This is a genomic window from Marinococcus sp. LNHM5E3-2.1 (genome assembly GCF_056034365.1).
In genome coordinates this window covers 1-56870 of the sequence record NZ_JBQLIB010000013.1, presented here as the reverse complement: position 1 = coordinate 56870, position 56870 = coordinate 1, and the positions used below count along the sequence as shown (strand labels likewise).

61 protein-coding genes (1 of these 61 running past the window's edge) are annotated in these 56870 nt (G+C 46.6%); 20 read left to right on the top strand and 41 right to left on the bottom strand.

Annotated features, from left to right (window positions below):
• Together ectB and ACTRXH_RS13380 are read left to right on the top strand one after the other, a co-directional pair.
• Positions 1–25, top strand: partial view of a diaminobutyrate--2-oxoglutarate transaminase gene (gene ectB, locus ACTRXH_RS13385; RefSeq protein WP_474282573.1) — the end only. It extends 1259 nt beyond the left edge of the window; only the last 25 of its 1284 coding nucleotides appear in the window; the start codon falls outside the window, past its left edge; it ends in the stop codon at positions 23–25.
• 98 nt (positions 26–123) lie between these two features.
• Positions 124–513, top strand: a complete 390-nt coding sequence (locus tag ACTRXH_RS13380) for an ectoine synthase (RefSeq protein WP_022795050.1) — start codon at positions 124–126, stop codon at positions 511–513.
• 45 nt (positions 514–558) lie between these two features.
• Here ACTRXH_RS13380 and ACTRXH_RS13375 read toward each other — a convergent pair whose 3' ends face one another.
• The 6 genes from ACTRXH_RS13375 to ACTRXH_RS13350 all read right to left on the bottom strand — a co-directional run bounded on the left by ACTRXH_RS13375 (position 559) and on the right by ACTRXH_RS13350 (position 6762).
• A complete protein-coding gene (locus tag ACTRXH_RS13375) occupies positions 559–798 on the bottom strand; it encodes a hypothetical protein (RefSeq protein WP_462864850.1) in 240 nt (79 codons plus the stop codon).
• A gap of 24 nt (positions 799–822) precedes the next feature.
• The gene (gene corA / locus ACTRXH_RS13370; RefSeq protein ID WP_474282571.1) at positions 823–1776 is read right to left on the bottom strand and encodes a magnesium/cobalt transporter CorA; all 954 of its coding nucleotides are present in this window, start codon (positions 1774–1776) and stop codon (positions 823–825) included.
• 93 nt (positions 1777–1869) lie between these two features.
• Positions 1870–2991 carry an alanine dehydrogenase gene (gene ald, locus ACTRXH_RS13365; RefSeq protein WP_474263553.1) on the bottom strand — a complete coding sequence of 374 codons (1122 nt, stop codon included), beginning with the start codon at positions 2989–2991 and terminating at the stop codon, positions 1870–1872.
• 103 nt (positions 2992–3094) lie between these two features.
• Positions 3095–4336, bottom strand: coding sequence for a PucR family transcriptional regulator (locus ACTRXH_RS13360; RefSeq protein ID WP_474282569.1), 1242 nt, complete (start codon positions 4334–4336; stop codon positions 3095–3097).
• Positions 4337–4466: 130 nt separating this feature from the next.
• Positions 4467–5876 (bottom strand): 23S rRNA (uracil(1939)-C(5))-methyltransferase RlmD, encoded by a 1410-nt coding sequence (gene rlmD, locus ACTRXH_RS13355; RefSeq protein WP_474263549.1) that lies wholly within the window; start codon positions 5874–5876, stop codon positions 4467–4469.
• Positions 5863–6762, bottom strand: coding sequence for a DNA-3-methyladenine glycosylase family protein (locus ACTRXH_RS13350; RefSeq protein WP_474278671.1), 900 nt, complete (start codon positions 6760–6762; stop codon positions 5863–5865). Before ACTRXH_RS13350 ends, rlmD begins: the two co-directional genes overlap by 14 nt.
• Positions 6763–7027: 265 nt before the next feature.
• Here ACTRXH_RS13350 and ACTRXH_RS13345 point away from each other — a divergent pair, with 265 nt between their 5' ends.
• On the top strand, positions 7028–8560 hold the full coding sequence (locus ACTRXH_RS13345; RefSeq protein WP_474278673.1) for an AbgT family transporter: 1533 nt from the start codon (positions 7028–7030) through the stop codon (positions 8558–8560).
• A gap of 39 nt (positions 8561–8599) precedes the next feature.
• Here ACTRXH_RS13345 and ACTRXH_RS13340 read toward each other — a convergent pair whose 3' ends face one another.
• The 7 genes from ACTRXH_RS13340 to ACTRXH_RS13310 all read right to left on the bottom strand — a co-directional run bounded on the left by ACTRXH_RS13340 (position 8600) and on the right by ACTRXH_RS13310 (position 14301).
• Positions 8600–9205 carry a histidine phosphatase family protein gene (locus ACTRXH_RS13340; RefSeq protein ID WP_474282567.1) on the bottom strand — a complete coding sequence of 202 codons (606 nt, stop codon included), beginning with the start codon at positions 9203–9205 and terminating at the stop codon, positions 8600–8602.
• Positions 9205–9396 (bottom strand): SE1561 family protein, encoded by a 192-nt coding sequence (locus ACTRXH_RS13335; protein WP_322525975.1) that lies wholly within the window; start codon positions 9394–9396, stop codon positions 9205–9207. Before ACTRXH_RS13335 ends, ACTRXH_RS13340 begins: the two co-directional genes overlap by 1 nt.
• The gene (locus tag ACTRXH_RS13330) at positions 9393–10718 is read right to left on the bottom strand and encodes an MATE family efflux transporter (protein ID WP_474263538.1); all 1326 of its coding nucleotides are present in this window, start codon (positions 10716–10718) and stop codon (positions 9393–9395) included. The genes ACTRXH_RS13335 and ACTRXH_RS13330 overlap by 4 nt, the downstream gene beginning before the upstream one ends.
• A gap of 87 nt (positions 10719–10805) precedes the next feature.
• Positions 10806–11192, bottom strand: a complete 387-nt coding sequence (locus ACTRXH_RS13325) for an OsmC family protein (RefSeq protein WP_322525977.1) — start codon at positions 11190–11192, stop codon at positions 10806–10808.
• Between the two features lie 182 nt (positions 11193–11374).
• Entirely contained in the window at positions 11375–12175 is an 801-nt protein-coding gene (locus ACTRXH_RS13320; protein WP_474263534.1) for a VLRF1 family aeRF1-type release factor, read from the bottom strand.
• 146 nt (positions 12176–12321) lie between these two features.
• Positions 12322–13749: an IS1182 family transposase gene (locus ACTRXH_RS13315; protein WP_474282565.1), complete on the bottom strand. Its 1428-nt coding sequence runs from the start codon at positions 13747–13749 to the stop codon at positions 12322–12324.
• Between the two features lie 126 nt (positions 13750–13875).
• Complete coding sequence (locus ACTRXH_RS13310) at positions 13876–14301, bottom strand: hypothetical protein (protein ID WP_474263532.1); 426 nt, start codon at positions 14299–14301, stop codon at positions 13876–13878.
• 216 nt (positions 14302–14517) lie between these two features.
• On the opposite strand from ACTRXH_RS13310, the gene ACTRXH_RS13305 reads away from it, so the two are divergent.
• Positions 14518–14679: an FbpB family small basic protein gene (locus ACTRXH_RS13305; protein WP_474263530.1), complete on the top strand. Its 162-nt coding sequence runs from the start codon at positions 14518–14520 to the stop codon at positions 14677–14679.
• Positions 14680–14832: 153 nt separating this feature from the next.
• Here the strand turns inward: ACTRXH_RS13305 and ACTRXH_RS13300 are convergent, their stop codons facing one another.
• The 15 genes from ACTRXH_RS13300 to ACTRXH_RS13230 all read right to left on the bottom strand — a co-directional run bounded on the left by ACTRXH_RS13300 (position 14833) and on the right by ACTRXH_RS13230 (position 27277).
• Entirely contained in the window at positions 14833–15282 is a 450-nt protein-coding gene (locus tag ACTRXH_RS13300; protein ID WP_322525980.1) for a ferritin-like domain-containing protein, read from the bottom strand.
• Positions 15283–15386: 104 nt separating this feature from the next.
• A complete protein-coding gene (msrB, locus tag ACTRXH_RS13295) occupies positions 15387–15830 on the bottom strand; it encodes a peptide-methionine (R)-S-oxide reductase MsrB (protein ID WP_474263528.1) in 444 nt (147 codons plus the stop codon).
• On the bottom strand, positions 15817–16368 hold the full coding sequence (gene msrA, locus ACTRXH_RS13290; protein ID WP_474263525.1) for a peptide-methionine (S)-S-oxide reductase MsrA: 552 nt from the start codon (positions 16366–16368) through the stop codon (positions 15817–15819). The genes msrB and msrA overlap by 14 nt, the downstream gene beginning before the upstream one ends.
• 139 nt (positions 16369–16507) lie before the next feature.
• Positions 16508–17023: a type 1 glutamine amidotransferase domain-containing protein gene (locus tag ACTRXH_RS13285; RefSeq protein WP_322525983.1), complete on the bottom strand. Its 516-nt coding sequence runs from the start codon at positions 17021–17023 to the stop codon at positions 16508–16510.
• 64 nt (positions 17024–17087) lie between these two features.
• Positions 17088–18104, bottom strand: a complete 1017-nt coding sequence (locus ACTRXH_RS13280; protein ID WP_474282562.1) for an LLM class flavin-dependent oxidoreductase — start codon at positions 18102–18104, stop codon at positions 17088–17090.
• A gap of 16 nt (positions 18105–18120) precedes the next feature.
• Positions 18121–18711: a ribonuclease H1 domain-containing protein gene (locus ACTRXH_RS13275; RefSeq protein ID WP_474282560.1), complete on the bottom strand. Its 591-nt coding sequence runs from the start codon at positions 18709–18711 to the stop codon at positions 18121–18123.
• A 57-nt stretch (positions 18712–18768) separates the two neighbouring features.
• Complete coding sequence (locus tag ACTRXH_RS13270; RefSeq protein ID WP_474282558.1) at positions 18769–20079, bottom strand: lysine N(6)-hydroxylase/L-ornithine N(5)-oxygenase family protein; 1311 nt, start codon at positions 20077–20079, stop codon at positions 18769–18771.
• Between the two features lie 180 nt (positions 20080–20259).
• Entirely contained in the window at positions 20260–21003 is a 744-nt protein-coding gene (locus ACTRXH_RS13265) for a TspO/MBR family protein (RefSeq protein WP_474263517.1), read from the bottom strand.
• 118 nt (positions 21004–21121) lie between these two features.
• Positions 21122–21940: an aldo/keto reductase gene (locus ACTRXH_RS13260; protein WP_474263514.1), complete on the bottom strand. Its 819-nt coding sequence runs from the start codon at positions 21938–21940 to the stop codon at positions 21122–21124.
• 75 nt (positions 21941–22015) lie between these two features.
• The gene (locus ACTRXH_RS13255; protein WP_474282556.1) at positions 22016–22471 is read right to left on the bottom strand and encodes a precorrin-2 dehydrogenase/sirohydrochlorin ferrochelatase family protein; all 456 of its coding nucleotides are present in this window, start codon (positions 22469–22471) and stop codon (positions 22016–22018) included.
• Positions 22464–23216, bottom strand: coding sequence for a sirohydrochlorin chelatase (locus ACTRXH_RS13250; protein WP_474282554.1), 753 nt, complete (start codon positions 23214–23216; stop codon positions 22464–22466). The genes ACTRXH_RS13255 and ACTRXH_RS13250 overlap by 8 nt, the downstream gene beginning before the upstream one ends.
• A gap of 12 nt (positions 23217–23228) precedes the next feature.
• Positions 23229–24686 carry a uroporphyrinogen-III C-methyltransferase gene (gene cobA / locus ACTRXH_RS13245; RefSeq protein ID WP_474282552.1) on the bottom strand — a complete coding sequence of 486 codons (1458 nt, stop codon included), beginning with the start codon at positions 24684–24686 and terminating at the stop codon, positions 23229–23231.
• A 76-nt stretch (positions 24687–24762) separates the two neighbouring features.
• On the bottom strand, positions 24763–25374 hold the full coding sequence (gene cysC, locus ACTRXH_RS13240) for an adenylyl-sulfate kinase (protein WP_474282550.1): 612 nt from the start codon (positions 25372–25374) through the stop codon (positions 24763–24765).
• 17 nt (positions 25375–25391) lie between these two features.
• Positions 25392–26540 carry a sulfate adenylyltransferase gene (sat, locus tag ACTRXH_RS13235; RefSeq protein ID WP_474263503.1) on the bottom strand — a complete coding sequence of 383 codons (1149 nt, stop codon included), beginning with the start codon at positions 26538–26540 and terminating at the stop codon, positions 25392–25394.
• A gap of 29 nt (positions 26541–26569) precedes the next feature.
• The gene (locus ACTRXH_RS13230) at positions 26570–27277 is read right to left on the bottom strand and encodes a phosphoadenylyl-sulfate reductase (RefSeq protein ID WP_462864886.1); all 708 of its coding nucleotides are present in this window, start codon (positions 27275–27277) and stop codon (positions 26570–26572) included.
• 305 nt (positions 27278–27582) lie between these two features.
• On the opposite strand from ACTRXH_RS13230, the gene ACTRXH_RS13225 reads away from it, so the two are divergent.
• Both ACTRXH_RS13225 and mreBH read left to right on the top strand, forming a co-directional pair.
• Positions 27583–28578, top strand: coding sequence for a lipoate--protein ligase (locus tag ACTRXH_RS13225; protein ID WP_474282548.1), 996 nt, complete (start codon positions 27583–27585; stop codon positions 28576–28578).
• 132 nt (positions 28579–28710) lie between these two features.
• Positions 28711–29715 carry a rod-share determining protein MreBH gene (gene mreBH / locus ACTRXH_RS13220; protein WP_474263499.1) on the top strand — a complete coding sequence of 335 codons (1005 nt, stop codon included), beginning with the start codon at positions 28711–28713 and terminating at the stop codon, positions 29713–29715.
• 78 nt (positions 29716–29793) lie between these two features.
• Here the strand turns inward: mreBH and ACTRXH_RS13215 are convergent, their stop codons facing one another.
• On the bottom strand, positions 29794–30720 hold the full coding sequence (locus tag ACTRXH_RS13215; RefSeq protein ID WP_474263497.1) for an alpha/beta hydrolase family protein: 927 nt from the start codon (positions 30718–30720) through the stop codon (positions 29794–29796).
• A 164-nt stretch (positions 30721–30884) separates the two neighbouring features.
• Here ACTRXH_RS13215 and treP point away from each other — a divergent pair, with 164 nt between their 5' ends.
• The 4 genes from treP to ACTRXH_RS13195 all read left to right on the top strand — a co-directional run bounded on the left by treP (position 30885) and on the right by ACTRXH_RS13195 (position 35810).
• Positions 30885–32336 carry a PTS system trehalose-specific EIIBC component gene (treP, locus tag ACTRXH_RS13210; RefSeq protein WP_474263495.1) on the top strand — a complete coding sequence of 484 codons (1452 nt, stop codon included), beginning with the start codon at positions 30885–30887 and terminating at the stop codon, positions 32334–32336.
• Positions 32337–32415: 79 nt separating this feature from the next.
• A complete protein-coding gene (gene treC, locus ACTRXH_RS13205) occupies positions 32416–34080 on the top strand; it encodes an alpha,alpha-phosphotrehalase (protein ID WP_474282546.1) in 1665 nt (554 codons plus the stop codon).
• Between the two features lie 21 nt (positions 34081–34101).
• On the top strand, positions 34102–34821 hold the full coding sequence (gene treR / locus ACTRXH_RS13200) for a trehalose operon repressor (protein WP_474263491.1): 720 nt from the start codon (positions 34102–34104) through the stop codon (positions 34819–34821).
• Between the two features lie 47 nt (positions 34822–34868).
• Complete coding sequence (locus tag ACTRXH_RS13195) at positions 34869–35810, top strand: PD-(D/E)XK nuclease family protein (protein WP_474282589.1); 942 nt, start codon at positions 34869–34871, stop codon at positions 35808–35810.
• A 65-nt stretch (positions 35811–35875) separates the two neighbouring features.
• On the opposite strand, the gene ACTRXH_RS13190 is transcribed toward ACTRXH_RS13195, so the two are convergent.
• Positions 35876–36643 (bottom strand): 3-hydroxyacyl-CoA dehydrogenase, encoded by a 768-nt coding sequence (locus tag ACTRXH_RS13190; protein ID WP_474282544.1) that lies wholly within the window; start codon positions 36641–36643, stop codon positions 35876–35878.
• A gap of 208 nt (positions 36644–36851) precedes the next feature.
• On the opposite strand from ACTRXH_RS13190, the gene ytvI reads away from it, so the two are divergent.
• The 3 genes from ytvI (at position 36852) to ACTRXH_RS13175 (ending at position 40057) form a co-directional block, all read left to right on the top strand.
• Positions 36852–37964 (top strand): sporulation integral membrane protein YtvI, encoded by a 1113-nt coding sequence (gene ytvI / locus ACTRXH_RS13185; protein ID WP_474282542.1) that lies wholly within the window; start codon positions 36852–36854, stop codon positions 37962–37964.
• 139 nt (positions 37965–38103) lie between these two features.
• A complete protein-coding gene (locus tag ACTRXH_RS13180; RefSeq protein ID WP_474282540.1) occupies positions 38104–39591 on the top strand; it encodes an aldehyde dehydrogenase family protein in 1488 nt (495 codons plus the stop codon).
• A 37-nt stretch (positions 39592–39628) separates the two neighbouring features.
• Positions 39629–40057 carry a hypothetical protein gene (locus tag ACTRXH_RS13175; protein ID WP_474278685.1) on the top strand — a complete coding sequence of 143 codons (429 nt, stop codon included), beginning with the start codon at positions 39629–39631 and terminating at the stop codon, positions 40055–40057.
• A 10-nt stretch (positions 40058–40067) separates the two neighbouring features.
• Here the strand turns inward: ACTRXH_RS13175 and ACTRXH_RS13170 are convergent, their stop codons facing one another.
• Positions 40068–40484 (bottom strand): nucleoside deaminase, encoded by a 417-nt coding sequence (locus tag ACTRXH_RS13170; RefSeq protein WP_474278687.1) that lies wholly within the window; start codon positions 40482–40484, stop codon positions 40068–40070.
• 11 nt (positions 40485–40495) lie between these two features.
• A complete protein-coding gene (locus ACTRXH_RS13165) occupies positions 40496–41167 on the bottom strand; it encodes an MBL fold metallo-hydrolase (protein WP_474263479.1) in 672 nt (223 codons plus the stop codon).
• Between the two features lie 162 nt (positions 41168–41329).
• Here ACTRXH_RS13165 and ACTRXH_RS13160 point away from each other — a divergent pair, with 162 nt between their 5' ends.
• The 3 genes from ACTRXH_RS13160 to ACTRXH_RS13150 all read left to right on the top strand — a co-directional run bounded on the left by ACTRXH_RS13160 (position 41330) and on the right by ACTRXH_RS13150 (position 44844).
• Positions 41330–41689 (top strand): DUF1499 domain-containing protein, encoded by a 360-nt coding sequence (locus tag ACTRXH_RS13160; RefSeq protein ID WP_462864905.1) that lies wholly within the window; start codon positions 41330–41332, stop codon positions 41687–41689.
• A gap of 102 nt (positions 41690–41791) precedes the next feature.
• Entirely contained in the window at positions 41792–42814 is a 1023-nt protein-coding gene (locus ACTRXH_RS13155; RefSeq protein ID WP_474282538.1) for an ABC transporter substrate-binding protein, read from the top strand.
• A gap of 2 nt (positions 42815–42816) precedes the next feature.
• Complete coding sequence (locus ACTRXH_RS13150) at positions 42817–44844, top strand: iron ABC transporter permease (RefSeq protein ID WP_474282536.1); 2028 nt, start codon at positions 42817–42819, stop codon at positions 44842–44844.
• A gap of 57 nt (positions 44845–44901) precedes the next feature.
• On the opposite strand, the gene ACTRXH_RS13145 is transcribed toward ACTRXH_RS13150, so the two are convergent.
• Positions 44902–45726, bottom strand: a complete 825-nt coding sequence (locus ACTRXH_RS13145; protein WP_474263471.1) for an ABC transporter ATP-binding protein — start codon at positions 45724–45726, stop codon at positions 44902–44904.
• Positions 45727–45871: 145 nt separating this feature from the next.
• Between ACTRXH_RS13145 and ACTRXH_RS13140 the strand changes: the two genes are divergently transcribed.
• On the top strand, positions 45872–46054 hold the full coding sequence (locus tag ACTRXH_RS13140) for an SE1832 family protein (protein WP_322526008.1): 183 nt from the start codon (positions 45872–45874) through the stop codon (positions 46052–46054).
• Between the two features lie 37 nt (positions 46055–46091).
• Here ACTRXH_RS13140 and ACTRXH_RS13135 read toward each other — a convergent pair whose 3' ends face one another.
• From ACTRXH_RS13135 to ACTRXH_RS13120, 4 genes are all read right to left on the bottom strand, one after another.
• Positions 46092–47096, bottom strand: coding sequence for a C40 family peptidase (locus tag ACTRXH_RS13135; RefSeq protein WP_474282534.1), 1005 nt, complete (start codon positions 47094–47096; stop codon positions 46092–46094).
• Positions 47093–48178: a dipeptide epimerase gene (locus tag ACTRXH_RS13130; RefSeq protein ID WP_474282532.1), complete on the bottom strand. Its 1086-nt coding sequence runs from the start codon at positions 48176–48178 to the stop codon at positions 47093–47095. Before ACTRXH_RS13130 ends, ACTRXH_RS13135 begins: the two co-directional genes overlap by 4 nt.
• A 15-nt stretch (positions 48179–48193) precedes the next feature.
• Complete coding sequence (locus ACTRXH_RS13125; RefSeq protein WP_474282530.1) at positions 48194–49354, bottom strand: DUF819 family protein; 1161 nt, start codon at positions 49352–49354, stop codon at positions 48194–48196.
• Between the two features lie 98 nt (positions 49355–49452).
• Positions 49453–49773: a DUF3870 domain-containing protein gene (locus ACTRXH_RS13120; RefSeq protein ID WP_474282528.1), complete on the bottom strand. Its 321-nt coding sequence runs from the start codon at positions 49771–49773 to the stop codon at positions 49453–49455.
• A gap of 218 nt (positions 49774–49991) precedes the next feature.
• On the opposite strand from ACTRXH_RS13120, the gene ACTRXH_RS13115 reads away from it, so the two are divergent.
• Positions 49992–51110, top strand: a complete 1119-nt coding sequence (locus ACTRXH_RS13115) for an oxidoreductase (protein ID WP_474264228.1) — start codon at positions 49992–49994, stop codon at positions 51108–51110.
• A 27-nt stretch (positions 51111–51137) separates the two neighbouring features.
• Here ACTRXH_RS13115 and ACTRXH_RS13110 read toward each other — a convergent pair whose 3' ends face one another.
• The 3 genes from ACTRXH_RS13110 to ACTRXH_RS13100 all read right to left on the bottom strand — a co-directional run bounded on the left by ACTRXH_RS13110 (position 51138) and on the right by ACTRXH_RS13100 (position 52930).
• Positions 51138–52037, bottom strand: a complete 900-nt coding sequence (locus ACTRXH_RS13110; protein ID WP_474264226.1) for a diacylglycerol/lipid kinase family protein — start codon at positions 52035–52037, stop codon at positions 51138–51140.
• 101 nt (positions 52038–52138) lie between these two features.
• On the bottom strand, positions 52139–52591 hold the full coding sequence (locus ACTRXH_RS13105; protein ID WP_474282526.1) for a hypothetical protein: 453 nt from the start codon (positions 52589–52591) through the stop codon (positions 52139–52141).
• Positions 52592–52609: 18 nt separating this feature from the next.
• Positions 52610–52930, bottom strand: coding sequence for a DUF2325 domain-containing protein (locus ACTRXH_RS13100; protein ID WP_091616031.1), 321 nt, complete (start codon positions 52928–52930; stop codon positions 52610–52612).
• Positions 52931–53095: 165 nt separating this feature from the next.
• On the opposite strand from ACTRXH_RS13100, the gene ACTRXH_RS13095 reads away from it, so the two are divergent.
• Both ACTRXH_RS13095 and ACTRXH_RS13090 read left to right on the top strand, forming a co-directional pair.
• Entirely contained in the window at positions 53096–53611 is a 516-nt protein-coding gene (locus ACTRXH_RS13095) for a cupin domain-containing protein (protein WP_474282524.1), read from the top strand.
• Between the two features lie 21 nt (positions 53612–53632).
• Complete coding sequence (locus ACTRXH_RS13090; RefSeq protein WP_474264220.1) at positions 53633–54634, top strand: NADP-dependent oxidoreductase; 1002 nt, start codon at positions 53633–53635, stop codon at positions 54632–54634.
• A 93-nt stretch (positions 54635–54727) separates the two neighbouring features.
• On the opposite strand, the gene ACTRXH_RS13085 is transcribed toward ACTRXH_RS13090, so the two are convergent.
• On the bottom strand, positions 54728–56608 hold the full coding sequence (locus ACTRXH_RS13085) for a cation:proton antiporter (RefSeq protein WP_474263660.1): 1881 nt from the start codon (positions 56606–56608) through the stop codon (positions 54728–54730).
• Between the last annotated feature and the right edge of the window lie 262 nt (positions 56609–56870).

Genomic DNA, 56870 nt, shown 5'->3' with positions numbered 1-56870 from the left:
AGAAAGCAACCTTGTCGCCAACTAACCTGATTAATTGGATAAAAAGAAGCCGATCGATCGGCACCCCGACGGTCGGCCTTTTTATGATATAAAACCTTAACTGACAAGATGGAGGAATAGACAATGAAAGTAATTAAGCTCGAAGATTTACTCGGTACTGAACGTGAAGTGGATGACGGTAACTGGGTCAGCCGCCGTTTCATTATGAAAGATGATAATATGGGCTACTCGGTAAATGATACAATTATCCGTGCCGGTACTGAAACTCACATCTGGTACCAAAACCATCTCGAAACCGTCTACTGCATTGAAGGAGATGGAGAAATTGAAACATTAAGCGACAATAAAGTATATCAGCTCGAGCCTGGTGTATTGTATGCGCTCGATAAAAACGACGAGCACATGCTTCGCGGAGGCAGTAAAGATATGCGCATGGTTTGTGTATTCAACCCACCGCTTAGCGGCCGTGAAGTTCATGATGAAAACGGAGTATATCCAGCAGATCTTGACTAATATCAAAAAATCCCCTGATGCCAAAAGCATCAGGGGATTTGCTTATTAATGCAGAAGATAATGACGAAACGTCAGCGTCTGGGCGTCAACACCCAGCTTTTCAATGAAAAGCTTCACATCGTGCAGAGAATCTGCAGGATATTGGAATTTACATATCTCCGGGGATTGTTCTTCAATATCTTTTGTCGCAAAACAAAAGGTTGATTGATCTTTATCGTAGTAAACGATCAAATCTTCTTCGTGCATTGGATGCTTAAACTGTGCTTTATATAACCGGTAGGACAATCCGAACGCCCCCTTTCTACTCTTCTATTTAAAAATCTTAAACCATCCATTTCGTTTAAACAAGCCCAGCAGCACTACTGCTATTAAGAGCATAACCCCAAGCGCTATGAAATATCCGTATCTATATTCAAGCTCCGGCATATACACGAAGTTCATACCATAAAGCCCTGCAATAAATGTCAGCGGAATAAAGATTGTTGATACAATCGTGAGCGTCATCATAATCGCATTCATTCTGTTTGATGCCATCGTCTGAAAGTTGTCTCTCATGTCTGAGGTCATTGCCCGGTTGGATTCGATCATTTCGGTGACCTTTAGAAGATGGTCATAAATATCCCGGTAATATTCCCGCTGCTGGGTAATCAGGTGCAGACGCTCCACAAATAACACCCGGTACACCAGGTCTCTCATAGGAACAATGGTTCGACGGAGCCTAAGCAGATCGGACCGTAAGTCAAATACTTCTTCTATCAGCTTACCATAGGTCAGCTCTGCGTTGCTTTCCTCGATCTCATTCAGCCGGTCTTCGATTTGATCCAGGACCGGAAAGTATTCATCCGTCATTTTATCAATAATGTGATAGCTGATATCATCCGGATTCAGCGCGGCTCCTTCAGCCTGCAGCTTTTTCCAGGAATGATTAACCGCCGAAGACGGAGCTTCATGATATGTAACGACAAAATTGGGTCCAAAAAACATACAGATTTCCTCAGCCCCAAGCGTTTCCTTATCAAGTGCATGAAGGACGAAAAAGCTGTAGCCATCATAGGAATCATGCTTTGGACGCTGACGCTCCATGTAGCAGTCCTCAATGGCCAGTGGATGAAAATGAAACACTGAGTCCAGCGTGTTTGTTTCCTCAGCGGTGGGAGAGGAATAATCAATCCAGTACCATTTCCATTCGTATTTCTTAAATTCATCCAATGTAATATTGTTTATTGTGTTTCCTTCTGCATCAATACCGGCACAGGAAATCATTGCCGCCCCTCCCTTCCTTTGAACAGCAGTTGCCCGCTGTAGTTATTTCCCACAAGAAAACGGGGCACCCGCTCCGGCGCCCCGTTCCACATTTTACAACATCGGAAGTATTTCGTCTAATGATGCGTAAGGATAATTTAAATCCTCTGCCACTGCCTGATACGTTACTTTTCCCTGAGCTGTATTCAATCCTTTGCCAAGGGTCGGGTTATTGGTAAGAGCTTTTGCCACGCCCTGGTTTGCAATCTGAAGCGCATAGGGAATGGTTACGTTAGTTAAAGCAATTGTAGACGTTCTTGGAACCGCGCCCGGCATATTTGCCACAGCGTAGTGCACCACACCATGTTTTTCATATGTCGGCTGATCGTGCGTCGTTACCTGGTCGGCAGTTTCAATAATACCTCCCTGGTCGATCGCCACATCGATCAGCACAGAGCCCCGCTCCATACTTTTCACCATTTCTTCTGTCACGAGCTTAGGTGCTTTGGCTCCGGGAATCAGGACCGCCCCGATCACCAGGTCCGACCGTTTTACTTCTTCCGCCAGGTTCAGGGGATTGCTGCTAAGCGTCTGAATTTGGCCGCCAAAGTCTTCATCAATCTGGCGGAGTCTCGCCGGGTTTAGATCGATAATTGTTACGTTGGCCCCGAGACCATGGGCGATGCGTGCAGCGTTCGTGCCGACAACCCCTCCGCCGATTACCGTTACGTTGGCCTTTTTCACTCCGGGCACTCCCGAAAGCAGGACGCCCTTGCCCCCGTGTACGCTTTCCAGAAACTGAGCTCCAACCTGGGCTGCCATCCTTCCTGCTACTTCACTCATTGGTGTTAAGAGCGGAAGTGTATGGTTTTCCTCGACTGTCTCATAAGCTACTGCAGTGACTCCGTTTTCGGTTAATGCTTTCACCAGTTCAGGTTCAGCAGCAAGGTGCAGATAGGTAAACAAAATCAAGTTTTCCCGGAAAAACTGATATTCCGAAGCCAGAGGTTCTTTGACTTTCAGTATCATCTCTGCCTGCTTCCATACGTCTGCGGCCTCCGGAATAATTTTTGCCCCAGCTGATTCATATTCTTCATTCGAAAATCCGCTGCCTTCTCCGGCATGGTTTTCAACATATATATGATGGCCCGCTTGTGTTAAATGCACAACCCCCGCCGGCGTAATCGCTACTCGATTTTCATTGTTTTTAATCTCTTTGGGAACCCCTATAATCACGATGCATCGCCTCCTCTAATACCTTTTCTATTAGTATAGCGTGTTTCCGGGTTATAAGCATTGGCCGATTAAAATAATATTCCCATTATCCATTTGTGATTTTTCACAATAGGTTTGTGTGTTTTTCTTTCAGCAATTCCAATTCCAGCAGCAGCGTCCATTTTTCATGGGCACTGGAAAGAGTCACACCTGCAATTGCCTGCATCCTTTTTAAACGGTAGGTCAGCGTATTGGGATGCACATGAAGTATCTTAGCGGCAGCGTTAACGTTGCAGTCTTCGCTCAGATAGATGTAAAGCGTGCTCAAAAGCTCCGTTTCATTTTCTGCATCATAATCGGATAGACTTTTCAGGGAAGGGTGTGTAAATGTTTCTTCCTCCCGCCTCTGTAAAAGAACTGGGAAAAAGCGGTAATAGCCTGCTTCATGCAGAAAATAATAATGGAAGGGAAGCTGGCGAACCTGTTTTTTTAAATCAAGCATGGTCAATGCCTGCCTGTAACCTCCCGCCACCTCCATATACTGATGACAGATTTCAGACGCAGCAATAGCCGTTAAAGTATCATCGTAACGTTCGTACCATAACTCATGCATCTGACGTAAAAATGCTGAGATTGTTGCTTCTATATTTCTGCTTTCAAGTCCGTACAGCATGAGAATAGCCCGGTGCTGATCATATGTTTTGAGCATCACCTTCACCCGCTGCGAAATCGTCAGCAGATAGGTGAGCCGCTCCCAGGCATTGTGCTCAAGCTGTTCTGAAAACTCCATGATTACAATGGAATACTGCTGTGGCCGCGCCGGAAAAAAACGAAGCATTTGACGCTCTATGGCCTGCTCATCCGTTTCATCCCCTGTCAACAGACGCCAAAAATATTCCTGATGGTCCTGCTGTGCCGGATTTCTTGGGTGAAACTGCCGCTGGAAACGCTCACCACACACAACAGCTGCCGAGTGAAGATCCTGCTTTGCCTCTTCTGAAAGAGGCGTTTCGCCCTCCACCACCCATATATAGCCTATTACTGTCTGCTTTTCCTTGACGGCTACGGCCATCCTGGTTCCGAGTCCTATTTCATCAATAGCGGAAATGGAGACCGGCTCACTCTGCTGATGAAGGCTTGGTATCACTCCTTCATTCCATAAACGGTGAATCACCTCTTCCGGCACGCGCCTCCCCATGATAGTCGCCGTACGTGCTCCGTCAGTGACCTGGGGGTGACCGCTGTAGGCGAGCAGACGGTGCGTCGAATCCTCAATGGTAACCGGGCCTCCAAGTGCTTCACTGATAAAGTCGGCAAATTCATTTAATGAATCGGCAGTATGCTGCCAAAGCTGCTTTTCAAACATAGTTATGCGCTCTCCTTCCAAGGTTTATAAAAAAAGGTAGAGCAGCAGATTTGCCAGGATGGTAAGAATAATGGAGACAATCAGGCTGATACCGAGCCAGTATAAACACATTGCAGTTCACCACGCATATTTATTTTTTGCCTTTTTTCTCCGGTTTGTATACAAAAGGAACTACAGCTTCCACCTGGGATGTCTGCGGGAACATGTCCACCGGCTGGGCATATTCTGGATGGTACCCTGCTTTTTTCAGGTACGCGGCATCCTTGGCCAGGGTAGATGGATTACAGGATACGTACACAAAACGTTTAGGCTTCACCTTTCCAATCGTGTCCAGCAGTGCCTCTCCGCAGCCTGTACGCGGCGGATCCGCCACTACTACATCAGGGCTCCAGTTTTCCCGCTGCCACTGAAGCATCATTTCTTCGGCTTTGCCATGGTAGAACCTGGCATGGGAAGCTCCTGCCTGTTTAGCATTTTTGTTAGCGTCCTGAATGCTTGCTTTAATCATATCCATGCCGCGTACTTCCTTAGCATCCGAGGACATCCAAAGGCCAATTGTGCCGCTGCCGCAGTAGGCATCGACCACTTTTTCACGGCCTGTGAGCTTTGCCGCTTGCTTCGCTTCGTCATAAAGCGTGGAAGCCTGCTCCGAGTTCAGCTGAAAAAATGCTTCCGGGGATAAATGAAAGGAAAAGTCCTGCATGTTGTACTTAATTGTATCTTTACCCCACAGCCGCTTGGTCGTCCCGCCAAAAACAGTCGGGCTGCTTTCATTCTGCACATGATGATGAATTGACTTTATTTCAGCGAACGAAGAACGCAGGAAATCCACCAGCTCTTCCTGCTCCGGCAGATCCACCGAAGACGTCACAAGCGTGACCTGAACCTCGCTTTTTTGTTCATTTGCCCGCACAACGATGGTTTTAACCCCTTTTTGTTTACTCGTGTGTACCGGCACCTCTTCATCCTTCATAAATACGGTAATTGCTTTTGTAATTTTATTTAGAATCGACTTTTCCACCATACAGCCGACATTGGTGAGGTCCACCAGCTGATTGGAATCACTCGAATACAGACCCGCTTCCACTCGCCCTTTCTTTCCCTCGCCTGTCTGCCACTGGCTTTTATTCCTATACCGCCATGGATTTTCCATCCCGATCGTTTCACGAATTTCCGGCACGACGGGAGCATAGCGTTCAAATGACTGCAGCACCAGATCCTGCTTCATCCACAGCTGTTCGTCGTATTCGGCATGCTGCAGCTGGCAGCCGCCACAGATTTTATACACCGGGCAGGGAGCTTTCTGCCGACTCGGCGAAGCTTCGCGGATATACTTAATGCTTGCGATCGCGCGGTTCCGTTTTACTTCCTCGACCTGGCCGACAATCACTTCCCCCGGGAGCGCCCCCTCCACGAAAACAGCCTGGCGTTTAAAATATCCAATTCCTTCACCGTTAATACCTATTCGTTTAATGGTCAGCGGAAATTCCTGACCCTCCTGCAGCGGCTGGCGCTGTTCAAATTTTTCATTTTTCGGCACGTGTATCTTCTCCTTTATCTGGTATTTCCACATGAAGCCATAAATAAATACTTGCATAGCTGTTGTACGGGCTCCACCGGCTGGACCATTCTGTTATTTCCGCCTTAGATGGTTTCGCTTCAAGTCCCAGCAGCTTCTTTAATCCATTTTGAACGCCAATATCAGCAGCGGGCATCAGGTTTTCTCTTCCGAGTCCAAACAGTAAAAAGCATTCTGCCGTCCAGGGCCCTATCCCCCGGTGCTTCGTAAGCTCCCGTATAACCTCCTCATCAGGTTTTTTCTGAAGAGCACCAATATCAAGCGTACCTTGCGCAATGCTTTTTGAAATATCCACTACGTATTCCGCTTTCCGGCGGCTGAACTGCAGCTTTCGAAGTTCATCAGGATGAATAGCTGCCACAGTCGCAGGGGCGGGGTAAAACCATACACCATCTTTATAAGTGCCGTATGTCTGAACGAATCTTGTTGAAAGAGTATAGGCAAAGGCCATGTTCAACTGCTGATGAATAATTGTTTTTATAAGACAGCCGTATAAGTCAAAGTCACAGGTGAGCGGCGCACCGTAAAACCGATGAAACAGCGGCTCTAATTCCGTCTGCTGAAAATGCCCGGCTGCCTGAGCAAGTGGCTGATGAAAACGAAAAATACGTTCTATTTTATCCAGAGCTTCCTGTTCTCTCTTCTCCGGGGCCTCTACATATACATAAGTCTCCGGTTGATGTTCAACAAACGCAACAGTTACTGTATCAAGCTGCCTCTCACCCGGCAGAGGCAGCTTCACCTTTCTTTTATCGATATCTACATTATACAGCGGATCGAGTGCCATCCGTTTCAGCATCAGCTGAACATCGTATACGGATGGGATCTGCTTTATTATCTGCTGCACAGTAATTACGTCCTTTCATGAAGCTTTGTTATTTTATCACGTTTACCCCTATTCACGCGACCTGCTCTCCGGGACGCTTAAAATTCTGCCATATTTTCTATTTTTAGGATAAAAGTATTAATTTTCAATAAATTGTTAATTATTTTTTCCGTTCTATTTTCCTATTCTCGATGAAATGGCTTTCTTCCTTTGTTTTCGTTCATTACAATAATCTTTGTGTGCCTGTGATACTTTCGTCATTTCTAAACGAATTAGGAGGTAAATTATGAGCTCTTCTGCACAAAAATCAACCGTGCTGCAGCGGTCACTGAATTGGATTGAACGAGTTGGGAATAAGCTTCCCCATCCGGTTACTCTGTTCGCCATTCTCGCCGCGCTTGTATTGGTATTGTCTGCCGTTCTTTCTGCTGCCGGCCTGCAGGTAGAATCTCCGGGAGAAGAAGGAGAAACGGTTCAGGTAACCAATCTGCTTTCATCGAGCGGAATCGAATACATATTCACCAGTATGGTGGACAACTTTATTAACTTTGCCCCGCTCGGAGTGGTGCTTGCTACCATGATCGGTATCGGCATTGCGGAGCGCACCGGACTTATCAGCGTACTGCTTCGCGGTTTTATCCTGTCTATCCCAAAATCTTTAATTACCTTTGGTCTTGTTTTTGCCGGTATTATGTCAAGTGTCGCCTCCGACGCCGGCTACGTAGTTCTTCCGCCTCTAGGTGCTATTCTGTTTGCCGCACTCGGGAGGCACCCGCTCGCAGGCCTTGCTGCTGCCTTCGCCGGGGTTTCGGCAGGCTTCAGTGCCAACCTCCTGCTTTCCGGTACCGATGTCCTGCTCGGTGAGTTGACAATCCAGGCGGCGTCCACCATCGATCCGGCCTACGCCGAACAGATGAATTTGGCGATGAATTACTACTTCATTTTCGTCTCCACATTTTTCCTGGCTGTCATCGGTACACTTGTGAGTCAGTTCGTCGTCGAACCGCGGCTCGGAGAATACAAGGGCGACTACCGGGAGAGCCTCACTTCATTAACGGGAACGGAAAAGAAAGGAATCTTCTGGTCGATGGGTTCAGCGCTTCTGACCATTATTCTGCTTGCCCTGCTCATTGTTCCATCTAATGCTCCGCTTCGCGGTGAAGGAGGGGCCGTCGTTCAGTCACCGTTTATGGACTCCCTCGTTGTCGTCATTATTATAGCCTTTTTCATTCCCGGGCTTGTATACGGTATTGTGACAAAAAGTATTAGAAACGATACGGATGTCGCCAATCAGCTTTCTGATACGATGGCTAGCATGGGCATGTTCATTCTGCTCGCATTCACAGCCGGACAGTTTGTTGCTTATTTTGAAGAAACCAATCTTGGAACGTTTATGGCTGTGTACGGCGCGGATTTTTTACAGTCAATTAATCTTACCGGCATTCCTTTAATTTTAGTATTCGTATTAATTGTCGGTTTCATCAACCTGTTTATCGGAAGTGCCTCTGCCAAATGGGCAATACTCGCGCCTGTATTCGTTCCGATTATGATGCAGCTTGGCTATTCGCCGGAACTGACGCAGATGGCATACCGTGTGGCAGATTCATCCACCAACATTATTACGCCGCTGATGACTTATTTTGCGATTATTATCGCGTTTGCCCAGCAGTATGACAAAAACATGCGCATCGGGTCCCTGATAGCAGTTATGCTTCCGTATTCTGTCGCATTCCTCCTGTTCTGGTCCCTGCTGCTTGTCGTATGGATGCTCACTGGCATTCCGCTCGGTCCAAACGGTCCGATTGAATACAACGGCTAAACGTTTAAAAGCAGGAGCTCCGGCTCCTGCTTTTTTATGCTACTCCAAATGTGTAATTCGGTTGATGTATTGAATAGAAGCACGTTCTTTTCGAAAGTGAATCCGGGATACTCCTGTATTGTCGATACGCATGGAACGCTGGAGCGATACCCAGTTGTCTTTGGCCAGTAAATACATAAAGAAAATCGTAATAAATCCTCCGTGCGAAACGACAGCAATCTGATCCTTATCCTTCCATTCCTCGGTCAGCTTATAATACAGCCACGCACACCGCTCGGTCAGATCGTTTTTTGTTTCTGCCCCTTCCACTTCAGCAGTTAAAAGATCCCTTCCGATAAGATCCGGGAATTCGTTTTGAATCACGTCTCTCGCCTTTCCTTCAAGCACACCTAGATGTACTTCGCGAAGCCGCTCATCGGTGGATACGTCCACCGGCTGAAATTGTGCCATTGCCTCCGCGGTCGCAGAAGCCCTCATTAAATCACTTGCAATTACAGCGTCAAACTGAATACTGCGAAAGTAACTGCCAAGCGCTTCTGCCTGCGTCTGTCCATGCGGGGTTAATGGATAATCCATCGACCCCTGCAGCACCTGGGCATAGTTTCCTTCTGATTCCCCGTGCCGGATAAAGTAAACATCAGGCATTATTCATCCTTCCAATCCGGCTGAAACTGACGGCATTTAACCCGCAGCTGCTCCACCATTTCTTCGAGTCTCTTCATTTCCGATTCGGAGCCTTCTTCAGGATCAATGTTATCCACCATTGTCGAAAGCAGATGCAGCCGCTGTTTTATATACTGAAGCTGCTGATTCTTGTCGTGTACTGGGGTGCTCATGACGCTCCTCCTTTTTTCTTTTCTTCTTTGAATATATCAATACGGTTCCAGCCGCCAAAAATATAATAGCTGACCGCAATTACAGCGCTGATCACGAAGCTGAGGCCTATGCCGAGCGCAATTCCGTTTTCCCCTATTCTTTCGGAAAAGAACCAGGCAAGCGGAAAACGAAGCACCCAGAAAGAAATAATATTCAGGGCAAGCACCTGGATCATTGCCCCGGAACTGCGCACAATACCGTTCAGCACGAAATTTATCCCTAAAAACGGATAAAAGAAAGCAACAATCTGCAGATACGTTTTACCGTATTGAATGGTGGCTTCGTCATTTACAAACAGCCCCATCAAAAATTCAGCCAGTAAAAAGACAGCGGTGCTCATCGTGATTGAAACGATTAAAATTAAAATTAACGCATTTTTCGCAATTGAGCTGATACGGTCCCAGCGGTTCGCTCCGATATTCTGCCCGGCCATACTTGTAATAGCAGAACCGAGCGTAGTTGCCGGAAGCATAATCAGGCTGTCCAGCCGCTGGGCTGCCCCGTATCCCGAGAGAACCACAGAGCCAAACGACGTTACCACTGTCATAATCGCCAGCTGCCCGCCGGAAATAGCCATCATCGACAGTCCTGCCGGCAGACCCAGTTTCATAATACGCTGAAATTCTGCTTTTTCGGGAATGCTTGGCACTGCGAATGGAAGTCCCTTCACAAGAATCATATAGACGACCCCGAATACAAACGCGCTTCCCTGGGAGATAACCGTCGCAATTGCCGCTCCCTGAATGCCCATATCAAAGCCTGAAATAAACAGCGGATCGAGAAAGATATTCAGCCCGACAGCCATCATTATAAAGCGAAGCGGGGTTTTACTGTCGCCGACAGCGCGCAGAACAGTACCTATAAAATTATAGCCAAATAAAAAGACAATGCCGATAAAGTTAATGCGTAAGTATATGACTGCACTTTCCAGGATGTCCGGCGGTGTCCCCATCCACGTCAAAACGGTTGGAGCTGCAAAAAAACCTATCGTTCCGAGAATAATTGCAAGCGTTCCTAAAACGGATACAAAAGCATTCAGAGAACGCTTCAGACCCTCATCATCATCCGCTCCCACCCTCTGGGAAAGCACTGTTAATGTTGCACTGTTAATTCCTATAATAAAGGAAAGCACAGAAAATAAAATCGTCGCAGCCAGTGAAACCGCACCCAGGGCGCTCGCGCCGATTAAGTTACCGACCCACAGGCTGTCCACGATTTGATAAGAGCTTTGAAGCAGGTTTCCAATAAAAATCGGAAAGGCGAATATCACCATTTTCTTCATGATACTGCCTTCCGTGAAGTCTAGCTGGTTACGTCCGGCATTTGCCATACTTTTCTCTCCAATTCTTTTCCAAGACCTCTTGCACTGTTAGTCGGAAAGAAGTTCGAATGTTTCTGTAACCGCAATGCTGTCTTTTACTGACTGGACCATCGAACAGTTTTTCTTCGTCCATTCCATGTTTTTTTGCATCTGAGCTTCTGTTACGTTTTCTGCTTTTACGATAAAATGCAGATGAACAGCAGTTATTTTATTTGCCTGCTTTTCATCCCGTTCCACCTCTGCCTCAATTTGAATATCATGCACTGTCTGGTGTCTTTTATTCATTATTTTGCGCAGCACTCCGCCGCTGCAAACAGCAATCGAAGAAGTCATCAGCTGAAAAGGGCGGAAGCCATACTCTTCTTCCCCGGACACAGACAGCTCTCCGTAGTCTGTTCTTGTTTGAAATCCTCCGTCAGTCATCGAAAACTTCATTCTATTCACCTCTTCAATAGTATCCTTCGTGTTGTATCTTATCTAAATATAAGCCTATCTCCAAACAAAAGGTATTATATCAAAAACTGAGGGATTTTGTGCGGAGACCTAAAAGCCTGAAGCTGTTTTATTCACGAAAAAAGCAGCTGCTATAATGATAGCAGCTGCCTCAGCCGTACTGTTTAGCGTACGTTTTCAGGATAAATTTCATTTAGGATTTCATGCGTTGGAGTGGAAATCAAGTTTTTATTAATGACTTCTTCCACTCTTCCACCCATGTTATCTTCCAGGTCTTTAGCATATTCTTTATCGCCGATAATATATGCTGTATCAAGACCGCGGTTTTTCATCTGTTTGTTGATGACAGGAGCCAGGCTCTTGTACCAGCGGTGGCGATTTTCTTCAAAACGCTGCTGAACTTTATCCACTTGTGTAGAACCTGCAGCCGTACGGTCAGCTGATGCTGTACCTTTATACTCCTGCCAGTCCTCGCTGTCCACGTCCCAGTGGAACTGCATTTCTTCGCGGATTTTGCCCATCGAGGTATCGATCAGGTAAACATCCTGCTTGTTTGTAAGAAGAATCGCTGTAGGCGGGAAAGTTTTTTCCAGTTTTTCGAGCTGCTCGGTCTGCGGCGTTGGCTCCCACATTACTTCTGTCTCCACCGGCACCTGGAAAATGTCTGCTTCCCAAGTAGATCCGTCGCCGGATGCAAAGATAATAACACTCTTCTGCAGATCAGAACGATGGTCCTCAATGTATTTTTCGATATCATCGGTAATTTTTTTGATCGCATTTTTTTCATCTTTTGTTTCGCTCTTGTCTGCGTACTGCTTTAAGCCGTTAACAGCCTTTTTGTATTTAATCTTCCATTCTTCACTAGGCTGGCCGCCTTCACCAATATCGGTGTTCAAATAAAAGGACACAAAACCATATTCATCCTCTTTATTTTTCAGCTGTTTTAAATTGTTCGTAATTCCCATTGTCTGTTGCCCCTTTCCGTGACTGTGTTAACTATTCAATTACCATTCTACAAAGTGTATTTCCTTCGAACAGGAACGGTAAACGTCAAATACAATAATATTTTCAAACCAATAAAAAAAAGCAGGTTCAAATGAAAGAACCTGCCTCAGATTGTAGACAAAGGCCTCCGAAAATGGATTTCGGAGGCCTTTGTTGTGCCATCGAAAGAAAAAAGAAGCCCTAATAGACAAGCGCCTATTTGTCGCCACCGCCAGGTGGCGAGTTTTTTGAGATTCATCGCCGCATAAACAAGCATCGCCTGCGCGGTGTTTCGTGCCCCTCCGGCGAGGAGCGTCCAACGCAAGCCATGCTTTTGTTTGAGATCCGCAAAAATCCGTTCGATGGTTTCTTTTCGTTCCGCATAGGTTCTCCGGTTCCACGGAGTGTGTCGAAGGTGTTCGGCTTCGTCCAGATCGTCCTGCCAGACGTGGCGGAGAATCACCTTCCGGTGATCCCGGCTTTGGGTGCAGGTTTCAAGCAGCGGACAGGACTGACAAATGGCGGGATCTGAGACATACTCCTGATAGCCGTCCCGAGTCGTGGTGCGGTAGCGCAGGGCCTGGTGCTCGGGACAGAGATACGCGTCCAGATAGGCATCATACACAAAGTCCTGTTTGCGCAAGCGTCCCGGCGGGCCTTTGGGACGGGTATAAGGCATGACCGGGCGGATGCCCTGCTCGCGAAGCCAATGAGCAATCGCCGGGGTTTTATATCCGGCATCCACCGCGACGGCATACGGGCGGCCCATCCGGGCCGTCACCTGGGCCAACAGATCATGAAAGACCCGGCTGTCATGAACATTGCCCCCCGTCACGATCGCTCCGAGGACAAACCCATGCCGGTCGCAGGCGGTGTGCCAGCTGTAGGCAAACATCTTCTCCCGTTCATCTTTGACGTAATAGCCGCTGTCAGGATCGGTCGTGCTTTGTTTGACCTCCCGTCCTTGGCGGCGGGCGGGAGGCAGGGGCTTTTTTCCGTGGACCTCGCGGTCCCGGTGAATTTCGGCGTCCAGTTGATCCTGGTAGGCCCGGGCTTCGGCCGCCAACTGAACCCGATCGAATTTTTTCTTGTTGGCGTTCGCTTTCACGTGGGTGGCATCGATATAAAAGACGGACGGATCCACAAAGCCGGCGGCCGCTGCTTCCTCGAGCACGCGTTCAAATATCACTTCGAACAACCCGCTGTCCCGAAACCGGCGCGTGTAGTTTTTGCCGAAGGTGGAAAAATGCGGCACAGGCTCCAAAAGTTCCAAACCAAGGAACCATCGGTAGGCCACATTCGTTTCGATCTCCCGCACCGTCTGACGCATGGAACGAATGCCGAACAAATACTGGAGCAACACCATTTTTACCAGACGGACCGGGTCAATACTCGGCCGGCCGATGGGGGCATAGAGGGAGGCAACTTCGTCGTAAATAAAAGAAAAATCCAGCGCGGCCTCGATCTGGCGGACCAGGTGGTCCGCGGGCACTAACTGATCCAACTGAATGGTCGCTTCCCGGTAACGAGCTTCTTCCGAACTCCGCCTCATCATGCGCCATAACCCCTTTCCAGGCTATTTCTTTTTATCATAGCACAAAAAAACTGCCGACAAACTCTAAAATTAGAGTCATTGTCGACAGTCTGAAGCAGGTTCAAATGAAAGAACCTGCCTTTTTTATTAAGAGGACTGGGTGTTGTCAGCACTCTGCAGCTGGCCTGAGCTGTTGTTTGAAGAGCTGCTTTCAATAGCAGTACTTTCTTCTTTTAGCTCTTTTAATTCACCAGTAGTTTCAAGCGTCGTCGTTTTTGCTTTCATCAATGTTTCTTTCAGACTGTTCACCCGGTTGACGATTTCCTGGATATCTGTGCTTGCTGACTGGAGCAGCTCAGAATAATAATTTGACGTTTCTCTTAATGTAGAAATGACTGATTCCCTGTTCTCTGAAAGAAACTGGGATGTGTTGTTCAGTGTGGAAGCTGTTTGTTTCGTGCCCTCTACAATAGGGGAACGGGTTTTACGTGTACTGAGCAAAACAATAACGGAGACGACGCCTCCAAGAATTAAACCAATTTTGAGTGCTGTGTTTCCATTTTCCTCTGCCATCACTATCCATCCTTTCGACTCTGCATATATTATTACCTATACCACATTTTACATGAATTTATTCTTTTTTACTTTATCTTATCAAAAAAAATCTACCTATCAGGAAACTATTGTGCTTTTGATCACATTTTCATGATTTTATGGTTTGTCAAACGAGTAATATAGGGTAAACTAATTGTCAGCAGGAGTATAATAGAAAGAAAGGAAGATGTCCGCATGAGAAAACCACAGAGACTTTCATTTGAAGACTTAATGGAAGCAAATAAAAATGAACTCAAGGGCAACAAACAGGCACTTGATTCTATAGACCGCAGGCTTGACGAAAAAAAATCCAAAGAAGTCTATGTCCGCCCGGCCACTAAAAAACGAGCCAATTAATAGCGCTGCAAGGATGGCACCCCTCCAGATATTTCTATGCCATCCTTATATATATTGCCTCTTTTAATTTTTGGAATTTTTCGTTAAATAAATCCGTAAGCATACCTTCCTGCAATAAAAAAACCGCCTTTCGGCGGCTTTTTCCTCTGTATTTTACAGATCGGAGTCTTCGAGAATCCGTTCAATTTCTTCTTTATGACCGGTCTCATCAGAAATAAGGTCTTCAAGTTTGTTTTGAAGCTCGATCATGTTCAGCTCTTCTGCCTGCTGGGCGCGTTTTGTGTAGCGCTCAATTGTGTCTGCTTCAGCGTCACGCGCTGCTTCAAGCATTTCGCGCACCTGGAATGTCTGCTTCACGTCAGCAGGCTTTGTGGTCGGTGTACCGCCAAGTGTACGAATTTTAGAAGCCAGGTATTGAGCGTGGCCCTGCTCGTCACCGATTTCATCTTCAAACAGTGGTCTGAGCATTGGTGTGTGAATGCCGGAAACCACAGCTGCATAGTTTGTATACATAATAGCTGCTGCATATTCGTGTGCTAAGTCGACGTTAAGTCCATCGATTAATTCCTGTACTTTAGGATCGTTTTCTCTTACGCGTTCCATGAATAAATTCCTCCTGTCGTCTGTTTAGTGCAATTGATGTTTTCTCATAGTTGCAGCCTTCCAAAGTATATTTTACCCTTTTTCAGGCTGAAAAAACCTCTTTTTTATTTGAACAGGTATAGATATTCGCTGTAACCCTGCTCTTCAAGCTCATTAACTGGGATAAATTTAAGGGCAGCCGAATTGATACAATACCGTAAACCTGTTGGTTCAGGCCCGTCCGGAAATACGTGTCCAAGGTGGGAATCTGCTTCGTCACTGCGGACTTCCGTTCTTCTCATCCCTAAAGAATCGTCAAAGCTTTCTTTAACTTCGCTTTCCTTTAAAGGCATGGTAAAGCTTGGCCATCCGCAGTTGGAATCAAATTTATCCTTTGAACTGAACAAAGGCTCTCCGGAAACTACGTCTACATACAGGCCTTCCTCTTTATGGTTCCAGTATTCATTTTCAAATGGGCGCTCGGTGGCATCATTTTGAGTTACTTCATACTGTATCGGGGTTAACCGCTGTTTCAGTTCTTCTGTACTGTATTTTTTATTGGTGCTCATTCTGCTCACTCCAGTAATTGTTTATAAATCCTTCACGGCCGGAGCCCTTCCGGTACATCATATAGTGAAAACGATTTTTGTGATGATAATCCTGGTGATATTCTTCGGCCGGATAAAATACTCCGGCTTCCCTGATTCTCGTTACCACAGGTTTTTCAAACGGGCCATTTTCATCAAGCTCCTGCTTGGAGGCTTCAGCAAGCCTGCGCTGTTCTTCATCGTGGTAGAAAATATTCGTCGTATAGGATTCCCCGCGGTCATTAAACTGACCACCCGGATCTGTAGGGTCAATCTGGCGCCAGAATATTTCAAGCAGCCGTTCATAAGATACCACCGACGGGTCATATTTCATTTGAATAGCTTCTACGTGACCGGTAGTTTCTGAACATACTTCCCGGTACGTCGGATTTTCTGTATGACCTCCGGTATATCCCGACATAATATCGTAGACACCCTCCTCCTGTTCAAAAGGGCCCACCATACACCAGAAACATCCCCCGGCAAAGGTGGCAAGCTTCGTACTTTGTTCTTCTGCCATAATATTCACCCCAATCTCTCATGTACTGTTAATTATAACATTTCTTCATTTGATTTCCTGTTTATGTGCTCACCCTGAATCTTCTTCCATTCATCTCATTCAATAACAAAAGGCCAGCTCTACGGCCGGCCTCTCGGTCTTATTTTGCTAATTGTTTCAGGGATTCGCGGTTAAATGCCGGGATGTCATCCGGCTCACGGCTTGTAACCAGGTTGTTGCAAACGACTACTTCTTCATCATGAAGCTTCGCTTTCGCATACTCCATATCTGTCTGAATGGATTTAAATCCTGTCGCATTACGGCCTTCGAGCGCTTTTGCTGTAATAAGCAGCTGCGGACCGTGGCAAATTGCAAATACCGGCTTATCATGATCCATGAAATATTTGGCGAAATCCACGAAACGCTGATCGCCGCGAAGCTGATCCGGAGAGAATCCTCCTGGAATAAGAAGAGCATCAAAATCTTCCGGCTTCACGTCTTCAATAGAAGCGTCGACGGTTACTTTCGCTTCTCCCTGTTTACCGGTAACGGTTTTGCCTTTCTCATTTTCGATTACGGTAAGTTCATGACCTTCTTTTTCGAATGCTTCTTTCGGGTCTGTGAATTCCACATCTTCAAAAAGATCTGTAAGGACTACTGCTATTTTGCTCATCATATATCACCTTTCCTGGATATAATCTTTAGTCACACAGATAAGTTTACCCAAGTCCCTGCTCATTCTAAACCTGGCGGCCGTTTATTTTAAACCGGTCGGCAATCCGGCGCATCGAAGCGGCCTTTTCTTCAAATGACGGGGTCATGCCTACAGTCATAATTTCTTCAGCACCATAAGCTTTTTCAAGCCATTTGAGCTTTTCCTCCACTTGATCTATCGTTCCAACCGCGTTATGATACCGGTTTTTTTGAAACATGTCTTTTTCTTCATCCATATACGTAACTTCTTTAATCATTTCATACGACGGTATACCGAGCAGTCCGAGTCCCTTAGCCGTCACGGAGGAAACGTAATCACTTACCGCCCTCCATTCTTCCGCCTGCTGTTCGGACTCTGCTGCGAGCGCCGAAACCGCCAGCATAAAATAAGGAGCCGGACAGATGCTCGAGGGCTGAAAATGTTCATGATAATAATCAGCTGCCTGAAAGCCTTCGTCCGGATTAATAAAATGAGCGAAGCAAAACGGCAGGCCGTTTTCTGCCGCTGTTTTAGCACTGTCCCGGCTTGAGCCTAGAATCCAGACTGCCGGCTTCACCTGAGCCCGGGGCGTCACCGGAGCGTAGTCATACAGCCCTTCGTATTTATTGCCTTCCGGGGATAAAAAAGTAAGCAGCTCTTTCAGCTGTTCAGGATACCTCGCTGCATTCCTTGACCCTCCTTCGTGAAGCGCCCTTGTAACGTTTGGCATGGCTCCCGGCGCCCTGCCCAGACCGAGATCAATACGATCTCTGTAGAGCGAAGCGAGCACTTCAAATACCTCCGCTACTTTAAAGGCACTGTAATGCGGAAGCAGTACTGCACCGGAGCCAACTTTTATACGTTTTGTGCATGCAGCCAGATGGGCAATTAATACTTCCGGAGCGCTCCCGGCTATGTGCTTTGTGCCGTGATGCTCAGAGACCCAGAACCGGTGGTAGCCGAGCTCTTCAGCGATACGGGCGTATTCCCCGGTCCAGGCGAATGTTTTTTCCGGCGTTTCTCCGTAGGGCATGATGGATTGATCGAGTATACTCAGTTTCACGGTTTCCCTTCTTTCTTTACTTGCGCTGATAATCCGCTTTAATTTCTCCCCAGTTTTTTGTATCCCATTTATAAATTGGATTCTTCCACGTATGCTCCTTCAGCCATTTTTCTGCCTGGCGGATCTCCTCCCAGATTTCCCGGCTGTCCGCGTCTTCAACAAGCGTCGAATTCGCTTTTTTCTTTTCCACCCAGCCAATGGCTGTCGCCGAGTCCGAATATACAGGCATTCCGCTCTCCTTTTCTTTTAAGTACCGGAGCGCATGCACGATCCCTAGAAATTCCGCCATATTGTTTGTGCCTTTTTTAAACCCAGGATGGGCAAACACAATTTCTTCCGTTTTCGTATAGACGCCCCGGTATTCTACCGGTCCCGGGTTGCCGTGGGAACCGGCGTCTACAGAAATACTTTCCATTATGTAGCTGCCATTTTCAGCTTCAGGTTTTCCTCCGGAGCCATTAAAAGCTGCCTCTGCTTCTTCATATGAAGGAAACGACTTAAATTTCGCTCCTTTGACCCCCTTGACCTGCTTTTCACATTCAGCCCATGTGCTGTAAATCCCAGGATTTTTTCCTTTCCATACTACATACCATTTCTTTTTCGCCATTTGTCTCTCTCCCCAGGAAAAAAGAACGTCCCCCAACCAGCAGAGACGTCCAATTTCTTATTCTTCTTTTGCTGAAAAGCGCTGGAATACCGTATCCTTCTGCACCGGATAACGCTCAAATCCGCACAAATTATTAATAATTGTTTGATTTCTTACAACGGATAAAGATAAATTCGTCGCAGCTGTGCCGTGCGAATGATCGATATTTGTGAGCATGTATATATGGTTATCACGGCCGTCCTTAAACTGAAGTCGATAATAATCATCAATCATGTAATGGTCTGCGTCTTCCTTTTCCACAAGCTCTCCGTAATTCTGAATCCACTCCGGGACACTCGGCTGAAAGCCGGTGGCAAGCACGACTTTATCCGAAAAGCAGCGGAACGTTTTATCCTGCTGCCATTGACGGAGCTTCAACTGATAGCCCCCCTCCACCGACTGAATATCCAACAGCTCAGTGGCAGCCTGGAGCACAACATTTGGATCTTCCCGTTCGATAGAACGATGATAAAGAAGATCGTATATTTTTTCAAGCGTAGGCTGCTCGATGCCCTTTCTCGCATGGTCGAGCTCCGGAAGTGTCTCGAGCCTTGTTTTAATATCGAGTGATCGAAAATATTCGACAAAATCCGTTGAAAAAATCTCGCGGGCGACCTTCGCGTCCTCGGCCTGGAAAAACTGGGGGGAGCGGGTAAACCAGTTCAGCTTATAATGAAAATGCTTCTGATCCTGCAGGAGGTCATGGAAAATTTCTGCTGCGCTCTGTCCGGAGCCAACAACGGTGACCTCGTCTCCACTCTTCAACTCCTCCTTGCGAAAAGAATAATCGGCCGCATGATAAATCTCATCACTCTGCTGTCTTTCAATATTAGGAGGAAGCATCGGTGCTGCTCCTGTTCCCACTGCCACATTTTTTGTATAAAAATATTCCTTTTCCCCGCTGCCCGTATTTTCCGTCGTAATTTTGTAGCAGGACACTCCGTCCCAGCTGCTGTCAGCAACCTCAAGCACCCGCTGCCCGAAAAGGCAGTACGGAAGCTGGGCAGCCACCCACTTTCCGTACGAGTCGTATTCTCTTCTTGGCACCTTCAGCTGCTTGTTAAAAAAGAACTGAAACATGCGGTTATGCTTATGCAAATAATTTAACAGCGTAAAACGGCTCGTCGGATCGGCAAAAGTTACCAGGTCAGCAAGAAAGGAAGAATTCAGCACTGTACCTTCGAGCAGCATTCCCGGATGCCAGGCAAATTCATCCTTTTCATCTAAGAACACGGCTTCTATATCGTCCACTGGTTCAAGCAGGGCGGCCATGCCAAGATTAAACGGCCCAAGCCCGATTCCTGCTATATCATAAAGTTTGTTTTCCAACCTGATCACCTCTAAATTAAGTACTTCCGGCTTCAATCAAAAAGTCCAGCAATTCCGCTGGACTTCCATTCCGTATTGAAAGGCTGCCGGAAACCTTTGTCTCTATACGAATTTCCAACTTTGTAATCAAGTTCTATTTTCCCTTCCTCTTTTAATATTAATCACTGAATATGGTTACAATTAAATGAATTTCCTTTTAGGACGGAAAAACAGCTGCACAAACAGAATCAATGCAGCCACAGCCGCCGTCCATGCTACCAGATTTACTTCCTGCCAGCGCTGCACAAAAATACCAGTAAACGCCCATACAAATACCAGCGTATATAAAACATCGCCCGTTTTTCTATAAAACAAAATCACAGCAGCAGAAGCTGCAGTAATCGCAAGAGCAGTCCACCAGCTGCCGTCGATAATCCATCCGCGTACACCACTCGCTGTAAGTACAACACCGATGTTCGTAATAGAGGCGACTGTAACCCAGCCAAAATATACACTGATTGGTATCAGCAGAAGCCCCCGGCGCGGGCTCGTTTTAATTTTCATATAGATAGCACCCAGGCTGAGCCACAGGCCCAGAATAGCCGCCATCGTCCCGTAAAATATTTCATAATGAAATAAAAAAAGCCACAGAACGTTAAATATACAGGATAGGATAAATGTATAACCGATGCCTGCATATATATGCTCTTCCGTCGGTTTTGCGAAAAAAGCACGCAGCACCCACAAAATCATCAGCAGATAAATAACGCCCCATATCGAAAAAACATAGCCTGCAGGGGTGAATAGTACATTGAGGCTGTCCGAGATGCTGCCGGTAGTCTGGCCGTTTAACGGCAGAGCGTTGGCAAGCCCGTTGACAGCAATGACTACCGCCAGTGCGAAAGCATTCAGGAGCTTAAGCTTCATAGAAGGAATGGAAAACATAAACAACCACCTTTGATTAAAAGACCTGGGGGGCAGCTTCTTCAGCTGCCTATATATTCTATGTTCATTTTAAAAAATCCTCCGGTCAAAATTGGCCGGAGGATTATGGAGTTTCTTTTTAGTTGATTTCTGCCGGTCTCGGCCCTTTACGTGCGCCTTTATCCAGACGATTAATGGTCGCCATATCTTCATCCTCAAGCGCAAAGTCAAACACATCGATGTTGCTTTCAATGCGTTCCGGTGTCACTGATTTCGGAATGATGATCGTATCATTTTGCAGATGCCAGCGCAGAACGATCTGGGCCGGATTTTTCCCGTGCTTTTCTGCAATGTTTTGAATGTGTTCATCACCAAGCACTTCTCCGCCCTGCATGATAGGGCTCCATGCTTCCACATAAATGTTTTTCTTTTTGCAGTAATCCTTTAATTCATTCTGGGCCAGGTAAGGATGGCATTCCACCTGGTTTAATACCGGCTTCACTGTGCATTCGTTTAAAATTCTTTCCAGGTGCTCCACCTCAAAATTACTTACGCCGATCGCCTTTACTTTGCCGTCTTCGTAAAGCTTTTCAAGCGCCTGGTACGTTTCTACGTAATCGTCATTTGCCGGCGTCGGCCAGTGAATCAGATATAAATCCACATAATCGAGTCCCAGGCGTTCCAGGCTGGCGTCAAATGCCTGCAGCGTATTTTCGTAGCCGTGATCAGAGTTCCATACCTTTGTCGTAATAAAGAGATCTTCTCTCGGAATTTCGCTCGCTTTAATCGCACGGCCGACTCCTTCTTCATTTTTGTAGATCATTGCCGTATCGATAGAACGATAGCCGGAGTTCAGCGCGTGAGTAACAGCCCGTTCAGCTTCATCATCACTTACCTGAAAAACACCGAAGCCAAGCTGAGGCATTTGCAGCTGATTGTTTAAAGTTACGTAATCCATATTGTATACCTTCTTTCTGTATATGCTGTGACTATTACTGTATACCCGCTGTTCTTTAAATTACACCTGCAGGATTCACCGTTTTTTTACAAGACGCTGAAGATAGTGCTTCCACTCCTTTACGCTTGCCGGCTTATTGCTGCCGCTTGAAATGGAGATCTGCACCCCGTCTTCCATGAACGAAGCCGGAAAAGCTACATTACCAATTGAAGGGTTATCGGCACCGTTCACCAGCTGCCAGGGATGCTTATTCCTCGCAATCATTTGCTGGGCTGATTTATCCCCGGAGGCGGACACAATCAACCACGCGTTCTCCAAATCCTCCGGCTTGCCCATTTTTTGCTTCCAGTCCACCTTATTTTCTTCCCAAAGCTTTTTCAGTCCTTCAGACAGCTCCGGTGCCACAATCGTTACAGCAGCATTTGCCTTTAACAGCTTGCCGGCTTTACGTTCCGCCACCCTGCCGCCGCCAATGATTACAGTTTCCCTCATTTCCAGATTTACAGCTAGCGGAAAAAGAAAGTCAGACATGAATGCCTGCGGCTTTTTCAAGCGTTTCAGCGACACGGGATTCAAGCACCGGAAGCAGCCGTTCGTCGAACCCTAAAAAGTCGCACCTTGTAAAATGCCCGGGTTTGGCCTGATTGTAGTGGTCTGCTGCTTCGTCCATCTCTTTAATGAGCAGTCCGACAAACATTAAATATGGCAGAACGTATACTGGCTGCTCTCCTTCAGCCAGCTCTTTCATTTTTTCCTGAAACCCCGGCTCGGCGGCGGCCAGGAAAGCTGTTTCCACCCTCGAACGGCCGGTATGCTTCTCAAGCTCTCCGGCTATACGGTAAAAGTCTTCGATTGCCCCGGGATCCTTTGCACCTCTTCCTACAAACAGGATGACTGCTTCTTCCTCCGGCACCCACCCTTTTACTCGGAGACGGTCCAGGAGAAGATCGTTAATACGGTCATGAACACCAAAAGGGTTCCCGTATTGAATAGTCACTTCAGGGTGCATCTGCTGCACTTTTTCGAGCTCTTCAGGAATATCTTTTTTGATATGACCGGCTGAAAGCAAAAGCACCGGCACAACAGCCAGGGTATCGGCACCATTTTCAATGCACTCAACAGCGCTTGTGACGATATCCGGCTCTGCCAATTCCAAAAAGCAGGTTCTCTGCTCGTAATCCGGGAAAGCAGCTCCCGCTTTTTTCGTAAAAGCTTTTACCTGTTCATTGCCCTCGGGGACTCTCGTGCCGTGTCCAACAAACAAAATAGCTTTCATGATCATTCCTCCTTAAATAATAGGGCTGAAGCAATCTTGAATAGAGGCAGTGACTGCCTGCGCCGAAGCCTCTGCTGTCGTATCCACATGGATTCCGTATTTTTCAGCCTGCTCTTTCGTGCGTTCACCAATGCACACTACCGTTTTTTGCGACCACCACCGGCCAGCGTCTCCATTATACAAGTCATTGATTTTCCCCACAGCTGTCGTGACAGCTTTTCTACATGGGAAAATCACTGTATTAATGGAGTTATCCATCAGCAGCCGCTCAAGTGTATGATCTGAAGACACGGCACTCTTTAACACATGCCCTATGTCACTGCTGGCCTGGGGACCGATTTCTTTTATCCATTCTTCGCTTCCAATAGCATGAACGCTCTCTGTATGTCCCCACCGCTCTTTCGGACGAAATTCGGGAAGAACGCCGTAGTCCTTCCATTTTTCTTCTGCCCGGCGGGTTGCGGCTGTAAGAAGGCAGGTTACCTGTCTCAGGTCCAGACGCCAGTTCTTTAACTGAGACACAAACGCTTCAACGTCACTGGCTGTTTCAAATACAATTTCATCATAGGGAAGATTCTTTTGTAGGTGGGTAAGCTCCGGCAATGTTTCTTCCCATACCGGCCCTTCATACACCTCCGCCCCCTGACTCTTCCAATCGCTGCTCCATCTGCCTGCACCCGGTGTTGTCCGCACATGCCATATGTAGCGGCCAAACAATGGAAGCTCTTCAAACCAGGTGGCGGACGGTCCAGCTTTAACGACGTTGCCGACCAGCGTAATCGAAGGGTTTTCAATCGCATGCTTCTGTACAATATCATTGATATCTGCCAGTGTGCCTTTAACTGTCCGCTGCTTGGAGTATGTGCCCCACTCGACTACCATCACGGCCGTATCCTTAGGCTTTCCCGCTTCTATGAGCCGCTTCGTTATAAAAGGCAGGTTTTTGACCCCCATGTAAAAAGCGACTGTATCAATGCTTTTGGCAAGCGGTTCCCAGTCCAGGTCCGGTTCTCCAGTTTCCTTTTTCGTATGGGCGGTAATCGCTGCAAAGCTTCCCGAATAATCGCGGTGAGTTACAGGTACTCCGGCATAAAGCGGGGCAGCTATACCAGAGGTGATGCCCGGAACAATTTCGTACTCGATACTGTTTTCCTCCATCACGGCCGCTTCTTCCCCGACTCTTCCAAACACACCAGGGTCACCGCCTTTAAGACGTACTACCCGTTTTCCCTCCCGGCTTTTTTCCACCATCATTTCCTGAATCACTTCCTGCCGCAGAATATGCTTCTGCGGCAGTTTTCCACAGTATATACGTTCCGCTTCAATCGGGGCCTGTTCCAGAAGAAGCGGGTTGACCAGCCTGTCATAAAAGATGACGTCTGCCTGCCGGATGCACTCTGCTCCGCGCACGGTAAGAAGACCTTCATTTCCGGGCCCTGCTCCTACTAAATACACTTTTCCAGCTGCCACCCAACCCCTCCTTTCTCTTTATTAAATGGTAAAAAAGGACACGGCTTTACAGCCCGCGTCCTCTACGTATCTTTCTTTATTGTTCTTCGATGTAATCCCAGTTCACTAACGCGTCCACCACTTCCTGGGCAGATTCTTCAATGGATTTTTGTTCCGTATTTACCGTGAGCTCCGGGTTTTCCGGTTCTTCATAGGGAGCGTTGATCCCGGTAAAGGAAGGAATTTCTCCGGAGCGGGCTTTTTTGTACAACCCTTTTGGGTCCCGCTCTTCACACGCTTCGAGGCTCGCCTCTACGTACACTTCGATAAATTCTCCATCCGGGAGCAGTTCACGCACCTGATGGCGGTCCTCCCGGTACGGGGAAATAAAAGCAGTGCTGACAATCTGGCCGCTGTCAACGAACAGCTTTGCCACTTCTCCGATGCGGCGGATGTTTTCTGTCCGGTCCTCCGGAGAAAAGCCAAGGTCCTTATTCAGGCCGTGGCGGACGTTATCTCCGTCGAGCACGTAAGTATGGCTGCCCCGTTCAAAAAGCTTCCGGGAAACGGCGTTTGCGAGCGTGGATTTACCGGATCCGGAAAGACCGGTAAACCATAGCACAAAGCTTTGATGCTTATTTTTTTCCTGACGTTCTTCTTTGGATACCGAGGCATCGTGCCAGACGATATCGGTGGATTTAGACCCCATCGTTTTCCTCCTGTCGTTTATGAATTGGAAGTCTGGCGCTGCATGCCGCGGATTAATACTTCCACGACCTCCGGACGGCTGAACTCTTTTGGAGGCATTTCGCCATTGGTCAGCATGGCGCGCACCTTCGTACCGGAAAGAATGACATGGTCAGCTTTGTCGTGCGGGCACGTTTTGGCTGTTGCCATGTTTTCACATTTCAGGCAGTAGAAGGAATGCTCAAAGAAGCGCAGCTGAATGCCAAGTTCTTCAAACGTAAACTCGGAGAAAATTTCCTGAGCGTCATACGTGCCGTAATAGTCACCGACACCAGCATGGTCACGGCCTACAATAAAGTGGGTGCAGCCGTAATTTTTCCGGACCATGGCATGGAATATTGCTTCCCTCGGCCCGGCGTAGCGCATAGCAGCAGGAAATACGGCTAAAAACGTCCGGTTCTCAGGGTAATATTCATCAAGAATGGTTTCATAGCTTTCCATACGCACATCGGCAGGAATATCATCTGATTTTGTTGCTCCGACAAGCGGATTTAAAAACAGGCCGTCCACGGTTTCAAGCGCTGCTTTTTGAATATATTCATGCGCCCGGTGAACAGGGTTTCTCGTCTGAAAACCGACTACGGTATTCCAGCCGCGGCTTTCAAACGCGCTGCGCGTTTCTTCCGGGTCCAGATAATAGTTTTCAAACTGTTCGTGGCTGATTTCTTTTACAAGCGTGATTTTACCGGAAACATACGTGTCCGGACGATCGTACATTTTCTTTACGCCGGGGTGGGCTTCTTCTTCGGTGCGGTATACTTCTCTTGCTTCCCGCGTTTTATCCGGAGCATAGAATCCTTCAAGTTCAATCGTACCGTACGTTTCTCCGTCAAAAACCAGAAGGGCTTCCTCTCCTGCTTTCAATTCCTCCGCTTTTTCCTTCGTAACCGGAAGGGTAATAGGAATACTCCAGACTGTACCGTCCGCCAGGCGCATCGAAGAAACCACCGAGTTGTAGTCCTCTTCGCTCATGAAGCCTTCAAGCGGACTGAATGCTCCGTTTGAAAGCAGTTCAAGGTCAGATAAAGCGACCTCATCAAGCTCAATTTGTTTTTGAATGGATGAAACGTCTTTGTTCAAGTCCTTACGATTTACTAATTTCCCACCGTGCGGTGTGCTTAAAGCCATGATCATCGTCCCTTCTTCATCTTAATTCATCAGCGGTGCAGGCCACATTCTGTTTTTCCGCTTCCTGTCCAGCGTCCGCTGCGAAGGTCTTCGCCTTCGAGCACCTTTGCAGTGCACTGTACACAGCCGATACTTGGATAATTCTGCTCGTGCAGTTCATTGTAAGGAAGGCTGTTGTCTTCGATATAGGCCCAGATATCATCCCACGTCCAGTGGATTAGAGGACAGATTTTAATCGATTCAAACCGCTTATCTTCGTTTACAAACTGCGTGTTGCGACGCGTAAGTGACTGCGACCTGCGCAGGCCGGACATCCAGGCGCCGTACTGGCTCAATTCGTTTTCGAGGGGCTGCAGCTTCCGAATACTGCAGCAGCGGTCCGGATCTGTTTCCCAAAGTCTATCGCCTTCCTGGGCCGCCTGTTGTTTAGGCGAAAGTTCCGGCTTCAGCATTTTAATATTTAACTCCGGATACTTATCACGAACTGCATCAATTACATCATACGTTTCTTTAAAATGAAACTGGGTGTCGAGAAAAGCGATGGTTGCATCTGGTTTCACCTGGCTGATTAAATCGATCAATACAATTCCTTCAGCTCCGAAACTGCATGCGTATACTAAATCATCGCCGTATTCGCCGTAGGCCCAGCGGATAACTTCAAGCGCACTTTTTCCTTCCAGCACTTCGTTATTCACTTGCTCCAATTCATTTGTCTGCAGGGAATCATATACTATCATGCGCTTCCATCCCTTTCAATTTAATATTGTACCTGTTTCTATAAAAAATGAAAATCTTATTTTAAAGTCTTTGAAATCCTTAGTAAGTTTATCAGGTTTATTAGCTTATAGTATATTTTAGTGGCTTCCTTTTGCAAAGTCAACAATACAAATCGTTTAACTAGGGATTATTCATAGGGGAATTTTCCCGGTCATTCTATTTCCTGTTAGCATTAGCTTTCACATCAGTATTTATGGCATAATATAAAAGGATCTTACTTTTAAAAGCAGCATCGGTTCAGCGCACAATTTTTAGGAGGTTACGAATGAAATTTATTGATAATGAAGGCATTAATGACCCAAGAATCAATTTAGCCATTGAAGAATTTGCTTTAAAAAACATGGATCTCGGCAAAGACGAAATGTATTTGCTTTTTTATGTAAATAAACCTTCCATTATTATTGGGAAAAATCAAAATACAATTGAAGAAATCAACACCGATTATGTGGAGAAGCACAACATTCAGGTGGTACGGCGCCTTTCCGGTGGCGGGGCAGTCTACCACGATTTAGGCAATTTGAATTTCAGCTTTTTAACCAAAGATGATGGCAACAGCTTTCAAAATTTCCAAAAATTCACTCAGCCGATCGTCGATGCTTTGAATAATATAGGGGTTCCAGCCGAAATGTCGGGGCGTAATGATTTACAGGCGAACGGGAAAAAAATTTCCGGCAATGCCCAGTTTGCCACAAAAGGGAGAATGTTCAGCCACGGCACCCTGATGCTCGATTCAGAAATTGAAAACGTCGTAGCTGCGCTGAATGTAAAAGACGAAAAAATCCGCTCGAAAGGGATCAAGTCCATTCGGAGCCGTGTAGGAAATATCAATGAGTTTTTGGATGAGCCATTGTCCGTAGAAGCCTTCAAACAGCTCATTCTTCGCTATATTTTTGGAAGCGACGAAGACATCGAGCAGTACCGCCTGACCGATGAGGACTGGAAGGAAATTCATAAGATATCCGAGGAACGTTACAGCAACTGGGACTGGAACTACGGCAGATCCCCGGCTTTTGATATACACCGCAGCAAAAAATTTGATGCCGGTATGCTCGACATCCGCTTCAACGTAAAAAAAGGCGTGATTCAGGAAACGAAAATATACGGTGACTTTTTTGGTACCGGGAACGTAGAGGATCTTCAGGAAGCACTTCAGGGTACGAAATATGAACGCGATGCCATCTACAAAACATTATCGCAGTTTGATCTGTATACGTATTTTGGAGCTATCTCCATTGATGAAGTCGTGGACTTAATTTATTAATTCAGATGATTTTTTTCGTAAAAATGGGAAATTACTCATTTTTTACGTGACCTTAGACCCTTATTTAAGTGTCTCCACTCCTCTACAATGAAATACTAGAGACTAATAACCCGGAAAAGGTGAGTAAATAAAATGGCATTAACAGAAATTGGTATTGATTTGGGAACCGCAAATATTCTTGTTTATACGAAAGAAAAAGGCATTATTCTTAACGAGCCTTCCGTTGTAGCGCTTCATATCGACACAAAAGAAGTCTACGCTGTAGGTACAGAAGCAAAAGAAATGGTTGGAAAAACTCCGGCCAATATTATCGCGACCCGCCCGATGAAAGAAGGCGTTATTGCAGATTATGATATTACGTCCGCAATGCTTTCTCATATCATGAAAAAAATTCAAAAAGAAGCAGGCTTTACTCTCCGCAAACCGAAGGTCGTAGTATGTACGCCGTGCGATTCCACTTCTGTAGAACGCCGGGCTATCCGGGACGCAGTGCTTGGATGCGGGGCTAAATCTGTTTCCTTAATCGAAGAACCAATTGCAGCGGCGCTCGGGGCAGAGCTGCCTGTAGATGAACCTAAAGCGAACGTAATCGTCGATATTGGCGGGGGCACGACAGAGGTTGGCATTATTTCCTACGGCGGCATTGTTTCCTCCCGGGCGATCCGCCGCGGCGGAGACCATCTGGATGAAAGCATTACCCAGCATGTCCGCAAGGAATACAACATGCTGATCGGCGAACGGACCGCTGAAAATATCAAAATGGAGATCGGCTCCGCTATCCCTGACGGTGAAGTCCGTACGATGGAAATCCGGGGCAGAGACCTTGTGAACGGGCTGCCAAAAACCATTACTCTCGAGTCACCGGAAATCCACCGGGCTATCACAGAAACCCTCGAGCAGATTCTGGAAACCATTCGCGTTACTCTTGAGCAGTGTCCGCCGGAACTGAGCGGGGACATCGTCGATCAGGGAATTGTGCTTACTGGCGGGGGCGCGCTACTGAACGACCTTCAAGAGTGGCTGAGCCGCCAGATTGTAGTACCGGTCCACCTTGCATCATCACCTCTTGAGGCTGTCGCGATTGGTACCGGTAAATCGCTGGCAATGATCAACAGTCTGCAGAAAGCTTCTATGTAATAATCAAAGAATCGTCCCCTGGCCTAATAGCCCGGGGACGATTCTTTTATATTCGATAATAGATTTTTCAAGTGTTTACTACTGTATCTGTTTTTGCAGCCACGGGTACAGGTGGTCCAGCAGTTCGTGGGAGAGATTGTCGTTCTGCTGTTTTAAGTACCTGCGATGCGTTTTCATAATCGAAAACTCTTCCGGCTGGTGTCTGAGAATATGATTCATCTCTTCGACTACATAAGCCTCCACCGGACCGCTTGTATGCTGAGCAATTGCACTGACGTCTTCCGCTTTCACCTGGGCATCTTTGCCGCCATTTACGGCAATCACGGGGATGCGCATGCGGTGAAAGGCCTCTCGCGGGTCATAGTCAGCGTGCTCTTGAAACCATTTTACGTTTACATTTTTATATTTTTTTGAAGCCTCTTCATCAAGCAGCTCCTTGAGCACTTTATGCTGCTTTTTGATCATCCGCTTGTTTACTTTCCCCGTCTTCAATGCACGGTAAAAGATCCCTTTCCCCTCACTTATTTCCCTTTCTACCGATTCTCCCTGTTCGAGTAAAATATCAAACAGTGGCTTAGGCGACGATGCGAGTGCCATCAGCCCCTGTACCTTTTCTTTTTCAGCCACTTTTGGAGCAATCGCCCCGCCTTCGCTGTGACCGAGAATGAAAATTTTCTCTTCATCAATTTCAGGGATCATTTTCAAAAGACGCACCGCAGCAGCACCATCTTCGATTAAATCCTGCAGCCCCGTCTCAAGGAAATCTCCTTCACTGCTCCCTGTGCCTCTCTTATCATAGCGCAGCGCCGCTATGCCCTGCTTTTCAAGCCAGGCCGCCAGTTGGTTATAAATGTTTAATTTCATCCCCGGGGCATTTCCATCGCGGTCTACAGGACCGCTCCCCCCAATTATCAGCACACCAGGCACTTTTTCATACCCGTTCTCAGGCACGGTGAGCGTTCCGTATAACGTTTCTGTTTGATCAAGTGTTATCAGCTGTTCCATGCTTTCACGCTCCATTAAAGGGTTTTTTATTAGTATTCCTATTTTTCGTTTAATAAAAACCTTTTTCACATTGATAATTATATTGACTAATTTGTATATACAAGTTAAAGTGAATTTATAAATTGGTATCGTTTTCAAATGCATTCACTTAAGGGGGAACAAAAATGGCAAAAATCACAAAGGAAGCCGTGGAAACGATTGTAGAAGCCGTGGGAGGCAATGAAAACATAGAAACAGTCACCCACTGCGTGACAAGACTGCGATTCGTTTTGTACGACGAAGAAAAAGTTGACAAGGAAAAGCTCACAAACCTCGAGCTTGTACGGGGAGCTTTTGCCTCCGGAGGCCAGTACCAGGTCGTCATCGGCCAGGGCACAGTAGACAAAGTGTATAAAGAGCTGATGAGCGTTACAGGCCGTTCTGAAGAAAGCGGCGGCCGTGCAGGAGACGAAGATTCTGAAAGCGATACCAGCGAAAAGCAGAAATCCGGCAAAAAACAGAATGGGTTTCAGCGGTTTATTCGCCTGCTCGCTGACATTTTCATTCCGATTCTTCCTGCCATTATCACTGCAGGGCTGCTGCTTGGTTTAAATAACCTGTTAACCGGCCCCGGCATATTTTTCGACGAAGCTGTCATTGAAGTATATCCGCAGTGGACCAGTTTTTCTGAAATTATTTTTATCATTGCAAACGCTTCATTTAACTTCCTTCCTGTTCTCATAGGGTGGTCGGCAGTCAGGCGGTTTGGAGGCAGTCCCCTCCTCGGTATTGTACTCGGGTTAATTTTCGTTCACCCGGAGCTTTTAAGCGCATATGCTTATGGTGATGCAAGTGCAAACAATGAAGTTCCAACCTGGGATTTATTTGGCTGGAACGTTGAGCAGGTCGGCTATCAGGGTCAGGTACTTCCAGTGCTTGTAGCCTCTTATGTACTGGCACAGATTGAAATCTTTCTTAGGAAACGAATTCCTGACTCCATCCAGGTGCTGCTGGTGGCACCGATCGCTCTGCTTGTTACCGGGTTCTTTACCTTTATTATTATCGGACCGGTTACATTTGGTCTTGGGAACGCGATTACCGACTTCTTCCTGTGGACCTTTGATCAATACGCATGGCTTGGCGGCCTGCTTTACGGTCTCCTTTATGCACCACTTGTTATTACCGGGCTCCACCATACATTCCTTGCGGTGGACCTGCAGCTTACAGCTTCAACTGACGGCACCTTCTTATGGCCGATTCTTGCTCTTTCCAACATCGCCCAGGGCTCTGCTGCTGTCGGTATAATGATTTTAGCCTGGAGAGATCAGAACATGCGGGGGCTCGCAGGCTCCGCCGGCCTTTCGGCGTACCTTGGCGTTACCGAGCCGGCATTATTCGGGGTCAACCTGCAGTACCGGTTCCCATTCTTCTGTGCGCTCATCAGCTCTGCCATCGCAGCAACGTTTATCAGTATTAATAACGTCCTGGCCTTTGCTGTCGGCGTCGGTGGTATTCCCGGCATCTTTTCCATCCGTCCGGGAGACTGGGGAGTGTTCTTTATCGGAATGCTGATTGTCATTATCCTCCCGATTGTATTAACCTATCTCTATGGGCGTATTCGCAAAGTAGAAGTTTAACTAATGAATTCAGGCGTCTGCTGGTCCACTTGGCAGGCGCCTTTGCTCCATACAGCATATATGCGAAAGGATGAGCAAAATGGAACCGTGGTGGAAACGCGCAGTTATTTACCAGATTTACCCTAAAAGCTTTAACGATACGACCGGGAACGGAGTAGGCGATCTCCCCGGTATTATCGAAAAGCTTGATTACCTTCAGGATCTAGGAATCGATGTTTTATGGCTAAATCCTGTGTACCCTTCTCCTCAAAAGGATAATGGATACGATATCAGCGATTATTATAATATTTACGATGTATATGGAACGATGGAGGACTTCGAGCGTCTGTTGACTGAAGCTCATGCTAAGGGCATGAAGATTATTATGGATATCGTTATTAACCATACCTCCACAGACCATGCCTGGTTTCAGGCTGCTTCGTCAGATGCCGCGAGCTCTTACCGCGACTATTACATTTGGAAGGACCCTGTAGAAGGAGACGTGCCAAACAACTGGGTGTCTAAATTTGGCGGATCTGCATGGCAGTGGCATGAGCCGACAAACCAGTACTACCTGCATCTGTTTGACGTCAGTCAGGCCGATTTGAACTGGGAAAATGAAGAACTGCGCCGTCAGCTGTACGACATGATGCACTACTGGTTCGATAAAGGTATTGATGGATTCCGGCTCGATGTCATCAATTTAATTTCAAAGGATCAGCGGTTTCCAAATGACGATATCGGCGATGGCCGCCGGTTTTATACGGACGGGCCGAGAGTGCACGAGTGGATGCATGAAATGAATCAAAACGTATTTGCCCCGCACGGAGCTATGACGGTCGGAGAAATGTCCTCCACAACGATCGACCATTGCATCAAATACACCCGCCCGGACCGGGAAGAACTGAGCATGACCTTTAATTTTCATCATTTAAAAGCGGATTACCCCGGAGGAGAAAAATGGACCCTGCCCGAATTCAATTTTGTGCAATTAAAAGAAACGTTATCGGACTGGCAAAGCGGTATGTATGAAGACGGTGGCTGGAACGCGCTTTTCTGGTGTAACCATGACCAGCCCCGCATTGTAAGCAGATACGCCGACGACGGCAAGTACCGCGTAGAATCGGCAAAGATGCTCGCAGCAACCATGCACTGTATGCGCGGAACCCCTTACGTCTATCAGGGCGAGGAGCTTGGGATGACGGACCCTTCCTACAGCTCCATTAACGACTACCGTGATGTGGAAACCATCAACTATTATGATATTATGCAAAAGCAGGGAAAAAGCCCTGAGGAAGCGTTCGCTGTCATTCAGGCCCGCTCCCGGGACAACGCACGTACGCCGATGCAGTGGGACGGATCGAAAAATGCCGGTTTCAGTGAAGTCGAGCCGTGGCTGCCGGTGCCGGAAAATTATACGTTCATTAATGCCAAAGAAGCGGTAAACGATCCGGAATCTGTGTATCATTTTTACAAAAAATTAATTCAGCTCCGCAAGGATTACAAAATCCTGACGACCGGGAATTACCAGCTTTATCTGCCGGATCACCCTTCTCTTTTCGCCTACACACGCGAGGACGAAGATGAAGCCTTACTCGTTATAAGTAATTTCTCATCTGATACGATTCAGGCCGGCAGGCTGGATCTTCCCCGAAAAGAAGTGGCGGGCACTGTCTTTGTCACCAATTACAAACGGGATAGCTTTTCCCTGGAAGCTGACAGTCTGCAGCCTTATGAAACAATCGTTCTGCATTATCAAAAATAGCCGTCCTGGGGTGTAACGAGCATGAGCACAAAAAGAAAATATCTAGACATCTATGAAGAAATAGCACGAGGCATCCGCAATGAGCAGTTTCAGCCTCATGCCCTGCTTCCTTCTGAGCATGAGCTTACTTCTATGTATGACACGTCACGGGAGACGATTCGAAAAGCCCTGAATCTGCTTTCCGAGCACGGGTATATTCAAAAAATACAGGGCAAGGGCTCCGTCGTGCTTGAAACTGGCAGGTTCGATTTTCCCGTTTCCGGGCTTGTCAGCTTTAAAGAGCTGGCGGAACAGACCGGCAGCAACAGTAAAACCCATGTGCATTCCTTAACTCTCTCTACTGTGCCCCCGGCGCTTCAGCATGCGCTCGAGGTTCAGGAAACGGAGCAGGTCTGGGAAGTAAAACGCCAGCGGAAAATGGATGGCGAAAACATTGTGCTCGACATTGACTACCTGCTTGAGCGCTGGGTGCCTGGTCTCACCGAAGACATTTGCGCTGATTCCATTTATGACTACGTGGAGAATAAACTGAAGCTTGTAATCAGCTTTGCGCGTAAGGAAATTACTATTGAAAAGCCGACGGAAGAAGATAAGCAGCTTCTTGATCTTTACCCGGATTCGAGTATTGCAGTCGTCCGAAACTATGTGTATCTCGATAATGCAGAATTATTTCAGTACACCGAGTCCAGGCACCGTTCGGATAAGTTCCGTTTTATCGACTTTGCCCGTCGTCACCGTTAAAATGGTATCAGGAGCAAGGTAAAGACAAATCAAAGGAGTGATTTCTCCTGTTTACTATACGGGATTATCCGGAGTTTTCCTGGTCGCTGTCGAGGCATAAAACGCTGCTTCAATGCGAACGACAGTATGCCCACCAGTATTACTCCTCACACAACGGCTGGCTGCGTAATGCGGATCCTTTTCCGCGTCATGTCTACCGGTTGAAAAATTTAACTAATCTCGAAATGCTGTTTGGGTCTATTGTGCATGATTTAGTGGAAGAAACGCTGAAAAAATATTTAACTGATGGCCATCTGCCGACAAAAGACACTTTGAAAGAAACGATCCGTACCCGTCTGAACGCAGGATTTATCGATTCTACCCAAAATGTCGAACAGTGGCGTAAAAAACCGAAACATACGACAATGCTCCATGAAATTTACTACGGAGAAGAGAAAAAGCTGCCCGCGGAGAAAATTAAAAAAATCCAGGACCGTCTTGAGGCTGTAGTAGAGCACATTTTAACCTGTGACACGTTACTCGAGCTTACTTCTGACCGGCCCACCTATTACCTCGAATCGGAAGAACTCCGCACGATGAGCCTTGAAAACACAAAGGTGTTTGCCGTTCTTGATTTTCTTTATAAAGATGAAGAAAACAATAAATGGGTAATCGTGGACTGGAAAACCGGCCTGCAGACAGAAGAAGATCCGTATCAGCTTGCGCTGTATGCGCAGTACGTCCTTGACTACTACCCGGAAACAGCGCTCGAGGATATCGTCGTGCGGAATGAATATCTGCTCGAAGGCACCAGTGTCGAACACAAGCTTGATCATTCCACTCTTCAGGAAGTCAGAGAGCTGCTCGTCCAGAGCGTGGAGCGTATGGCCGGCTTCCTTGAGGACAAAGAAGCCAATAAACCACTGCCGCTCGAGTATTTCAAAAAAACGACCAACACCTTCGCCTGCAAGCGGTGTAACTTTTATGAACTGTGCTTTCCGGAGCAGTAATAAAGCGGCATTCCGCTGCCATAAACGAAAAGTACCAGCGTCCGACTGCGGACGCTGGTACTTTTTTATTTCGGAGGCATACGGAGTGCGCCGTCCAAACGGATAGTTTCCCCGTTTAACATCGTGTTTTGGATAATTTCTTTCACAAGCGAGGCGTACTCATTCGGAAACCCGAGCCTTCTTGGAAAAGGAACGTTCTGTCCCAGCGTCTGTCTCGCTTTTTCCGGAAAGGACATATAAAAAGGAGTTTCGAACAAGCCCGGAGCGATAGCCATGACGCGTATGCCAAAGTCTGAAAGCTCTCTGGCCGCCGGCGCCGTCAGGCTCCATATGCCTCCTTTAGAGGCACTGTAGGCAGCCTGGCCGACCTGGCCTTCGTAGGCTGCGATCGAAGATGTATTAATAATGATGCCTCTTTCTCCCTGTTCATTTGGTTCATTATGTCTCATCGCATCTGCACCGAGCCGGAGCATATTAAACGTTCCAACCAGATTCGTCTGAATAACGCGGTTGAAATGCTCCAGGGAATGCGAATCCTTTTTATTCAAAATCTTCTCTGCAAGTCCAAGAGCTGCGCAATTGACTACACCGTCAATACGCCCGAACGTTTCTATTGTTTCATCAATAGTTGCTTTTCCTTTTTCATCTGAAGTAACGTCCATTTCAATAAAAATGGCGCTGTCCCCAAGCTCTTTTGCTCTTTTTCTTCCGGGTCTCACCTCAAAATCGGCGATAACCACCTTCGCACCGTTTTCTACAAGCATATTCGCCGTAGCACCGCCAAGTCCGGATGCACCGCCCGGCAGTAAAAAGACTTTTCCGTTAATATCCATACTGCTTCCTCCCCTGTCTGTTCCTAAAGTATAAGCCACTACTGTCATTCTAACTTATAATTACCCTAAAGAACCATTCATCAAAAGTATATCCGCCTCCCTTTTCGGGAATATTTAAAAAAACGTGTAGATTCCTTTTTACAGTGGGAAGGTTATAATAAGAAAAGATGGATAGTATGTCCGCCAAAGGAAAGGAATGGAATGGCCCATGAAACAAACGACCGGCTGGATGATTTTAAGGTTTGTCATCGTTATAATAGCCGCTTTCGCCCTCGCATGGGCGATTGGCAAGATTTTTTCCTATACGTATCCGTTCTGGATCGCTGCTTTTTTCGCTTGGATGCTTATGCCGCTTACGAGATGGCTTCATTATAAACTGCGACTGCCAAATGGGATAGCTGCCCTTGTCGGGCTCCTTCTTACTTTAAGTATCGTTGGAGGCATTATTACCGGACTGATCTTTCTTTCAATTGAAATATTCAATGTGATCGCTGAGAAGGGTCCCGCGTGGATGGAGAATACCTTTCAGCAGATGCAGAATTTTTACAATGAAAACATCCTTCCCTTTTGGGAAAGAGCTACCGGAGCCGCTTCCGGCATTGGCGGTCAGTCTTCTGTAGATCAGGGGATAGCCCAGCTTGGGAGCCAGCTCGGCTCTGGCCTTGGCTCGGTCGCCCAAACCATTGCCGACGCTTTGACCCAATTAATTTTAGGTATCCCTACGCTTTTGATTGTCCTGTTATTTATCGTACTCGCTATTTATTTTATTGGAAAAGACTGGAACCGATACGCCGGGAAAATGAAATTGGCCCTGCCTCCCTTTGTTATTGAGCGGTTGAAAGCTTTTTATCAGGCCATGTGGGCGAGAGTGTTCGGCTACATCCGGGCACAGCTGATCCTTATGCTTGTGACGGGCGTTATTGTGCTAATCGGCCTTCTTATCATGAGAGTCGAAGGAGCTTACTGGCTTGCGGCCATCGTTGGTGTCGCTGAATTTCTTCCTTATTTGGGCACCGGCACTATTTTAATTCCGTGGGGAGTGTATCTGATTCTGACGGGCAATTTCGGTCTTGGGCTCGGTCTATTGATCCTTTACACCATTACAATGATTGTCCGGCAGATTATCGAGCCAAAAGTGCTCTCTTCGAGCATGAATCTTAATCCGCTCGCCGTGCTGATTTCCCTGTTTGCCGGCCTGCAAATGTTTGGAGCTGTTGGTCTGCTGGCGGGGCCTGCCATTTTGGTTCTATTTATTATTCTTTGGGATATTGGTGTTGCGAAAGATATCTCCCGCTTTATCCGATACGGCTTTGATAAATAAAGCGTCCTTCACCACGGAAAAGACGCCTGGCACCTTTTGGAACGACCACGGTTTCTTTTCCGTAACTTCTGTTATGATTACCCCCAATTAGGGAACGGAGTACTATACTTATTATTTTGATTCAGAAAGGGTGTCAACATTGGATTCAACAACCGTTCATTCATCTAATGAAGAAGAAATACTGGCCGCCTGGCAAAAGGCCGATGATGCTTTCGCTCCCTGGGCTTCTCTGCCTATAGAGAAACGGCTGAGCTACATACAGCTGCTTCGTTTTACTATTAGCGAGCTTCGCGAAGAGATTGCTGACATTATCTCCTCCGCTACAGGAAAACCACCTATTGAAGCCATGGGTTCTGAAGTCATTCCAGTGCTTGAAGCACTGCGCCACATTGAAAAAGAAGCTCCCGGCCTTTTCAACCGTGAGCGGGTCAGAACCCCAATGATTTTCATGGGTAAAAATTCATCAATTATCCGGAAGCCCCGAGGAAAAATTGCTATTATCTCTCCATGGAATTTTCCGTTTCAGCTTTCTCTTATCCCTGTTGTCGAAGCTCTGACCGCAGGAAACTGCGTGCTTTTAAAGCCTTCCGCAGAAACGCCGCTTGCGAGCCTTCTTCTTGAAAAAATCTCGGGGCTTTTTCCTGAGGGAGTTTTTCAAGTCCTTCACGGCGGAGCTGAAACTGGACGCTTAATGATTGAGCAGCAGCCGGACTACATTCATTTCACGGGCTCGGTCGCGACAGGAAAGGTTATCCAGAAGCAGGCCGCCGAGCATTTGATCCCTACCACCCTCGAACTTGGCGGAAAGGATGCTATGGTCGTTCATGAGGATGCAAACGTGGAACGGGCGGCGAATGCTGCTTCCTGGGGGGCTTTCATGAACAGCGGCCAGGTCTGTTTATCTGTCGAGCGCGTGATAGTGCACGAAGAGGTTCAGGAGGAATTTTTGAACAGTGTACGCAGTACCATCGCCGGTCTGCGCCGGGATGGCGACAAGGAGTATGAAATCGGTCGGATGACGACAAAAAAGCAGTGGGATATTGTCTACAGCCAGGTCCAGGAAGCACTTGACCAGGGGGCCGAACAAATAGCCGGGAAACCTCCGGAACAGTGGGACGACCAAACCCTGACAATCGAACCGGTTGTTTTGACTGGAGTAACCGGAGAAATGCGGGTATGGAAGGAAGAGACTTTCGGTCCTGTATTTTCAGTACGGACCTATTCTACAATAGACGAGGCGCTCGAGCTGTTCAACGATACCGTTTACGGTCTGAGCGGATCCATTTTCACTTCCGATCAGGAGCTTGCGGCAAACTTCACTGCAAAGGTCCGCACGGGCAACTTCATGATCAATGATGTAATATCCCACGCTGCCAATCACTACCTTCCTTATGGAGGCACGAAACAGAGCGGCATTGGATCCTACCACTCCACCGCAGGCATGCGTTCATTCAGTATTGAAACGTCCGTTATGAGTGCAAGAGGGAGTATGAACAGCGAAATTTTATGGTATCCTTATGAAGGAAAGTTCGAATCACTTTCGCAGATCATCGACTATTACTATGGCAGAAACCGTAACTGGAAATCATTTTTGCAAACGTTTATGGGCCTCACACGCCGGCCGTAATGCTGATGTTTTCCGCCTGCCTTTAGGAGCATGAAAAATGGGAAGTTCATCAAAATGGAGAGCATTCACCCCGAAAAAGCTGTGGGACCGTGTTAAGCAGACACTTCAGCCTGCTTCCGCGAACGGGGAAAAATCAAACAGCAGACTGGACCGGCGGCGGCAGCACAAAGAGCGTCAAAAGGACACACGCCTGTATAAGACATCGCTTTATGCGTTTTATACAATGTGTGTACTGCTGATGCTTATGCCCTTTGTTTATTTTCTACCGTGGCCATCCATTGCCACCTGGCTGGTCGTGCTGATTCTGCTTACGCTCGGAACAACAACAACCCTCGCTGCAATCACAATAAAAAAGCAGTCACATCACGTGCCGCTTTTATACATGTGGTTTATTCTGCTCATGTCTGCATTATTATTAATTATCTACCTGGGCATACTTATTTATTTTCGTTTTTTTCTGCTTTAATCGCCCCGGTCTACTTTTTAAGGTATGGATCGAGTGTTTTATCCTGAAGTGGTTTGTACTGCATCTCGTAGGTTGCTTCGGGCACTGGAAGGAGGCCGGCTTGTTCGGCCTCCTTTGCTGTTTTTGCCGTGTATACTACCGGAATGCCGCTCCAATTGATGGCAGCTTCACACATTGGGCACGGCTCACCGCTCGTATACAGCTCGCAGTCACTTAAATCCGTAGTTTCTAAGAGCCGCGAAGCGGTCCTTATTGCTTCGAGCTCAGCATGAGTCGTCGGATCGAAGGTTTTAAACGTTTTGTTCCCTTCCTCTGCCACTATTTCCCCGTTCCGGACAATGACACACCCAAAAGGATCCCCTTCTCCTTCTTTTTTTACTCTCTGGGCCAACTGAACCGCCCGCTTCATTAAAGACTCATTGTACATAACCGTGCCCCCTATACTTTAGACTGGTATTCATTTACGAAGGCGCTGTAAAGATGCTGCGAATACTCCAGATCTTCTCCGTGACAGATTGATAATTTTCCAGGAGCCACTTTCTGTATGGTTTTCGTGCTTCGCATCGCCCGGTCCATATTAGCAGTAAACTGTTTCATTGGAGGGCCTATACGCCCATTTTTAGAAGTAATCATGTCACCAGTGATCAGCACGTCATCTTTTTTATGATAATAAGCGGTATGACCCGGCGAGTGCCCCGGCGTAAAATATGGATCAATTCCCATCATGGAATGAAAAACGCCACGGCTGTCCCCCGGCAGCTGCTTTACAGAAAATCCTTTTGTATAATCGGCCGGTTTTTTACGGTTAGGATAAGGTTTTTCCCCCGTTATGTAAGGAATCTCGAGCCCATGAATATAAACAGGTGCATTTACTTTATCCTGAATATAAGCGAGTCCGCCTACATGATCCGGATGACCGTGGGTTAATAAAATCATCTGAACCCGTCCAAAACGCGCTGCTTCTTTTAAAATTCTCGGCGCCATTGGCCGGATGCCCGTATCGATAATGATTGATCCGTTCTCATGCTTCACGACCCAGGCGCTGATGGTAATACCTACTTTCATGTGCACCTTAATAATATTTTCACTCACCTGGCTTACTTTCACCATCTGCGATCCACTCCTTTCTTCCTTTTCCCTTCCCTTCCCTTCCTGCTTCCGATTAACGCTTTATTTTTTCGGGAAAGAGAATAACGCTGATCTAAATCTAATCATCTGTTTACAGTGTACACAATATTGTATATAAAATTCTACCGCGAAAGGATGTTATTTATGCTCTCCCCCTGCCCTAACAGTCCAAATTGCGTTTCCACCATGAGCTCCCCTGAAGATAAACGTCATTACATGGAGCCCATCCAGTATTCAGGCAGCCCGGAAACAGCGAAAAGCACTATTCGACATATCATTCAGCAGCAGAAGTATGCGGAAATTGTTCATGAGGATGATAACTATATTTCGGCTGTATTCACGACCCCGGTACTTAAATTCAAGGATGACGTCGTATTTTATTTCGGAAATCATGGGCACGTCCATTTCCGTTCGGCTTCAAGGCTCGGTAAAGGTGATATGGGTAAAAATAAAAATAGAATGAAAGAAATTACTGCCCGGTTTTATGACCAAAATAATGAATAATAAATAAGAAAAATTTCTTGTTTTTATTGAATTCCTCCCCCTTTTATAGTAAAGTCGGATTTGTTGATATTGATAATCTTTTTCAATTAGGGGGATATACATATGAATAAAAAGACTTTTTTAACATTTTTAACGATACCCGCTTTATCGCTTTCACTTGCTGCATGCAGCTCTTCAGACGACAGCAGCGGCTCGGAGGAATCCGGCAGCAATGAGGAATCTTCTGAAAACAGCGAATCTGTGACGGTAACAGATGGGTATGACAACGAAGTAACACTCGAGGAAACACCAGAAGATGTAGTCGCCCTTGAATGGGTGTATGCAGAAGACTTGCTCGCTCTGGGTATGCAGCCTGCCGGTATTGCTGACCTGGACGGCTATAACGATTATTTATCCGATATCGAGCCCGCTCCTTCCGGAGATGTGCAGGACGTTGGGACGAGACAGGAGCCAAGCCTCGAGCGCATTGCCGAACTTGAACCCGATTTGATTATCACTGCCGGCTACCGTCATGAAGATATCAAAGAAGAGCTTGAAGAAATTGCACCGACGCTGATGTATAATCCATATCCTCCAGAAGGAGAAGGCAATCAGTACGAGGAGATGGAATCAACCTTTGAGAGCATCGCCACAGCTGTTGGAGAGGAAGACCAGGCGGAGCAGGTATTAAATGATCTGGACAGCACCTACGACGACCTGTCAACAGAAATTGAAGACGCTGGCCAGGATAATGAAGAAGTACTGCTTTCCCTTTCTTATCTGGCAAATGAAAATGTCACTTTCCGTCTGTTTGCCGACAATTCGCTTGCCGCCCAGACGATGGAGCAGATTGGTGTCGAGAATGCCTATGAGGCTGAACAGTTTGAAGAATACGGCTATACCGAAACCGGCGTCGACGCTCTCGAGGATTATCAGGACCAGACGTTTATAGATATCCCCACACCGGAAGGCGATCGTGATAATATTGAAGAAACGCTGAATAATAATGAAGTATGGAACAGCCTTTCTTTCGTCGAAAACGATGATGTTCACCGTCTTCCGAGCTCTACATGGCCTTATGGCGGTCCGCTTTCATCCGAAGTATTCGCTGAAGAGGTTGCAGACGCTTTAACAAATGAGGAGTAATTATGAATTCGCCTTTCGTTTCAAGAGCTGTTCTGCTGTATACTAGCGGAGCAGCTCTTCTCTTGCTGCTAGTATATCTGCACCTTGTGCAGAGCACCGGTACTTTTTCAGTTCGTTTCTGGTGGGATCTCCTTCAGAATACCGAATCTACAGAAAGCAGTATTTTCCGGACTGTGTATTTGCCGAGGATCGTTATCGGCATACTTTCTGGTATAGCTTTAGCTGCTTCCGGTGTTATTTTTCAAACTATCACAAAAAATCCTCTGGCAGCGCCGAGTACCTTAGGCGTCCATGCGGGAGCCTATTTCTTTATCGTTGCTTTTGCTACAATACTGCCGGACTGGCTGGGCCTAAGCGGATTCATTGCTGCGTTTGTCGGCGGGTGTTTGGCAGCATTGATGGTGTTTACGATGGCCGGCGGACTTGAAGCTACACCGGTCCGGATGGCATTGGCCGGGCTTGTGCTTTCTATCGCCTTTTCGTCATTTACCGCTGTTCTGCAAATATTTTTTGAAGTGCAGACAGCCGGCTTGTTCTTGTGGGGAAATGGCACTCTTGTGCAGCAGGATTGGAGCGGAGTCCGCTTTGTCTTTCCTGTACTGATTGTGCTTTTATTTCTGGTGTTCTTTTACGCTCCCCGCCTCGATATCCTGCTTCTCGGTAAAAACCAGGCGGCTACACTTGGAGAAAACGTACGGGCTACGCAGGCATTGATGTTTTTTCTTGCCGTAGGTCTTACTGCCATCGTCGTAAGTGTTGTTGGACCCATAGGATTTATCGGCCTGGTAGCTCCTCATTTGACACGACTGATGGGCTATCAGCTTCATTCCAACCTTCTGTTTGGTTCCATGCTTTGGGGGGCCGTGCTCCTCATTGGGGCCGACGTGCTTGGAAGAGCGGTTGACCCTTCCCTCAGTGAGCTCCCTGTTGGTGCTGTTACCTCGATAGTCGGCGCTCCGTTTCTCGTGTGGCTGATTTTAAAGCACCGGGGCTCTTTTTTCGGCACAGAGCAGCAAAGTGCTATTGGGGGAGGGCGTAAAAGGCGGGAGCTGAAATACCCTGTCGTTTTAACAGGTGCTGTAACATTTACCGCTCTCGTTTTTTATGCGGGATTAGCCAGTGGCTCCACAGGATTCAGCTTTGTGGACACCTGGCAGGCACTCTTCACAGAGGAAGGCAGCGGCCAGCGGTTCATCATATTCGACTTAAGGCTCGGAAGGCTTTTAACGGCGCTTACAGCTGGCATGCTGCTTGCACTAAGCGGCATGCTGTATCAGGGTATTCTGCGCAATCCCCTCGCAGATCCTTCAGTGCTCGGGGTGACTTCAGGAGCAGGCGCGGGTGCTCTGTTTGTGCTTTTTCTTTTCAGGGACATTCCAACTGCCTTTATTCCGATTGGCGCTATTGCCGGGGCTTTCGCAGCGGTAGGCGTGATTTTGTTTTTCTCCTGGAAAACTAAATTTCACCCCGCTGTACTGGCGCTTCTCGGTATCGCCCTGTCTGCTGTGGGCGGCGCCCTGTCACAAATTATGATAACCCGTTTTAATTTAAACGCTGCCGCTGCTTTAACATGGCTGTCCGGCAGTACGTATGCGACTGGCTACGAAGAGCTTCAGCAGTTTCTGCTGCTCCCGCTTGCCGTAAGTATACCGCTTGCCTGGTATTTAGCGCCTTCCCTAAATGTGCTTGCGCTCGGGGACCAGACAGCGATCGCTCTTGGAGAACGTTTAACCTTTGCCCGCTGGACCGCTGTACTGCTTGCCACCTTCTGTGCCGCCATGGCAGTAGCTGCCGTTGGCACGATTGGATTCATCGGACTTGTAGCGCCTCACTTAGCCCGTATGCTTGTCGGGCAGGATTACATGCGCATTTTTCCTGTAGCTTTGTTTATCGGCGGCTCTCTTCTTGTGTTTTCCGATACGATCGGACGCACCGTGCTCGCCCCTGATGAAATCCCATCGGGACTCGTGGCTGCTGTGATCGGCACCCCGTTCTTTTTATGGTTGATGCACAGAAGCTCTAAATCGTAATAATCATGCAGAAAGAAAGCCAAGAACCCGCGGAAGGGGTTCTTGGCTTTACTTTTTTTAATTCGTCTGTGATAAGTCCGTGGCAGAAGCAGGGGTGCGCTCGATTAAATCATACGTCATGCAAAGGGGTTTGCCGCTCTTTGGATCGGTTACCACATGGGCATCAATGCCAAATACCTGCCTGAGTACATTTTTACAAATAACGTCATTAGGGCAGCCAATACACTGTACTTCTCCGCTGCACATGGCAATTAAATGATCGGAAAAGCGGGCAGCATGATTTAAATCATGAAGCACCATTACAATCGTTCGGCTTTCTTTCTCATTCAGCTTTTGAAGCAGTTCAAGAACTTCAAGCTGATGGGCCATATCCAGGTAAGTAGTCGGCTCATCGAGCAGCAGCAGGTCCGTATCCTGGGCAAGGGCCATTGCGATCCAGGCCCGCTGGCGCTGTCCGCCGGACAGGGAATCTAGCGTGCGACCCGCAAATTCTAAAACTCCCGTGTCTTTCATGGCGCCCTGAATAGCCTCGTGGTCCTCTGAAGTTAATTTCCGGGTACGCTTGCGATGCGGATGCCGGCCGAATGATACCAGCTGTTCCACTGTCAACGTAAGTGGAATATCCGGAGTCTGAGCAAGCATTGCCATGTTTTTGGCCACATCTTTTGTTTTCATTTCATGAATGGATTTGCCGTCTAAGTACACGCCGCCTTCTTCAGGGGTCAGTATACGGGACAGGGATTTCAGGATCGTGGATTTCCCACAGCCGTTTGGCCCGATAATAGAAGTAATTTTTCCTTCAGGTATGTCAACGCTGATATTTTTCAGGACTTGTTTATTTTCGTAAGAAACGTCTACTTGCTCTGCTTGAAGTCTTGCCACCGTCGCAAGCCCCTTTCTTTTCTGCAATCTTAATCTTATTCCAGGCCGTTTATAAAATTGATAATGATTTTCATTTAAAATTATAACGATTTTGAGTTAAAATAGCAAACAGATGCACAAATTTATTATGGAGGCGGATGCTGCTATGACTCTTCGTGAACTTGATCATAAGCTGGACATGTTAAAATCAGATTATGTACGCATACAGGGAGATTTGGAAAAACTTGAATCTTTCGGAGGCAACACAGACGGCATTATGCGCGAGCTCGACATTCTTGAAAAGGAAATGCACGAGATTAATACACAAATTAGGGAATACAATAAATAAGCGGGCCGCGACTGGCCCGCTTTTCTTTTATCTCGAATTATTTATCTAAATATCTTCTTGCACCCGCATACTCATCTGCATACCCGGAATCTTCCAGATTTACGATTTCAACTGCGCTCCGGGAATTCGGCGAATGAATCATGTCACCACCGCCGATGTACATACTGACGTGGTGGACCCGTCCTTCCCCATTATCATAGGCGAAAAACAAAAGATCCCCCGGCTCCAGGTCTTCTTTAGCTACTCGATGACCTTGCTCTGCCTGTACACTGGAATCTCTCGGAATTTCTATGCCATTAGCGGCAAAAATAGTATGTGTGAACCCTGAACAGTCAAATCCAAACCCTGACATCCCTGCCCATAGGTATGGAAGGCCGAGAAACTGTTTTCCGTCTGCAATAATATCCTCCGCCCCAGGGGATGGAATATCTTCCTCGCTATCATATATTTCAATATCTGATTCATCAACCCACTTATTTCCGTCCGAAGGGGTAGCTACCAAGACTTCTCCCTGATGCTCCTTTACAACCGGTAAACGGGTGTTATAGCTCAGGTCTTTGTAATTTTTTCTCCCCTTTTTATCATAAGTTAATTCTGCGGTCGGAGAAGTAATGAGAGCAAATGGTTCATCTTCTAATTTTTCCATCCGATTACTCTCGGTTATTTGTTCTTCCGGGACCCACCCGGGATAACCCAATTCATTTCTTGGAGTCTCCTGGCCTTCCGCTGCTACTTTTACCCATCCATTCTTTTTTTCAAGAACGTGCACCTTTGAGCCAAACAACGCCTGGCTTTCCAGATTCCCAACGAGCCAGAGCTTTTCATCTACGCTCATCGACGCTGTCCATTCATTCAGGCTGGCCGGGTTGGAGGCTGAGGGAAGATCAGTTTCCCGGAGAATATCCGGCTCCGTCCACATCGTCATTGCACTCACCTCTGTATAAGCCGTCTCATTCACTTCTGCTGCACTCGCAGAGCCGGCCGTGAATGCTGCTCCTATAACTGCAATCATAACAGTTGAAATCCAGTGACCTCTCTTCATCGCAGTTCCCCCTTTTCATATTTGGTATGCGCCCTCTGCGCGGGATTCATTGCTTGTACCTGATGCCCTTCAAAAGATACGGCAGTAACAGTATTTTCCTGCAGCCATTTTGGAGCATCCAAATCCACCATCTTAATATTAGGATGGGCAAGCGCCAGCTCAGCTGCCGGCGAAACGCTTATTGTCGATTCCATCATGCTTCCCATCATGCACGGAACACCCGACGCTTCTGCAATATCAGCAATTTTCCACGCCTCCAGCAGTCCCCCGCATTTCATGAGTTTAATATTAATCATGTCGCAGGCACGCTGTTCGATGAGCCTGCTGGCATCTGTATACGTTTTACAGCTTTCATCCGCCATAATAGGCGTTCTGGTAGATTCTGTGACTTTTTTTAAACCGGCCCAGTCATCGGCTGCTACGGGCTGTTCTATAAACTGTACCGGGATGTGTTCTTTTTCAAGCTGCTGAATAAATGCTATTGCTTCTTTAGAAGTCCACCCCTGGTTGGCATCAATCCTCAACATGACGCCTTGGGGAAGCACTTCAGTGATGGCGCGGATTCTTTGATGATCTTTTTTGATATCATCTCCGACTTTCATTTTCAAATAGAGGTAACCTTCGTTTATATATTGTTCTGCTGTATTTTTCATTTGTGCTGGTTCTTCCATACTGATCGTCATATCATTTTCAAATACAGCCGGTGTTCCTCCCAGCCACTGCAGGAGACTGCAGTGGCGCTTTTGAACAAATGCATCTATAACAGCCATTTCCACTGCTGCTTTGGCACTGGGGTTCCCGTAGCAGCTCTGCTTAAGTCTCCGTACATTTTCCTGCAGAGCTTCGTTTTCTGCTCCTGCAAGTGCCTCTGCAGCCGGACCGTTAATAACTGTTTCGATGCTTGAAGGAGATTCTCCCGTCACAGCAAGAGCTGGAGCTGCTCCCCCTTTCCCTATAGTACCGTCAGTCAGTATTACACTTACTTCAACATTTTCAATGCTTGTAACTGTCCTTATGGACGTAACAAAAGGTCGATTCAAAGGAATGATTTTTCTTTTCGTTTTAAGAGAAGCTATTTCCATTCAACATCCCACCTCTTAAATTCTTGATAAGATTTCCGCTACCGCGACACCGACGACTGTGCCCATAAATGAGCCAATTAATGCCATCATTACGCCTATTGGGACCAGAGTACGGCTGAAGGCTCCTGCAAGCACTGGAGCAGAGGCCATACCTCCAATATTGGCCAGACTTGCGATGCCGAGGGTAAAAAGGTCAAGCCGGAACAGTTTTGCTAAAAGCAGCATAATAGCTCCGTGGAAAAATAAAATCATAAATCCGGAGATAATATACGCTGGAACTTCAGCAATATTTGAAAAATCTGCGTTGGAAGCAATTAGAGCTATGATCGTGTAAAGCATCAAATAGCCTATATCCATTGTCCCCGTTAACCTGGCAACCGGCGTTACAGCAAGACCCAGACCCAAAACGGTAACAATTAATATCGTCCACGTTGTTGCATTCACAGCATTACCAGCTTCAGGAAGCGTATTTCCTGCTGCAATGGCAAGCGAAGCTACCAGCATAGAAAATCCTAAGCAGACAATAATTTCTACGTATGTTAGAGGTTTTGTTTCTTTTTCCTCAAGAGACAAATTATACTGCATCTGATCAATGCTTTCTGTTTTCGCTTTTGTAAACCGGTTGAATGCGAATTGGAAAGGAACAAGCCAAAATAAAAGCATTACCCAAAACGAATAGTTTACTGTATCCATAATTAAAGCATAGCCAAATAAATTCTCAGGGACTTCAAGAATCCCCTGCAGCGCTACAAGATTTGCTGAACCTCCCGTCCATGAACCAGCCAGGGCTGCAAAAGCCTTCCACGTTTCCGTGTCTAAAAAACCCTGCATAATATAATATGTAACCGTAAAACCGCCAACTATACTAATCACAGCTACAACATAGCTAAGTAGCATTTTTGGCCCCAGTTTGATAATCTGCAGAATGTTACAGTTTAATAAAAATAGAAATATCATTGCCGGCAGTAGAAGAGAACGTATGCCTGAATTTAACTCACCGAGAGCCTCGGAGCCACTGAATACCCCAAAGGTGTTTAACAGAGCGGCAACGATGTAGATGAGCACCACTGTAGGTACGTACTTAAAAAATTTACTTTTTGTCACTTTTTCCGTACCTACGAGAAGTGCAACCATCGCAATCAAAACACTAATGTAAAGAGCTCCGTTTTCTATCATGCTGAATAACCTCCTTTAGATTGTTAAATATAAATAAACCCAGCAAAGAGAAAAGATCTCTTTGCTGGGTTTTATCCGGTAAGATAAAGCAGCACTGCTTACATATCAGCCTTTATTTGCTTATACTTTAAGCTGGCGTTGCGCAGGGCAACAATCATCGCTTTCTGGGACGAGCCGTGATAACGTTTTTGAATAATTTCTACAAGATGCTCACTTTCCTGAATCGAAGCTTCTGCGAATATTTCTTTTACAAACCGGGCTGTTAAAGAAAGAATAGCAGAACATTCTGCCTCCAGGATTTCATCCGTTAGAGTATCCACTACAAATCCAATAAAAAATACCTGATATTGTTCAGTGATCGGGTTATTCGAAGGAGATTTAGCCTCTCCCACAATGTAAATAGTATTCTTGTTGTACAAATGTTTTTCACCACCTGATTGCTAAAAGAAGAACGCTTTGGGTAAAGGTTCCTTTTACCAGAGGAGTAATATGTTTGAAAATTATGATATCGTACTTTTCTAAATTACGCAATTCTTATTTTTATTTATCCTTCGCTTTTGAACTTTCAGTCAGTTTCCTAATGCTGAAAAAGGGAAAGACATAGTAGAGAAAGATACGAAGATTTAGGAGGAGTAGTATGTCCCAAGTTGAAAATATTTTATTTAACCAGCAGCATATAAGCAACCACATTTTTAAAAACAAGCTGATTGTCGCTCCGATGACACGGATTAGCGCAGATGACGATGGTACGCCGAATGACCGGATGCGCAGATACTATGAGCGTTATGCTCTTGGCGGTTTTTCCGCTGTTATTTCGGAGGGGATTTACACCGATGAAATCTACAGCCAGGGATACGCCAATCAGCCCGGACTCGCCAATGAACATCATCAGGAAGGATGGAAGCCGATTACTCAAGCAGTCAAAGAGCATGGAAGCAAAATGATTGCCCAGCTCATGCATGCCGGCGCTCAGTCCCAGTATAATCAATACACAAGCGAGACTGCTTCCGCTTCTCCCGTACAGCCTCCCGCTGAAAAAGTATCTTCCTACGGCGGACAGGGGGCTTTCCCCGTCCCGAAGGCCATGGATGAAAATGATATGGACACCGCTAAGCAGGGATTTGTGGAGGCAGCCCTCCGTGCCGCAGAAGCAGGATTTGACGGTGTAGAGCTTCACGGGGCGAATGGCTATCTGCTTGATCAGTTTCTTTCCGAATCCACTAATAAACGTACAGACCAGTACGGCGGTCCTGTAGAAAATCGCGTACGCTTTCTTAATGAAGTCGTCGAAGCCGTTCGCGAAGCCATAGGGCCGATTCCTATTCTTGGCATCCGTATTTCGCAGGCCAAAGTTACGGATGGGTCTTACCGCTGGCCGGGAGGGGAAGCAGACGCCACAGTCATATTCTCCGAGCTCGGGAAGACGCCACTCGATTATATTCATACTACAGACGGCGACGGCCTCGGCGAGGGCTTTGGAAATGACACCTTAAGCATGGCCCAGGCGGCTAAAGAATACAGTGGCCTACCCGTCGTTGCCAATGGGAATCTTGGAGATCCCGAAAAATCCTCCCATGCCATCAATGAAAGTGCTGCTGATTTTGTTTCTCTCGGCAGAACTGCCCTGGCTAATCCCGACGCTCCCCACCGCATTCTCCATGGTCAGTCGATGAACAGCTTCGATCCTTCTCTTATTATGCAGCCGCTTGCTAATGTGAAAGAAGCAGAGCTTGAACAAAACATCTTCAAAGAATAAAAAAAGGAGGGGCCGGATTGGCCTCTCCTATTGTGCAGGGGTTGCGGAAACGAGAAACCGTATTTTTTTCTCCCCTAGCTTAATTTTCACAGGCGTTTCCGTATAAACCTCCCCGTCCGTGTCTGCCTGTTTTACTGGATCTGTAGTCAACTCAATATCTCTGCCAAGCACATGCTCAATAGGACTGTTTTCATTATCAATTTCCTTAGTCCCCATTGTTGCAAAAAATTCTCTCATCAGGCTGTTGCCGCCCTCCGGGATAATGAAGATTTCGAACTGCTCATCCTGCATCGTGGTGTCTCCTACCGGCACCTGGTTTGTACCGATGGAGTGGCCATTCATGATCAGAATCATTACCGCTTCCCCAGTATAGTTTTCTCCGTCAATTTTCATTTGATAAGAAAACACTTCCGGATTCTGAACAGTTTGCAGTGTGCTGATAAAATAGCTTAACTTTCCGATAGCACCTTTTAAGTTTTCATCAATGTTTTCCGACGTTTCCACAATTAAACCTATCCCGTAAAAATTAGCAAAGAAACGCTCATTCATGGAGCCTATATCAATTTCTTTCGTATTCTTTTCGAGCATATCTGTCATAGCCTTTTTTGGGTTCTGTGCCAAACCGAGAGACCTGGAGAAATCATTACAGGTGCCGTACGGGAGCACGCCTACATCAGGGGCATATGGTGATTCCATCAGCCCGTTGATGCTTTCATGAATTGTCCCATCACCGCCGGCAATAAATACCGCCTCTACCTGTTCATCTATCGAAGCGCACGTTTCACGCACATCGTCTTTGGATTGTGTCTGCCTGATAACAAGCTCCACAATGGAAGTTCCCCATACCTGGATAAATGTATTTAACTGCTTTTGTTTTTCATTAACGTCTTTGTTTCCGTTAATAATAAGTAAAGCTTTTTGATACATATGAACGTCTCCCCTATCCTGTCAAATACACGGCTTCTTATTTAGAAGACGCTAACCGTATATTCCCATTTCCAGAGAGAAAAAAACAAGGGAGATGCTTTCTATTTGCAGTGCAGAATCATCCGTCTGGTGCCAGTATATAAATTAGACCAATACATGCGCTCTGCTTCGGGCGGGCACGGCTGGCGTCTCCATACCGATTTCATGCTTGCGCTTTCCGTATATGTCAAAACATGCACTTCCCTTGGGTTTTTTCCGGCAAGCCAGGCCCCTCCTTTTTCGAGAGAAATAAACTGTGCTCCCCGCAGCGTCTTTATGTTCCGGTAAGCCTTCAGGCATTCATCCATCAGGGCTGCATACAGCACAACTTTTTGCGACTCCTGTTCCGGCGAGGAAATACCGATTTTTTTCCAATGTTTTTTCACACATTTTACTACATCCAGCTGACTCTCAATCTTTGCTCCAGTTAATTCTTTCATTACATTCTGAATAATAGAAATAAATAAATCATTAATTTCAGGCGTTATTCTTTTCGCATGATGCTGTTTTTTCATCTCTATACCGCTCCTTCATTAATCACATTTTTGAAGCATCGGGCACTTTGCACACACTTCGTCACTGTTACTCAATGCTTTATAAATAGAACACCAGGATCTTTTCGCATAACAAATAGGTACATTTTGATTTTTGGCCCGTTCCTTTAACTTGGCGGAAACATTGTGATTGATGAAATCAGTAAGCACAAGCACCAGATCAATATTTGGCGGAATTTCCTTTTGCACCATTTTTACTTTTCGCCCGCTGACATGCTTGATGTCCTGAAAGCCTAATTCTTTTAACCGGTCGGGAATGGCTCCCAGTCTGTCTGCCCCAATGATCATCAATCCGTCCATGTTTATCCTCCTATTTGAAAATAATTCTCATTTGTTATGTATAGTTTATTGAAAACGATTCTCAATGTCAATGTTTATTCCTGAGCCCGAAGTTTTTATTCTGTCTTTATGTGGAATATACTTGAGAGAGTATGCCGCCAGTCAGTCAAAAAGGGAGGTACTTGTATGAAAAGCCGCGAAGAAGTTCATATAGAAACATTTACCGTGGGAGATAACGGTACAATACCTAATCATCCTAGTTTTCCTGTGCTCGTTTATGAACAGACTGTCACCGGCTCTGAAAATGTTAAAGAACTTTTTAATAAAAATAACTGGCTGGGAGCATGGAAAGGAAGTGTCTTTAAATACCATCATTATCACAGTAATTCGCATGAGGTGCTTGGCTGCGTAAGTGGTTCCGCCCTTTTGCATATAGGCGGCGAACAGGGGCGGCAGCTTAATGTAAAACACGGCGATATATTGATTCTTCCCGCTGGATACGGCCATAAGCTCATTGAGCAGAGTGAAGACTTTGCAGTTATTGGTGCTTATCCAGGCGGCTCGGATTATGATATGTGTACCGGTGACCCTTCCGAGCGCCCTGAAAAAATTAATAATATTTACCGCGTTCCTCTACCCGATTCCGATCCCGTTTTCGGCTTAGACGGACCACTATTTACTTATTGGAAAAACTTTTCATAAACGAAAGGAAGCTAGTATAAAATGGCGACGAAAACGAGACAAATACTTTTACACGAAAGACCAAAAGGCCTCCCTGACAAAAACACATTTGCATTTAAGCATATAGAAATAGGTGCTCCCGCTGAAGGAGAAGTACTTCTTCAAATGATTTACATTTCTGTGGATCCTTATATGAGAGGAAGAATGGACGACCGCGAATCATACGTCCCTCCTTTTCCGCTTCACAAACCAATTGCCGGCGGCGCCATTGCGAAGGTGGTTGAAAGCCGCGACGATTCTTTAAACGAAGGTGATTACGTGACCGGCAATCTGCCGTGGCAGCAATACGTTAACGTGAGTGCTTCGGATGTACGAAAGGTTCAGGCGGAAGCAGCTCCGGTTTCTGCGTATTTGAACGCTGTCGGCATGCCCGGACTCACTGCTTATTTCGGCACGCTCAGTATCGGTCAGCCTAAGCAGGGAGAAACGTTCGTTATCTCCGGGGGAGCCGGCGCTGTTGGTTCGCTTGCCGGCCAGATTGCCAAAATGCAGGGCGCCCGGGTGGTCGGTATTGCAGGTACCGATGAAAAACTGGATTATATGAAAAGCATTGGATTTGATGAAGTAATTAATTACAAAACAGAAGATTTAACAAAAGCCATCAAGCGGACGTGTCCCGACAAAGTAGACGTATACTTCGATAACGTCGGGGGCGAAATGAGCGATATTGTGCTCGATCATTTAAATAAATTCGCCCGGGTGGTCCAGTGCGGGGCAATCTCTACGTATAATGATCCGGACAATTACGGACCGAGAGTCCAATTCAAGCTCATTAAATCAAGCGCTTTGATGAAAGGCTTCATTGTAGGCGATTACGCTGATGAATTTGAAGAAGCAACCAAACAGCTTGCAGCCTGGGTAGCTTCCGGGGACCTTCAGTATGAAGAAACAATTCTCACTGGGTTTGATCGTATTCCAGAAGCATTCATCGGTTTGTTCACCGGCCGGAACACGGGCAAGCTGCTCGTGGATGTTTCCCAATAAAGTCAAAACGCCGCTGCTTTCACGTACCGCAGGAGGTACACTGCGAAAAAGCCGCCCATCCATACATTGGATAGGCGGCTTTTTATAGTTTCATTAATTTAAAGAGGGGCCTGAAGGCTTCCGAACAGTTTGTTTCTCTCTTGACTGTTCCTTTAGTTCCTCTTTCTTTTTTACTTCATGGTTGCTTGGCGGACTCAGGCTGAGAATTTTGTCTCCTGCCTCAGGCTTTATTGCATTATCAACAGCAAAGAATTCCAGACGTCCAGTCGGTTTTTGAATACCGATCAGCACTACATCTTCCGCCCGGTCATTTAAATAGGACTGGTACGGATATTCTTTTGTTAAAGACGTTAATTTAAACACGTAACCCGCATCTACTTTCCAGTTCAGCTCTTCAAATGTCGCGCCTTTTTCGAACAGAACGCGGCCACCGACCTTTCTCATCAATTCATCGGGTTCATTCCGGTCTGATTGATGCCAGCTGAGCTGAAACAGATCCTTCCTTCCGAATTCAGGGACAAAGGTGGTGCACACGAGCGAATTATAAGAATCCCGGTCGGTAGCCGCGATAATTTTATTATAGGGAGTCATGTCCAGTGAATACTCCGACTGCTCAGAAAGAATCTCTCCCCGGTAGTAAGCGATTCCTGCTTTACGTGCGTTGAACAAATGTTCAAACGAAGAATCGGCAATCAATACCGGCACATTCATTTCCTTCAGCTTTTGGGCAAGGCTTGTAGTGAAGGAGCTTCCTCCTACAAACAGAACTCCCGGAAGCCCCTCTTTTGAAAGGTTTAACTTTCTGGCAAGCGGCCCAATCGTAAACCCGTGGAAGCATACAGTCGCAAACACGAGCGCAAACGTAAGCGGGGTAATAATGGAAGCCCCGGCGTAGTTGTATTCTTCAAGGACATTCGCAAAATACCCTGCTACCGTCAAAGCTACAATTCCCCGGGGAGCGATCCAGCCGATAAGAGCTTTTTCCCCGAATGTTAAATCGGTCCCCATGGTCGACAGCCAGATTGAAAGCGGGCGAACTAAAAACAGCATCAAAAGAACGTAAGCAATAATTTGCGGGTCGAAAATCTGCATCAGTGTATCCCGGTCGAGTGATGCTGTCAGCATAATAAATATACCCGAAATCAGCAGCACAGAAATATTTTCTTTAAAGTGCTGCATGTCGCTGATGGAGCTTATATGAAGATTTGCAAGCGTCATTCCCATCGCAGTGACGGCCAACAATCCCGTTTCATGCATAACTACGTCAGAAATGACAAAGCTTGCAATCACCATGGACAGAACGACCGGAGATTTCAGGAACTCCGGCACATGCCCACGTTCAAAGGTCCACCCGATAATTCTACCGAATAGAATCCCCAGAAAAACAGCAAACAACGAGGCCATAAAGAAATTGACGAGCGAGACGAAGGTGGACTCTTCGGAGGTAAAGGTCCGGATAATTTCAAACGCAAACACTGCCAGGAGAGCACCAAACGGGTCAACGACAATACCTTCCCATTTAAGTATTCGGGCCGGCCTCGGCTTCAGCTTGGCCTGCCGGAGGAGCGGCAGGATGACGGTAGGGCCCGTAACGATCAGCAAACCACCGATAATAAAGGATACTTCCCATGATAAGCCAGCCACAAAATGGGCTGTTAATGAACCAAGTATCCAGGCCAGAAGAGCTCCTATTGTGATGATACGATACACAGGCTTTTGAAGCCCCTGAAGTCCCCTGAAATCAAGATTCAGGCTTCCTTCAAATAATATTATGGCTACAGCAATCGATACGATAGGGCCATACAGATCGCCAAATGCTTCGGAAGGATTAATCAGCCCAAATATCGGCCCGATCAAAAGTCCGGCAACAGACATAACGACTATGGCCGGCAGTCTGGAGAACCAGGCAAGCCACTGGGAGCCGATTCCGACGGCACCGATCAGCATTAGTTGAAACAATAGAGAGTCCAGCATATATTTTCCCTTCTTTCCACTCCCATTTTTTATTTTTGGGTTTAATCTTGTATGTAATTCGTATTCCTTTCACTTTTTAATCACTTGAAATAAAAAGATACTATACTAAACCCTATCGTTTCAATCAAAGCAGTTTATAAAAATATATTTTTTCATAAAAAAGCACGCTTTTACACAAAGCATGCTTCAGATTGTAGACAAAGGCCTCCGAAAATGAATTTCGGAGGCCTTTGTTTGTGCCATTGAGGGAGAAAGAAGCCTC

Coding starts and splice junctions, on each gene's coding strand:
- ACTRXH_RS13260 (WP_474263514.1), bottom strand. CDS start 21,940: ATGGATTACGTAACTTTAAACAATCAGCTGCAAATGCCTCAGCTTGGC.
- ACTRXH_RS13105 (WP_474282526.1), bottom strand. CDS start 52,591: ATGAAAAAACAGCATCATGCGAAAAGAATAACGCCTGAAATTAATGAT.
- treC (WP_474282546.1), top strand. CDS start 32,416: ATGGAACCGTGGTGGAAACGCGCAGTTATTTACCAGATTTACCCTAAA.
- ACTRXH_RS13305 (WP_474263530.1), top strand. CDS start 14,518: ATGAGAAAACCACAGAGACTTTCATTTGAAGACTTAATGGAAGCAAAT.
- ACTRXH_RS13335 (WP_322525975.1), bottom strand. CDS start 9,396: ATGAGCACCCCAGTACACGACAAGAATCAGCAGCTTCAGTATATAAAA.
- ACTRXH_RS13230 (WP_462864886.1), bottom strand. CDS start 27,277: ATGATAGTATATGATTCCCTGCAGACAAATGAATTGGAGCAAGTGAAT.
- ACTRXH_RS13090 (WP_474264220.1), top strand. CDS start 53,633: ATGGCGACGAAAACGAGACAAATACTTTTACACGAAAGACCAAAAGGC.
- ACTRXH_RS13380 (WP_022795050.1), top strand. CDS start 124: ATGAAAGTAATTAAGCTCGAAGATTTACTCGGTACTGAACGTGAAGTG.
- ACTRXH_RS13345 (WP_474278673.1), top strand. CDS start 7,028: ATGAGCTCTTCTGCACAAAAATCAACCGTGCTGCAGCGGTCACTGAAT.
- ACTRXH_RS13165 (WP_474263479.1), bottom strand. CDS start 41,167: ATGGTGAAAGTAAGCCAGGTGAGTGAAAATATTATTAAGGTGCACATG.
- ACTRXH_RS13285 (WP_322525983.1), bottom strand. CDS start 17,023: ATGATGAGCAAAATAGCAGTAGTCCTTACAGATCTTTTTGAAGATGTG.
- ACTRXH_RS13155 (WP_474282538.1), top strand. CDS start 41,792: ATGAATAAAAAGACTTTTTTAACATTTTTAACGATACCCGCTTTATCG.
- treR (WP_474263491.1), top strand. CDS start 34,102: ATGAGCACAAAAAGAAAATATCTAGACATCTATGAAGAAATAGCACGA.
- ACTRXH_RS13125 (WP_474282530.1), bottom strand. CDS start 49,354: ATGATAGAAAACGGAGCTCTTTACATTAGTGTTTTGATTGCGATGGTT.
- ACTRXH_RS13225 (WP_474282548.1), top strand. CDS start 27,583: ATGAAATTTATTGATAATGAAGGCATTAATGACCCAAGAATCAATTTA.
- ytvI (WP_474282542.1), top strand. CDS start 36,852: ATGAAACAAACGACCGGCTGGATGATTTTAAGGTTTGTCATCGTTATA.
- ACTRXH_RS13360 (WP_474282569.1), bottom strand. CDS start 4,336: ATGTTTGAAAAGCAGCTTTGGCAGCATACTGCCGATTCATTAAATGAA.
- ACTRXH_RS13085 (WP_474263660.1), bottom strand. CDS start 56,608: ATGCTGGACTCTCTATTGTTTCAACTAATGCTGATCGGTGCCGTCGGA.
- msrA (WP_474263525.1), bottom strand. CDS start 16,368: ATGGCAGAAGAACAAAGTACGAAGCTTGCCACCTTTGCCGGGGGATGT.
- ACTRXH_RS13315 (WP_474282565.1), bottom strand. CDS start 13,749: ATGATGAGGCGGAGTTCGGAAGAAGCTCGTTACCGGGAAGCGACCATT.
- ACTRXH_RS13275 (WP_474282560.1), bottom strand. CDS start 18,711: ATGGCGAAAAAGAAATGGTATGTAGTATGGAAAGGAAAAAATCCTGGG.
- treP (WP_474263495.1), top strand. CDS start 30,885: ATGGCAAAAATCACAAAGGAAGCCGTGGAAACGATTGTAGAAGCCGTG.
- cysC (WP_474282550.1), bottom strand. CDS start 25,374: ATGGGGTCTAAATCCACCGATATCGTCTGGCACGATGCCTCGGTATCC.
- ACTRXH_RS13215 (WP_474263497.1), bottom strand. CDS start 30,720: ATGGAACAGCTGATAACACTTGATCAAACAGAAACGTTATACGGAACG.
- ACTRXH_RS13310 (WP_474263532.1), bottom strand. CDS start 14,301: ATGGCAGAGGAAAATGGAAACACAGCACTCAAAATTGGTTTAATTCTT.
- mreBH (WP_474263499.1), top strand. CDS start 28,711: ATGGCATTAACAGAAATTGGTATTGATTTGGGAACCGCAAATATTCTT.
- ACTRXH_RS13130 (WP_474282532.1), bottom strand. CDS start 48,178: ATGGAAATAGCTTCTCTTAAAACGAAAAGAAAAATCATTCCTTTGAAT.
- ACTRXH_RS13330 (WP_474263538.1), bottom strand. CDS start 10,718: ATGAAGAAAATGGTGATATTCGCCTTTCCGATTTTTATTGGAAACCTG.
- ACTRXH_RS13100 (WP_091616031.1), bottom strand. CDS start 52,930: ATGGACGGATTGATGATCATTGGGGCAGACAGACTGGGAGCCATTCCC.
- ACTRXH_RS13175 (WP_474278685.1), top strand. CDS start 39,629: ATGGGAAGTTCATCAAAATGGAGAGCATTCACCCCGAAAAAGCTGTGG.
- ACTRXH_RS13255 (WP_474282556.1), bottom strand. CDS start 22,471: ATGTCTGACTTTCTTTTTCCGCTAGCTGTAAATCTGGAAATGAGGGAA.
- ACTRXH_RS13160 (WP_462864905.1), top strand. CDS start 41,330: ATGCTCTCCCCCTGCCCTAACAGTCCAAATTGCGTTTCCACCATGAGC.
- ACTRXH_RS13320 (WP_474263534.1), bottom strand. CDS start 12,175: ATGGGAATTACGAACAATTTAAAACAGCTGAAAAATAAAGAGGATGAA.
- ACTRXH_RS13340 (WP_474282567.1), bottom strand. CDS start 9,205: ATGCCTGATGTTTACTTTATCCGGCACGGGGAATCAGAAGGAAACTAT.
- ACTRXH_RS13110 (WP_474264226.1), bottom strand. CDS start 52,037: ATGTATCAAAAAGCTTTACTTATTATTAACGGAAACAAAGACGTTAAT.
- ACTRXH_RS13250 (WP_474282554.1), bottom strand. CDS start 23,216: ATGAAAGCTATTTTGTTTGTTGGACACGGCACGAGAGTCCCCGAGGGC.
- ACTRXH_RS13140 (WP_322526008.1), top strand. CDS start 45,872: ATGACTCTTCGTGAACTTGATCATAAGCTGGACATGTTAAAATCAGAT.
- ACTRXH_RS13190 (WP_474282544.1), bottom strand. CDS start 36,643: ATGGATATTAACGGAAAAGTCTTTTTACTGCCGGGCGGTGCATCCGGA.
- ACTRXH_RS13135 (WP_474282534.1), bottom strand. CDS start 47,096: ATGAAGAGAGGTCACTGGATTTCAACTGTTATGATTGCAGTTATAGGA.
- ACTRXH_RS13095 (WP_474282524.1), top strand. CDS start 53,096: ATGAAAAGCCGCGAAGAAGTTCATATAGAAACATTTACCGTGGGAGAT.
- msrB (WP_474263528.1), bottom strand. CDS start 15,830: ATGAGCACCAATAAAAAATACAGTACAGAAGAACTGAAACAGCGGTTA.
- ACTRXH_RS13300 (WP_322525980.1), bottom strand. CDS start 15,282: ATGGAACGCGTAAGAGAAAACGATCCTAAAGTACAGGAATTAATCGAT.
- corA (WP_474282571.1), bottom strand. CDS start 1,776: ATGATTTCCTGTGCCGGTATTGATGCAGAAGGAAACACAATAAACAAT.
- ACTRXH_RS13170 (WP_474278687.1), bottom strand. CDS start 40,484: ATGTACAATGAGTCTTTAATGAAGCGGGCGGTTCAGTTGGCCCAGAGA.
- ACTRXH_RS13115 (WP_474264228.1), top strand. CDS start 49,992: ATGTCCCAAGTTGAAAATATTTTATTTAACCAGCAGCATATAAGCAAC.
- sat (WP_474263503.1), bottom strand. CDS start 26,540: ATGGCTTTAAGCACACCGCACGGTGGGAAATTAGTAAATCGTAAGGAC.
- ACTRXH_RS13265 (WP_474263517.1), bottom strand. CDS start 21,003: ATGTTTTCCATTCCTTCTATGAAGCTTAAGCTCCTGAATGCTTTCGCA.
- ACTRXH_RS13325 (WP_322525977.1), bottom strand. CDS start 11,192: ATGAAGTTTTCGATGACTGACGGAGGATTTCAAACAAGAACAGACTAC.
- ACTRXH_RS13150 (WP_474282536.1), top strand. CDS start 42,817: ATGAATTCGCCTTTCGTTTCAAGAGCTGTTCTGCTGTATACTAGCGGA.